Source organism: Streptomyces chilikensis (assembly GCF_001642695.1).
In the GTDB taxonomy this organism is placed as follows: Bacteria; Actinomycetota; Actinomycetes; order Streptomycetales; family Streptomycetaceae; genus Streptomyces; species Streptomyces chilikensis.
In genome coordinates this window covers 27,112-72,511 of record NZ_LWCC02000159.1, presented here as the reverse complement: position 1 = coordinate 72,511, position 45,400 = coordinate 27,112, and the positions used below count along the sequence as shown (strand labels likewise).

Here is a 45,400-nt window from a genome sequence, read left to right as displayed (position 1 = left end):
GGCCCGCCGCACCCCGCGCGCACCGGCCGGGCGCCCGCTCCCGCGGCGCCCGGCCGGCCCTCCGGCGCGTCCGCCCGCCTCCACCCCCGTTCCCCGGGTCCGGCCCTCCCCTCGCCGGACCCTCCTGACTGATCGGCAGGTCCACCATGGAAGTCGTCATCGTCCCGGACGCCGAGGCGGGCGGCCGGCTCGTCGCCGAGGCCGTCGTCCGGCTGCTCGGGCACAGGCCCGACGCCTTGCTCGGGGTGGCCACCGGCTCCACCCCGCTGCCCGTCTACCAAGCCCTGGCGGCGACGGCGGCCGCGGGCGGGGCGGACCTCTCCCGGGTCCGGGTCGCCCAGCTCGACGAGTACGTCGGGCTGCCCGCCGGGCACCCCGAGTCGTACCGCTCGGTGCTGGAGCGGGAGGTGCTGGCGCCGCTCGGACTGGGCCCGGAGGCGTTCCTGGGCCCGGACAGCACGGCGCCGGACGTGGCGGCGGCGTGCCGGGAGTACGAGCGGGCGCTCGCGACCGCCGGCGGGGTGGACCTCCAGCTGCTCGGCATCGGGAGCGACGGCCACATCGGGTTCAACGAGCCCGGCTCCTCGCTCGCCTCCCGCACCCGCATCAAGACGCTCACCGAGCGGACCCGCGGCGACAACGCGCGCTACTTCGGCGGGGACCCCGGCCGGGTACCGCGCCATGTGATCACCCAGGGCATCGGCACGATCCTGGAGGCGCGCCACGTGGTGCTGCTCGCCACCGGCCCGAACAAGGCGGACGCCCTGGCGGCGGCCGTCGAGGGGCCGCTCGCCGCCCGGTGCCCCGCCTCCGCGCTCCAACTGCACCCGCACGCCACGGTGGTGGCCGACGAGGCGGCCGCCTCGAAGCTCACGCTGGCGGGGTACTACCGTCACGTCTTCGCCGGCAAGCCCGACTGGCAGCACCTGTGACCCGGTGCCGGGGCGTGCCGGGCACCGCCGGGTCACAACCGTCGTGTCCGTGTCACGAACGTGCCCGTGAACGGCTCCGGACCGGTACGGGCGGGCACCGGGGCCGCTGCGGTGGGGCACCCTCACCGGTACAGGCAGACACCCGGGGGGATTCCCATGGTCCACGCAGTTCGTCCACGCCGCACCGCCGCCGCACTGGCCGCCCTCTCGCTCGGCGCCCTCGCGCTGACCGCGTGCGGCGGCGGCACCGGGAAGGACACGGCCGCCCCCGCCACGTCGGCGGCCCCGTCCTCCGCGGGCACGGGCAAGCCCTCCGCCACGCCTTCGACGGCCGGCCCGGGTGACGGCGGCGGCACCGCCGGGGGTTCCCCGGACGGCGGCGGCACCCCGCCGCCGCCGGAGGCCGGTTCCGACGACGGCCAGGACGGGGGCGTGGGCATGTGCGAGACGAAGGACATGGCATGGACCGTCACCGTCGCCTCCGAGCCCGCCCACCACGCGCTGCTGACCGCGGTGAACAAGGGCGGCGCCCCCTGTCTGCTGCCGGTGAACGAGCTGGTGATCACCGTCCCGGGCCTCGACGGCGCCGCCGGGCGCGTGGGCCCGGAGGGCACGGACCGGATCGTGGACCCCGGCGGGCGTTCGTACGCCGGGATCCGGTTCTCGCGCGGGGACGACGCGGGCGGCAGGAGCGCCGACAAGGTGGAGGTCGCCCTCACCGCTGCCGAGACGCCCGCCACGCTGCCGGTCGGCGACGGCCCCGTCACGGTCGACGACATGCTGGTCACCAGCTTCTTCGGCACCGCCGAGGACGCGCTCTCGCACTGAGACGCCCCGCGGGCCCACCGCCGGCGCGTCCGGGCGAGCCGGCCGGACCACGGAGGGCCACGCCGGTCGTGACCAGCGGGATGTCGCCGGGACGCTGCTCCTTGCGCCGGAAACCGGCGGGCCCTGCGGGGCGGCGGACCGCCCCCGGGAGCCGGGGCGCGGGGCTGACCGGCGGAGCCGGCCTCCCCCCGGTCGCCCGCCTGCCCCACCCGGCGTGCGGAGCTTCGCGGGGGAGGGCACAGTGGGGCTGCGTCGGCGGCGGCCACGTGCGGCGACGGTCCCGCGAGGAGGGCCCGGGGCCCGCGTCCGCCGCCCGGGAAGCGCACGTCGCGGGCCGGCTGGAGGACCGATGCACGACAAGCCGCTCAGCAGGATCACCGGGAGACCGAGGCACCGCCGGCCGGGCGCGCCGGACGCCCCCGGCGGCGGTGCGGGCCCTGACGGGTTCGGGCTGGACGAGGACAAGGTCGAGGGTTTCACCGCCGGGACGCTGGGGCCCGAGGACGAGGCGCGGCTGGCGGAGGAGGTCGCCGCGCTCCTCCCCCTGCGCTGGTCGCTGTCGCCGCGCGCCGAGGAGCTGCTGAGCCAGGTGAACGACCGCCTGGGCGGGAACCGCCGGCTGATGGAGTGGCTGGACGGCCATCCCGGTCTGCCCCGCCTGACGGCCCGGCTCGTCGTCCTGACGGAGAACCTGGACCACTTCGGCGAGAACGGCGCCGTCGTCGACTCGGTGCGCGCCCACCGCGGCCGCTCGCCGTTGCCGGCCGAGCTGAGGGACGTCCTGCCGCCGGACACCGACGAGGCGACGCTCTCCGCCATCGCCCACCGGGTGGAGGAGCTGCTCGGGGAGCGCCGCGCGCAGGACGCCACGCGGCTCGCCCTGGCCACGACCGACTGGCTGGGGGGCGTCGCCCGGGGCGCGGCCCCGGATTCCCCCGAGGTCGCCGGGATGGGTGAGCTGATGTCCCATCTCCACGCCGACATCGCGCAGGCGACCGCGGCGTCCTGACGGGGTGCCGCCGCAGACGCCCCGTCACCCGTCCGACGGTGCTGCGCTGGTCGTCGCCGCCGGTCGGTGGTGCGGTGGAAGCGCAGAGGGAGCCGCCCGGAGCGCCAGGCGCCGGGCCGTCGTTTTCTTCCGTCCTCAGGAGGCACTGGTGACCACCCCCCGTCCGGCCGTTCGCCCGGCCCGTCTCCTCGCCGCCGCGGTGGCGGCCGGGGCCCTGTTCGCCACCGCGGCCTGTTCCGCGGAGGAGGGAGGAACGGGGTCCGGGTCGCGCACCGGTGCCGGACCGGCCGAGCGCCCCGCCGCCGCGGCCACCACGCCCGGCTCCCCCTCCCCCTCCCCCTCCCCCTCCCCCTCCCCAAGGCTCACCGAGGAGGGCGCGCGCCAGGCACTGATCACCGATGCCGACATCGAGGACGCCTGGACCCAGGTCGATCCCGGGACCGCGCGGTCCTGGCGGAACCGCCTGCTGCTCGGCGACGTCGACGCGGCCCAGTTCCTGACGGGCCGGTCGGACGTCTCCGACTGCCAGCGCCTGGCCGACGCCCTCTTCGCCGAGACGCTGCTGGGCCCTCCTTCCGGCGCCTCGGCGCTCACCGGGTTCGAGGAGGGCGACTCCCGGCTGCTCTACCAGGTCGCCGCCTACGAGAAGTCCGGTCTCGACGCGTCGATGCGGTGGCTGCGGTCGCTGCCGCAGAGCTGCGACAGCTTCACCCTGACCGGCGACGACGGGGAGCGGACCGTCGAGGTGGTGGAGACGTCGCTGCCCGGCGTGGGTGACGCCCGGCAGGGACTCACCGTGACGGCGCGGGGCACCGGCGTCGGCGAACCGGCGACCCTCACCCTGACGGTGGCGGTGGTCCAGGTCGGCGCCAACGCGATCACCCTCACCCAGGGCGGCCTGGACGGCGCCGAGGAGAGCACCACCAGGTCCGCGGTCCAGCAGGGCACCCAGCGGCTCCAGGAGGTCCTCGCCGGCCGCACGCCCTCGCCGGACCCTTCGTTCTTCGACTGACGCGGGCGGGGCGGAGGGCCCACCGCTTCCGCGCCCGCCGGCGGGGAAGCGCCGCCACGGCCACGACGTCCAGCCGCCCGGCCCCCGCGAGGACCCCCGCGGCGGTCAGGACCGTCCCGCCGGGACCGTCCCGCCGGGACCGGCGGGCCGAAGTCCTCGGCGTCGTGCCGTTCAGCCGGCCGGGCGCCAGCCGAGGAGGGGGCCCAGGCGGGTGGCGAAGTCGGTGAGGATCTGTTCGTGGTCCTCCTTGGCGAACGTGAACGGCAGGGCGAAGGCCACCTCGTCGACCTCCCGGAACGAGGCGAGCGAGGTGAGGCGTTCGGCGAGTTCCTCGCTGGGGCCGACCAGGTCGGGGGCGAACAGCAGCCGCGCCGGGCCCTGGGGGGAGCGGGTGCGGGGCAGCCGTTGCCGGGCGTACTCCTCGTACCTCGCCCGCTGGGCCGGTGACGCGCCGTCGGTCGGGACGACCACCAGCCCGTGCGAGACGCGGGCCGCCTCACCGAGCGGGTGGGCGGCGCGGAAGGCGCGGATGTGGGAGAGCTGGACGGCGTCGAAGTCCGGGGCGTCGTCGTCGGGGTCCTCGGCCTTGACGACGCTGCTGGTCAGGAGGTTCATGCCCTGCTCCCCCGCCCAGCGCGCGGAACGCAGGCTGCCGCCGCCGTACCAGAGGCGGTCGCGCAGGCCGGGGGAACGGGGCTGCACCCGGTCGGAGAAGACCTCGATGCCCTGGGTGCCGCTGAAGCGGGACGCCGGCCCGCCGGCGACCAGGTCGAGCAGGCGGCTCACCCGCCCGTACCCGAAGTCCTCGGCGTCCGCGGTGTCCGGGTAGAGCGAGTCCTTGACGTCCTCCCAGTGGACCGGCGGGCCGACGCTGACGCCGGGGTTGAGGCGGCCGCCCGACAGGACGTCCACGGTGGCGAGGTCCTCGGCGAGGCGCAGCGGGTTCTCCCAGCCGAGCGGGGTGACGGCGGTGCCCAGCGCGATGCGCCGGGTGCGCTGGGTGGCGGCGGCCAGGACCGCCACCGGCGAGGAGATGCCGTGCTGCAGGTGACGGTGGCGCAGCCAGGCGCTGTCCAGGCCGAGGCGTTCACCGAGCTCGATCAGCTCCAGCGTGGCCTCGTGGCCGGGGCGCGGGTCGGCCTCGTCGAACAGGCCGATGGTCAGGAAGCCGAGCTTGCGCAGCGGCCGGGAGGGGGGCGTCGCGGTGTCCGGGGTGGACGGCATGGGGTTCCTCGGCTTCCGTCGGGCGGTGTCATCCGGGGAAACCCGCGGCGCCCGGTCACGGCGGTCCGAGGTGCGGGGCGAGCCGGGAGGCGACGTGGTCCAGCAGCACGGCCTGCTGCTCGCGCGGGAAGAAGTGCCCGCCGGGCAGGACCACCGTCTCGTGACCGGCGTCGGTGACCTCCGCCCAGGTGTCCAGGTCGGTCACCGGGCAGACGGGGTCGCGGTCGCCGCCGTAGGCGGTGACCGGGACCCGCAGCCGCTCGGCCGGCGGGTCCGGGCGGTAGGCGTCGAGGAGCCGGTGGTCGCCCCGCAGGGACGGCATGAGCACCTCGCGCAGGTCGGGGTGCTCGTACGCCCACGCGTCGGGGCTCGAAAGGCGCCTGACCGACTCCAGCAGTCCCGCGTCGTCGAGCCGGGCCGGCACGCGGCTGCCGAGGTGGGGGGCGCGCCGTCCGGACACCAGGAGCGCGACGGTCTCCGCGCCGGCCGTGCGCCGCAGGCGGAGCGCCACCTCGTAGGCGACGGCGCTGCCCATGCTGTGCCCGAACAGGGCGACGGGCAGGTCGAGGTGGGGCGTGAGGGCGGCCGTGACCGCGTCGGCCAGGGCGGCCATGGAGGTCGCGCACGGTTCGGCGAGGCGGTCCTGCCGGCCCGGGTACTGGACCGCCAGCATCTCCACGCCCTCGGGCAGCCGGTCCCGCCAGGCGGCGTACGCCGTCGCGGTTCCCCCGGCGTGCGGGAAGCACACCAGCCGCAGCCGGGGGCGTCCGGCGCCGTGGCGCCGGAACCAGGGGCTGCGCGGTTCGGCCCGCGCGTCGGTCCTCCCCATCAGGCGGACCCGGTCAAGGGGAGCACGAGCATCCGCGTCACGGTGCCGTCCTCGGCCACGACGTCGCGCACCGGGCGGAAGCCCAGCTTGCGGCTCATCTCGATGCTGGCGGTGTTCCGGGCGCCGACCATGCCGTAGACCTCCGTCAGCCCGAGGTTGTCGGCGGCGTGCCGGATCAGGCCGCGGACGGCCTCGGTGCCCAGGCCCTTGCCCCAGTGGGCGGGGGCGAGGGCGGCCACGAGTTCGTGGCCGTCGACGTTGCCGGTCTTCTTCACCTCCGCGTGGCCGACGTAGGCGCCCTCGTGCCACAGGCCCCACACGTCGAACAGGTGCTGCGGGTAGACGTCGGTGAGGATGGCGCGGAACAGGACGCGGATGTCCGCCTCCGGCACCCGCTCCTGGCCCATCCAGCGGCAGACCTCCTCGTCGCGCAGGAGGCCGACGAAGGCGTCCTCGTCGACGGGTCGGTAGGGCCGGAACTCCAGCCGTTCGGTGTACAGAACAGGTGTCTTCATCACGGTCTCCCGGTCGGTGCGGTGACGGAGCGACGGCGCGACGGGTGGGGGGCCGGGCGCGGAGGCGTGGGGCGGCGTGCCGGGGCGCGGAGGCATGGGGCGGGGCACCGTGCCTCCGCGCCCCCGGGTGCGGCGCCGGGTCAGGACCCGGCGTTCTCCATCCGCTCGCGCAGGCTGCGCGGGCGCATGTCGGTCCAGACCTCGTCGACGTAGGCGGTGCACTCGGCCTCGGTGCCCTCCTTGCCGACGGGCTGCCAGCCGGCGGGCACCTCGATGTCGGCCGGCCACAGCGAGTACTGGTCCTCGTCGTTGCGCAGCACCTGGTAGCGGGTGTTCTCGTCCATCTCTCTGCCTTCCGTTGTCGGTGCGGTGTCCTTGCGGGCCGCTGTCGCGGCGGTGTGCCGGGTCCGTGGCGTCCCCGGCCGGGGCGGGCAGCGTGCCCGGGCGGCGCCCATCCTCAGTTCTCCCCCCGTGCGTGGCGCGCGATGTGCCGGAGCGCCTCGGCGAACTCCGTGGCGACGCGCCGGACCGTCTCCGTGTCGTGGACGGCGGGGCGGTGGTTCCAGGTGAAGGTGAGGCGGCCGTGCCGGACGGCGCCGTTCACCTCGAGCAGGTGGGAACCTCCGTCGCGGGGGTCGTGGTCCTGGCCGAGGCTGCCGTGCTCGGCGCGGATCAGCCCGGTGCCCGGGGCCTCGTCGCCGGCGGGCCGGGCGTCCAGCTGGCCGAGGTAGTTGAAGACGACCTGGCCGAGCGCCGCCTCGCCGCCGAGCCGTTCGCGCACCTCGGGCGGGCCGTAGGCGCGCAGGGCGCCGAAGCCGATGCCGTTGCCGGGCACGGCGCGCAGCTGGCGGCGCACCGACTTCACCAGGGCGCGCCAGTCACGGCCGGGGCCGAGGTCGTCGGGCGCGTCGACGTTCAGGGCGACCGGGTGGACGGTGGTGAACCAGCCGACGGTGCGCGACAGGTCGACCCCCTCGAGCAGGTCCTCGCGGCCGTGGCCCTCCAGGTCGAGGCGGACCCGCTTCCCGCCGGTCCACCGGGCCAGGGCGAGGGCGAGGGCGGCGAGCAGGACGTCGTTGACGCGGGTGCGGTAGGCGGTGGGCGCGGACCGCAGCAGGGCCTCGGTGTCCTCCTCGTCGAGTTCGACGAGGAGCATGCGGGCCTCGCCCGCGTCGGGGAGCGCCGGGCCGGGCAGCGGGTCGGCGGTCACCGCCTCCTCCCAGTGCGGCAGTTCGTGGTCCAGCGCGCCCTGCGCCACGTGGGCGGCGAGCCCGCGGGCCCAGTCCCGGTAGGAGGTGGTGCGCTCCCCCAGCTCGACCGGTCCGCCGCGCACCGCCTGGCGGTAGGCGGCCTCCAGGTCGTCGCGCAGGATCCGCCAGGACACGGCGTCCACCACGAGGTGGTGGGCCACCAGCAGGAGGAAGGCGGGGCGCTCCGGTCCGCCGGTGAACAGCCCGGCGCCCAGCAGCGGGCCGTGCTCCAGGTCGAAGCCGGCGTGGAGCGCGTCGGCGGCCTCCTCCATGACGGCGTGGGCCCTCTCCGGGGGCAGGCCCGTCAGGTCGTGGTGGACCAGGACGTCCTGCCGCCCGGCCGGCGGCGGGTTGAACTGGCGCCAGCCGTCGGCGTCCCGGGTGAAGCGCATGCGCAGCGCGTCGTGGTGGTGGAGCAGGGCGAGGAGGGCGGTCTCGAGGGCCGCCGGGTCGGGGGCGCCCTCGAGTTCCAGGAGGAGGGACTGGTTGAAGTGGTGGTGCGCGGCGCGCGGGGTGGTCAGGAACCACTGCTGGATGGGGGTGAGGGGCACCTCGCCGCTGACCGGGCCGTCGTCGGCGCGCTGCGGCCCGGTGCCGGCGACGGCGGCCAGTTCGGCGACGGTCTGGTGGGCGAACAGGTCGCGGGTGGCCAGGTGCAGCCCCTCGCGGCGCAGCCGGGACACCACCTGCATGCTGAGGATCGAGTCGCCTCCCAGGTGGAAGAAGTTGTCGTCGGCGCCGACCTCCGGCACTCCGAGGACCTCGGCCCAGACCCGGGCGACGCGCCGCTCGGTCTCCGTGCGGGGGGCGGTGCGCGGTCCGCCGGGGGCGGGCACGGGGCCGGGGGCGGGGAGGGCGCGCCGGTCCAGTTTGCCGCTCGGGGTGAGCGGCAGCCGCTCGAGCGTGACGAACACCGAGGGCACCATGTGCGGCGGCAGGTGCCGGGCCAGTTCCTCGCGCAGGCCGGACGTCTCCGCGTCGGGGTGCCGGTCGTCCGTGCCGGCGGGGACGACGTAGGCCACCAGCCGCGCGGTGCCGGTGGTCCCGTCGTCGCGTACGACGACGGCCGCGTCGCGCACCCGGCCGCCGCGCCGCAGGGCGGCCTCGATCTCGCCCGGTTCGATGCGGTAGCCGCGGAGCTTGACCTGGTGGTCGGCGCGGCCGGCGAACAGCAGCTGTCCGCCGGCGTCCCGGCGCACCAGGTCGCCGGTGCGGTACATCCGGTCCCCCGGCGCGCCGAACGGGTCGGGCAGGAAGCGGGCCGCGGTCAGGCCGGGCCGGCCCAGGTAGCCGCGGGCCAGGCCCGGGCCCGCGATGTACAGCTCCCCCAGCACGCCCGGCGGCACGGGACGCAGGGCGGCGTCGAGGACGTGCACGCGGGTCGCGCCGGCCGGGCCGCCGATGGGCGGCGCGCCCGCGGCGGGGGTGAGCGGGCCGGTCCAGGTGGCGACCACGGTGGCCTCGGTGGGGCCGTACGAGTTGATCATCCGGCGGCCGGGGGCCCACCTCTCGACCAGGTCGGCCGGGCAGGCCTCGGCGCCGACGATCAGGGTGCGCAGCGCGGGCAGCGCGGCCTCGGTCCCCTCGGGGACGGTGGCGAGGGCGGCCGGGGGGATCAGCGTGTGGCTGATGCGGCGCCCGGCGAGCACCTCGGCCAGCCGTTCGCCGACCAGCGGGCCCTCCTCGCCGGCCACCAGGGTGGCGCCGGAGAGCAGGGAGACGCACAGTTCCAGGACGGAGGCGTCGAAGCTGGGCGAGGCGAACTGCAGCACCCGGTCGCCGGGGCCCGCCGCGTAGCGGTCGGCGGCGGCCGCGGCGAACGCGGCCAGGCCCGTGTGGGTGACGACGACCCCCTTGGGGGTGCCGGTGGAGCCCGAGGTGTAGATGACGTACGCGGGGTGCGCGGTGGTGAGCGGGGCGGCGCGGTCCGCGTCGGTGGGCGCGGTGTCCGGTCCGCCGACGGCCCACACCTGGGCGGGGTCGTCCAGGACCAGGGCGGCGCCCGTGTCGCGGATCATGAACGCGCGGCGTTCCTCGGGATAGTCCGGGTCGACGGGGAGGAAGGCGCCGCCCGCCTTGGTGACGGCGAGCTGGGCGACGACCGCCGCCGCGCCGCGCGGCAGCCGCAGGGCCACCACCGTCTCGGGGCCGACCCCGAGGCCGATGAGCCGGTGGGCGAGCCGGTTGGCGGCCCGGTCGGTCTCCGCGTACGTCCACTCGCGGCCGCCCTCGGCCAGGGCGACGGCGTCCGGGGTGCGGGCCGCCTGCCGTTCGAACAGCTCGGGCAGGGTGGCCTCCGCCACCGGGCGGGCGGTGCCGCGTCCCTGCTCGAGCAGGGACGCGAGTTCCGAGTCGGTGGTGAGCGGCAGGGCTCCCAGGGGCCGGTGCGGGTCGTCGGCGAGGGCGGTCAGCAGCGTGGTGAGCTGCGCGGCCATGCGTGCGGCGGTGGTGTCGTCGAACAGCGCGGTGCTGTAGGTGAGCAGGCCGTGCAGGGCGCCGTCGTCGGTCTCGGCGAACTCCCAGGTGAGGTCGAACGCCGCGTGCCGCAGCTCGGTCTCGGCGTCGGTGACCTCCAGGCCCGGCACGTCGAGTTCGGCGGCCGGGGTGTTCTGCAGGACGACCATCACCTGGAAGAGGGGGGTGCGGCTGGTGTCGCGTTCCGGGCGCACCTCGTCCACCACCCGCTCGAAGGGCACGTCCTGGTGGGTGAACGCGTCGAGCACGGTCTGCCGGACGCCGGAGAGGAACTCCGTGAAGGGCTGCTCGGGGCGGACCTCGGAGCGCAGGACGAGGGTGTTGACGAAGAAGCCGACCAGGCCCTGCGTCTCGGGCAGGTCGCGGCCCGAGGTGACGGTGCCCACGGCGATGTCCTGCCCGCCGGTCAGCCGGGCCAGGTAGGCCTGGGTGGCGGCGACCAGGGTGGTGAACAGGGTGGCGCCGCGCTCCTGCCCGGCCCGGGCCAGCCGGCGGGCGGTGTGCGGCGGCAGCACCAGGCGGGTGGTGGCTCCGCCGGCGTCGCGCACCGGCGGGCGCGGCCGGTCGGTGGGCAGGCCGACCGGTTCGAGGTCCGCCAGGCGTTCCTTCCAGTACGCGAGGTGCTCGCCGGCGGCGCCGTCGGCGACGGTGCGCTGCCAGTGGGCGTAGTCGGCGTACTGCACGGGCAGCGCGGGCAGTTCGCCGGCGGCCGTGCCGGTCTCGGCCCGGTAGAGGTGGAACAGGTCGCCGGTGAGGACCGCGGTGGACCAGCCGTCGGTGACGATGTGGTGCGTCACGAGGGCCAGGACGTGCTCGTCGCCGGACAGCCGCACCAGCGCGGGACGCAGCAGCGGCCCGTTGCGCAGGTCGAAGGGGCGGGTGCGTTCGGCCGTGAGGAGTTCCTGGAGCCGGGCCGCGCGGTCGGGCCCGGGCAGGCCGGACAGGTCGTGCAGCGGCAGCGGGACGTCCTGCGGCGGGTGCACGATCTGCACGCCGTGGCCGTCGGCGGAGTCGAAGGTGGTGCGCAGCGACTCGTGCCGGGCGACGACGGCCCGCAGTGCCCGGGTGAGGGCGGCGGTGTCCAGGACGCCGCGCAGGCGCAGCGCGAGCGCGGTGACGTACTCGGCGTTGCCGGGCGCGAACTCCTCGAGGAACCACAGGCGTTGCTGCGCGTACGACATCGGGGTCGCCGTGTCGCGCGGCACCGGGGTCAGGGCGGTCCGTGCCGGCGCCGCGCCGGGCCCGGTGAGCAGGGCGGCGAGCGCGGCCGGGGTCGGGTGGTCGAACACGGCGCGTGGTGAGACGTCCGCGCCGAAGGCCTCGGCGAGGCGTGAGGCCAGGCGGATGCTGAGGATGGAGTCGCCGCCCAGCAGGAAGAAGTCGTCCTCGGCGCCGGGCCGTTCACCGCCCAGCACCTCGGCGAAGACCTCCACGGCGCGGCGTTCCGCCTCGGTGCGGGGCTCGACGGGCGCCCGGTCCGGTCGCCCGGCGTCGGCCGCCGGGGCGGGGAGCGCCGCCCGGTCCACCTTGCCGTTGCCGCTGAGCGGGAGCGCCGGGAGCGGGACGACCGCGGAGGGCACCAGGTAGTCGGGCAGGGTGTGCCGGGCGTGTTCCAGCAGGGCGTCCGGGTTCCGGCCGGCCTCGCCGACGACGTACGCCACCAGCCGCTTGGAGCCGGGGCCGTCCTGGCGGGCCACCACCGCGACGTCCGCGACGCCCGGGTGGGCGGCGAGGGCCGCCTCCACCTCGCCGGGTTCGACGCGGAAGCCGCGGATCTTCACCTGGTCGTCGGCGCGGCCGAGGAACTCGACCGTGCCGTCGGGGCGCCGCCGGGCGAGGTCGCCGGTGCGGTACACGCGGGCGCCGGGCGGGCCGCAGGGGTCGGCGAGGAAGCGGGCGGCGGTGTCGCCGGGGCGGCCGAGGTAGCCGCGGGCGACGCCCTCGCCCGCGATGTACAGCTCGCCGGCGCAGCCCGGCGGGACGGGGCGCATCCGGTGGTCGAGGATGTGCACGCGCTTGTCGTCCAGGGGGTGTCCGACCGGCACGGTGCCGGGGACGGAGGAGGCGTCGGCGAGCGCGTGGGAGGTGGCGAAGGTGGTGGTCTCGGTGGGCCCGTAGCCGTCGACGACGGTCAGGCCCGGGCAGGCGGCCAGGACCCGGCGCACGGCCGCCGCGGGGACCACGTCGCCGCCGGTCCACACCTGGCGCAGTCCGGCGAAGCAGTCCGGCGCGTCCTGGGCGAGCAGGCGGAACAGGCCGGCGGTCAGCCACAGGGCGGTCAGGCCGCCCTCGTCCCCCGCTCCGGCCAGCCGTCGCACCAGGGCGGCGTCGACGGTGTCGCCGGGTGCGACGACCACGGTCCCGCCGGTCAGCAGCGGCGCCCACACCTCGAAGGTGGCCGCGTCGAACGCCACCGGCGAGTGCAGCAGCACCCGGGCGCACACGCCGTCGCCGAACCGGCTGTCGGTGGCGAGCGACGCCACGTCCCGGTGCCGCACGGCGACCGCCTTGGGCCGGCCGGTGGAGCCGGAGGTGAACATGACGTAGGCGAGGCGGTCGGGGTCGGCGGGCGGGAAGGACCCGTCCGGCGTCCCGGACGCCGTCGCGCCCGTCGTCCCGGCCGGTGTCCCCTCGGGGTCCCCGGCGCAGGCGGTCACGTCCTGGGCGGTGAGCCGCACCGTCGCGCCCGCCTGCTCCAGCAGCGTCCGGCGCCGCTCCTCGGGGGCGCGGGCGTCCACCGGGACGTAGGCGCCGCCCGCCTTGAGCACCGCGAGCTGGGCGACGACGAGTTCGGCGCCGCGTTCCATGAGGAGGGCGACGCGGTCCTCCGGGCGCGTCCCGTCCCGCAGGAGGCGGGCGGCCAGGCGGTCGGACCAGGCGTCGAGACGGCGGTAGGTGATCCTCCGGTCGCCGTCGTGGACCGCGACCGCGTCGGGGGTGCGCCGGGCCTGTTCGGCGAAGAGGCCGACGGGGCTGCCCGGCGGGACGCTGCGGGCGGTGGTGTTCCACCGGGCCAGCGTCCGCCGGTCCTCGGCGGTCAGCAGCTCCAGGTCGTCCACCGTCGCGTCGCCGCCCCCTTCGCCGGCGAGCGCGTCGGCGAGCGCGGTGACCAGGACGGCCAGCCGGGCCGCCGCGTGCTCCACGGTCGGGGCGTCGAACAGGGCGGGGTCGTAGTCCAGGTCGAGGCCGAGCCGGTCGCCGAGGTGGGCGCGCAGGCACAGCGGGAAGGAGGTGGCGTCGTCGGTGCGCACCTCCTCGACGCCCACGCCGGTGCGGGCGGTGGCGGTCTCGTCGACGGGGTAGTTCTCGAAGACCACCATGCTGTCGAACAGCGGCTCGCCGGCCGGTCCCCCGGCGGCGGCCTGGATGCGGGGCAGGGCGAGGAAGTCGTGGCGGCGCGCCTCGGCCTGGTCCTCCTGCACGCCGTGCAGCCACTCCCGCACGCTCCCGGACGGCACCCGCACCCGGCTGGGCACGGTGTTGATGAACATGCCGATCATCGTCTCGACGCCGGGCAGTTCGGCCGGACGTCCGGAGACGGTGGTGCCGAACACCACGTCCCGCCGTCCGCCGGTGCGCGCCAGCAGCAGCGCCCAGGCGCCCTGGACGACGGTGTTGACGGTGAGCCCGGCGCGCGCCGCCGCCTCCCGCAGCCGCAGGGAGACCGGTTCGTCCAGCGTGTTGCGGACGGTCGCGGCGGAGCGGGCGCGGTGCGCCTCGGCGGGTACGCGGTCGTACGGCAGCGGGGTGCGTCCGGTGAAGCCGGCGAGGACGCCGGCCCAGTACCGTTCGGCCGCGGCGGCGTCGCCCTCCTCCCGCTCGGCCAGCCAGCGCAGGTACTCCGCGAACGGCCTGCGGACCGGGGGCACGGCGGGCCGGCCGCCGGTGCGGGCGGCGTACAGCTCGCACACCTCGGTGAGCAGCTGCCCGGTGCTCCAGCCGTCGAGGGCGATGTGGTGGGTGGACCACACGAGCAGCACCTGGTCGCCGGGCAGGGCGGCCAGGGTGAGGCGGGTGAGCGGGGCGCGGGTGACGTCCAGGCCGGCCGCGCGGTCCTCGGCGAGGATCCGCCCGGTGGCCTCGGCCAGCTCCCGCGGCGTCAGGCCGCGCAGGTCGAGGTGGGTGACGGGCAGTTCCACGGTGCGGTGGACGACCTGGACCGGGTGCGGCAGGCCCTGCCAGTGGACGCTGGTGCGCAGGGCGGGGGTGCGGTCGCACATCCGCTGCCAGGCCTCGGCGAACGCGTGCGGGTCCGCGACGCCGGAGAGCCGTACCGCGACGCGGTCGGCGTAGGCGTCCGCGGTGTCGACCAGCCCGTGGAAGAGCATGCCGGACTGCAGCGGGGTCAGCGGCAGCACGTCGGCCACGTGCCGGCCGTCGCCGACGAGGCGGTCCAGCTGCTCCTGGCCGAGGCCCGCGAGCGGGAAGTCGGAGGGCGTGCGGCCGCCGGCGTCCGGGCGGGCGCAGTGCGCGACGATCTCCCGCAGCGCGGTGCGGGTCTCCTCGGCGAGGCGGCGCACGACGGCTTCGTCGTAGACGGCGGGCGGGTAGGTCCAGCCGAGTTCGAGCCGGCCGTCCTGGACGACTCCGGTGACGTCCAGCAGGTAGGGGCGCTCCTCCCGCGGGTCGGTGTCCCGGCCCACCGGGGGCAGCGCGCCCCGCAGCAGTCCGTCGCCGGCCCCGCCGCCCGCGTCCCACTGCCCGTGGTAGTTGAAGCCGACCTGCGGGCGGGGGGCGTCGGCGAGCGGGGAGCCGGGCACGAGGTGGCGCAGTGCGCCGTGGCTCAGCCCGTGCCGCGGCACGGCGCGCAGTTGTTCCTTGACCGAGCGCAGCGTGTCGTGCCAGCCCGCGTCGGGGGCGACGGTCAGCGCGAGCGGGAACTCGGCGGTGAACCAGCCGACGGTGCGCGACAGGTCCACGTCCTCGAACAGGTCCTCGCGGCCGTGGCCCTCGACGCCGACCAGGACGGTGTCGCGTCCGCACCAGCGGGCCAGGGTGCGGCCCAGGGCGCTCAGCAGCACGTCGTTGACCTGCGTGCGGTAGGCGTCGGGAACCCGGCGCAGCAGCGCGTCGGTCTCCTCGCGCCCCAGGGTCACGGTGAGGGTGGCGGCGGCGCCGTGGGTGTTGGGGCCGTCGTGGCCGGCCGGCAGGCCGGCCGGGGCGCGGCCGGCCGCCGTCCAGTGCTCCAGGTCGGCGTCGAACGCGCCGGAGCGGGTGTGCTGCTCCAGCCGGGTCGCCCAGGTGGTGTACGCCGTGCCGGCCGCGGGGAGTCCGGCCGGCCGGCCGGCCGCGGCGGCGCGGTGGGCGGTCTCCAGGTCGGAGAGCAGGATGCGCCAGGAGACGCCGTCGATCGCCAGGTGGTGGACGGTCAGGACGAGCTGCCGGGGGTCGCCGTCGAGGAACAGGGCCCGCACGACCCGTCCCTCGGCCGGGTCCAGGGAGGCCCGGGCCGCGTCCACCAGGCGCTGGACCTCCTCCTCCCCGGACGGCGCGGCGTGGTGGGTGAACACCTCGTGCGGGGCCTCCGGCAGGACCTCCTGGCGCCGGCCGGCCGGCGTGTCCCGGAACCGGGTGCGCAGGGCGGGGTGGTGGCGCACGAGTGCCTCGACGGCCTGCCGGAGCGCCTCGGGGTCCGTGTCCGGGGCGAGGGCCAGGCGCTGGGTCATGGTGAAGAGCAGCGGGTCGCCGGGGCGGCGGCCGTCGAGGTACCAGTGCTGGATGGGGGTGAGCGGCGCCTCGGCGGGCGCCTCCTCGACGGCCGCCGGGGCCGCGGACCCGGTGACGCGCAGGGCGAGTTCGGCGACCGTCTGGTGGCGGAAGACGTCCTTGGTGGTGAGGGCGAGGCCGGCCTGGCGGGCGCGGGCGACGATCTGGATGCTGAGGATCGAGTCCCCGCCCAGGGAGAAGAAGTTGTCCTGGGCGCCGACCCGTTCGACGCCGAGGACGTCCTTCCAGATCTCCGCCAGGCGTTCCTCGGTGCCGGCGCGCGGCGCCACCCACGGGGTGGTGCTGTCGGGCTGCGCGGGCGGGGCGGGCAGCGCGCGCCGGTCGGTCTTGCCGCCGCTGGTGCGCGGGATGCGCTCGAGCGGCACGAACGCGGTGGGCACCATGTGGTCCGGCAGGGTGCGCCGCAGCCGTACCCGCAGTTCGTCGGAGGGCGGGACGCGGTCCGCCGCGGGCACCAGGTAGGCGACGAGCATGGTGCGGCCCGCGTGGTCGCGGGCGGCCACGGCCGCGTCGGCGACGTCCGGGTGGGTGAGCAGCGCGGCCTCCACCTCGCCGGGTTCGATGCGGAACCCGCGGATCTTGACCTGCTCGTCCACGCGGCCGAGGAACTCCAGCCGCCCCTGGGCGTCCCACCGGACGCGGTCCCCGGTGCGGTACATCCGCTCCCCCGGCGTCCGGCCGAACGGGTCGGGCAGGAACCGGGCGGCGGTCAGGCCGGGCCGCCCCACGTATCCGCGGGCGACCTGGGGTCCGGCCAGGTACAGCTCGCCGGGGACGCCGGGCGGCACCGGGCGCAGGGCTCCGTCGAGGACGTGGGCGCGCAGGTTGCGGCCGGGGCGGCCGATGACCGGCCGGTCGGGGCTGTCGGCGCAGCGGCCGTAGACCGCGTCGACGGTGGTCTCGGTCGGCCCGTACACGTTGTACGCCGTCACGCCCAGGCCGGCCGCCGCGCACAGCCGGCGCCAGGTGGCGCCGTCGACGGCCTCGCCGCCGACGAGGAGCAGGCGCGGGTGGTGGTGGCCGGGGTCGAGGAGGCCGGCGGCGAGGAGTTCGCGCAGGAAGGACGGCGTGACGTTGACGAGGTCCAGGCGGTGCTCGTCGATCCGCGCGCGGAAGGCCTCCGGGTCCAGCCGGGTGTCCTCGTCGACGAGGTGCACCTCGTGGCCGAGGGCGAGCAGCAGCGGGCCTTCCCACGAGGTGTCGAAGGAGAAGGAGGCGCTGAGCGCGGCGCGCAGCCGGCGTCCGTCGCCGGTGTGCGGGGCGAGGAGGTTGTCGCGGTGGTCGAGGCAGAGGTTGACCAGGTGGCGGTGTTCGACGGCGACGCCCTTGGGCCGGCCGGTGGAGCCGGAGGTGTGGATGACGTAGGCGGTGTGGCCCGGTTCGAGCGGCCGGCGGCGGTCGGCGTCGGTGGGGTCGTGGCCGGGCAGCCGGTCCCAGGGAACGGCGCGCAGGGCGTCCGGGGTGAGCACCGTCCGTGCCCCGGTGTCCTCCAGCAGGGCGGCGGCGCGCTCGGCGGGCAGGTCCGGGTCGAGGAACTGCAGGGCGGCGCCCGCCTTCAGCACCGCGAACAGCGCGACCATCAGGTCGCCGGTGCGCGGCAGGCGGACGGCGACCACGTCCTCCGGACCCGCTCCGAGACCGATGAGGTGGTGGGCGAGCCGGTTGGCGCGGGTGTTGAGGGCGGCGAAGTCCAGGGTGGTGTCGCGGGCCACGAGGGCGGTGTCGTGCGGGGTGCGGGCGGCCTGTGCCTCGAACAGGCCGGTGAAGGTGGTCTCCGGCAGGGGCAGCGGGGCGCCCTGCCAGGTGTGCAGGACCTGGTGCCGCTCGGCCTCGGTGAGCAGCGGCAGTTCGCCGGCCGGCCGCTCCGGGCCCTCCACGGCCGCCTCGACGATCAGCCGGAGCCGGGTGGCGAGGCGGCGGGCGGTGTCCTCGTCGAACAGGCCGGTGCTGTACTCCAGGTGGCAGGTGACGCCGCCGTCGTGCTCGACGAAGTCGAAGGCCAGGTCGAAGGTGGCGTGCCGGACGGGCGGCGTCAGCGGTTCGACGTCCAGGCCGGGCAGCGCGGGGACCTCGGCGCCCAGGTTGTGCAGCGCGACCAGGACCTGGAAGAGCGGGGTGCGGCTGGTGTCGCGTTCCGGCTGGAGGGCGTCCACCAGCTGTTCGAAGGGCACCTCCTGGTGCGCGAACGCGTCCAGCACGGTCTCGCGCGCCCGCTCCAGCAGCTGCCGGAACGACAGGTCGGGCCGCACCCGGGCGCGCAGCACCAGGGTGTTGACGAACATGCCGACGACGTCGTGCAGTTCGGGCCTCTCGCGCCCCGCGGTGACGGTGCCGACGGCGACGTCCTCCTGCTCCGTCCAGCGGGCCAGGAGGATCTGGCAGGCGGTCAGCAGCGCCATGTACAGGGTGGCGTCGGCGGTGCGGGCCGTCTCGCGCAGGCGGCCGGTGAGCGCGGCCGGCAGCTCGAAGGTGAGGAGGGCGCCCTCGCGGGTGCGGACGGCGGGCCGGGGCCGGTCGGTGGGCGGCTCCAGCGGCGTCAGTCCCTCCAGGACCCGCCGCCAGTGGGCGAGGTCCTCCTCGGCCCGGTCGGTACGGGTGCGCTGCCAGGCGGCGAAGTCGCGGTAGGTGACCGGCAGTTCGGGCAGGACAGGAGCACGGTGCTCGAGGGCCGCCGTGTACAGCTCGCTCAGGTCGCGGCCGAGGACGGCGACGGACCAGCCGTCGGTGACGATGTGGTGGACGGCGAGGACCAGCACGTGCTCGTCGGCGGCCGGCCGGACGAGGCGGGCGCGCAGCAGCGGGCCGGCCTCGAGGTCGAAGGGGGTGGCGGCCTCGGACCGCAGCAGCGCGTCCAGGGCCTGCTCGTCCTCGCCGGTCAGGTCGTCGGTCCGCAGGTCCACGGGGGACGGCGGGTTCACCACCTGCCGGGCGGCGCCGTCCCGCTCGGCGAAGGTGGTGCGCAGGGCCTCGTGCCGGGCCACCAGGCCGTCCAGGGCGGTGCGCAGGGCCTTCTCGTCGAGCGGGCCGCGCAGCCGCAGCACGGACAGCGTGGTGTAGTCGGTGGATCCCGGCTCGAACCGGTCGAGGAACCACAGGCGTTGCTGGGCGTACGACAGCGGCGCCGGGGTGTCCGGGCCGGCGGCCGGTATGAGGTCGGGCGAGCCGTCCGCCGGGTCCCCGAGCGCGGCCGCCAGCGCGGCGACCGTGGGATGGGTGAACAGCAGGCGGGGGGACACGTCCGCGCCGAAGGCCGCGCGCAGCCGTGCGGTGACGCGCACGGCGAGCAGGGAGTCCCCGCCGAGGGTGAAGAAGTCGTCCTCGGCGCCGACCTCCTCGACGGTGAGGACGTCCGCCCAGGCGGCGGCGACGAGGCGTTCGGCGGGGGTACGCGGCGCGACCCGGTCGCCGCGGGCGGCGAAGCCGTCGGGGCCGGGCGCGGGCAGGGCGCGCCGGTCGAGCTTGCCGTTGACCGTCAGGGGCAGGGCGGGCAGCGGCACGTAGGCCGCGGGCACCATGTAGGACGGCAGCGACCGCTCGAGGTGGGCGCGGAGTTCGGCGGCGGACGGCGCGGCCGGGCCGCCCGCGTCGCCGGCGGGCACCACGTACGCGACGAGCCGCCGCGTGCCGGTGGCGTCCTCGTGGACCTCGACGGCGGCGTCGCCGATCCCGGGGTGGGTGTGCAGGGCCGCCTCGATCTCGCCCGGTTCGATGCGGTAGCCGCGGATCTTGACCTGCTGGTCGGCGCGGCCCAGGTACTCCAGGGTGCCGTCGGCCCGCAGGCGGGCCCGGTCGCCGGTGCGGTACATCCGGGTGCCCGCAGGCCCGTACGGGTCGGCGGGGAAGCGGGTCGCGGTCAGCCCGGGCCGGTCGAGGTAGCCCCGGGCCAGGCCCTCCCCCGCCACGTACATCTCGCCGACGGCGCCCGGCGGCACGGGTGCCAGGGCGTCGTCGAGGACGTACACCCGCAGGTCCTCGATGCCGGTGCCGATGGGGCTGGCGGCGCCGCCGGCGGGCTCGGTGCCGTCCAGCGGGGCGTAGGTGACGTGCACGGTGGTCTCGGTGATGCCGTACATGTTCACCAGGCGCGGCGCGTCGTGCGGGTGCCGGTCGTACCAGCGGGCGAGCGGCGCCACGTCGAGCGCCTCGCCGCCGAAGATCACGGTGCGCAGGGCGAGCCGGTCCCCGGTGTCCGGGTGCTCGGCGTCGGCGCGGATCAACGGGCGGAACGCGGACGGCGTCTGGTTGAGGACGGTGACCCGCTCGTCGGCGAGGAGCCGCAGGAAGTCCTCCGGGGAGCGGGCGACGTCGTCGGGGACGACCACGAGCCGGCCGCCGTGCAGCAGCGCGCCCCACAGCTCCCACACCGAGAAGTCGAAGGCGTAGGAGTGGAACAGCGTCCACACGTCGTTCCCGTCGAAGCCGAACCGGTGCGCGGTCCGGGTGAACAGGCGCACCACGTTGGCGTGCGGCACGACGACGCCCTTGGGCCGGCCGGTGGAACCGGAGGTGTAGATGGCGTAGGCGGGGTGTTCCGGCAGCGGCCGCAGGGCCGGGTCGCCGGGGCCGGCGGCGGGGCGGCCGGCGAGGTCGGCGGCGGTGTCCGGGTCGTCCAGGGGCAGGACGGGGACCCCGGCGTTCCGGACCCGCGGCGCGACCTGGGTGGTGGTCACCAGCGCGACGGGGCGCGCGTCGTCCAGGATGCCGGTCAGCCGCTCGTCGGGCACCTGGGGGTCGACGGGCAGGTAGGCGGCGCCGGTCTTCAGCACGGCGAGGATCGCCACGACCTGGTCGACGCCCCGGGGCAGGGCGAGCGCGACGTAGCGTTCCGGGCGGGCCCCGGCCTCGGCGAGGCGGTGGGCGAGGCGGCCCGCGCGGGCGTCGAGGCCGGCGTAGTCCAGGTGCTCGCCCCGCCAGGTGACGGCGGGGGCGGCGGGGGTGCGGGCGGCCTGGGCCTCGAAGAGGTCCACCAGGGTCTCGGTGGGACGGCCGTGGGCGGTGCCGTCCGTCCCGGCGACCAGGCTCCGCCGCTCCTGCGGTGTCGTCCAGGGCAGCGCGCGCAGCGGGCTGCCGGGCGCGTCGGCGATCCCCGTCAGCAGCAGGCGGAGCCGGTCGGCCAGCGCGCGGACGGTCGCGGCGTCGAACAGGCCGGGGTCGTAGGCCAGGTCGAAGCCGATCCGTCCGCCCTGGAAGGCGCGCAGCACCAGCGGGTAGTTGGTGGCGTCGCGGGAGGCCACCTCGGCCAGGCGCACGCCGGACACGGCGGTGCGGGCCTCGTCGAACGGGTAGTTCTCGAAGGCGACCATGCTGTGGAACAGCGGGCTGCCCGGCGGCACGTCGCTCAGCGCGGTCAGCTCGGCGAGGGACACGGCGGCGTGCCGGCGGGCCTCGGCCTGCTCCTGCTGGAGGTCGCGCAGCCAGTCGGCGGCCGGCCTGCGGAGGTCCACCCGGACCCGGGTGGGCAGGGTGTTGATGAACATGCCCACCATGGACTCGGCGCCGGGCAGGTCGTCGGGGCGGCCGGAGACGGTGGTGCCGAACACCACGTCGTCCTGGGCGGCGTACCGGGCGAGCAGCAGCGCCCAGGCGCCCTGGACGACGGTGCTCAGGGTGAGCCCGGCCTCCCTGGCGGTGCGGGTCAGCCGTTCGGAGACGGCCTCGGTCAGGCCGGTGGTGTGCACGGCCGCCGACCGGGCCTGGTGGGTGCGGTCCGGTGCGCGGTCGGCGGGCAGCGGTGTCGGCGTGGCGAATCCGGCGAGGACGTCGCGCCAGTGTCCGCGGGCGGCCTCGGTGTCCTGTTCGGCGAGCAGGCGCACGTAGTCCCCGAAGGGGCGGCGGACCGGCGGCCGGCTCTCGCCGCCGGAGACCAGGGCGGCGTACTCCTCGCACACCTCGGTGAGCACCTGTGCCAGGCTCCAGCCGTCCAGGATCAGGTGGTGGGAGGTCCACAGCAGCCGCAGTTCGGCGTCGGGCAGCCGGACGAGGGTGAGGCGCATCAGGGGCGCGGCGGTGAGGTCGATGCCGCGGGCCAGGTCCTCCTCGCCCAGTCGCCGCAGCCGCTCGGCGAGTCCGCCGGGGTCCTCCCCCGGGCCCCCGGCGCCTTCCCCGTGCCGCCAGTCCAGGTGGGTGACCGGAACGGTGACGTGCCGGTGCACGACCTGCAGCGGGACGGGCACGTCCTCCCACACCACCGAGGTGCGCAGCGCCGGCGTGCGGTCGGTCACCCGCTGCCAGGCGAGCGCGAAGGCCCGCGGGTCGGCCACCCCCCGCAGCAGCAGGGACGCCTGGTCCACGTAGACGTCGTCGGGGCCGCCGACCAGGCGGTGGAAGAGCATGCCCTCCTGCAGCGGCGTCAGCGGCAGGATGTCCTCGACGCCGCGTCCGTCGCCGGCCAGCCGGTCCACGCCGGCCTGGTCGAGGCGGGCCAGCGGGAAGTCGGACGGGGTGCGGCCGCCGGCGTCCGGGCGGGCGCAGTGCCCGGCGATCGCGGCCAGCGCCGCCGTCATGCCGTCCGCGAGGCGCCGCACGGTCCGTTCCTCGTGGACCTCTTCGCTGTAGTGCCAGGTGATCTCCAGGGTGCCGTCGGTGACGGCGGCGGAGACGTCGAGGAGGTGGTCCAGCGGCTCGTCGGCCGCGATCTCCCGGCCGGGCGCCTGCCGGGTCTGGGCGAAGTCGCCCGAACCGGGGGTCTCCCACTGGCCGTGGTAGGTGAAGGACACCTCCGGCAGCGGGATCTCGCGCAGGACGCGGGCGGCGGGGTCGGGCGAGCCGAGGCGGGCGAGCGCCTCGTGGCTCAGGCCGCGCCGGGGCACGGCGCGCAGCCGTTCCTTCACCGCCTTCAGGGTGGCGCCCCAGTCGGGCGCGCCGGCCGGCCCGGCCGGGGTGAGGGTCACCGGGTACTGGGAGGTGAACCAGCCCACCGTGCCCGAGAGGTCCAGCGGCTCGCCGATCTCCTCGCGGCCGTGGCCCTCCAGCGCGACGGTGACGTGCTCGGCGCCCGCCCAGTCGGCGAGGACCCGGCCGAGGGCGCTGAGCAGGACGTCGTTGACCTGGGTGCGGTAGACGCCGGGCACCCGGCGCAGCAGCGCCTCGGTGGTGGCCCGGTCCACGCGCGCGCGTACGGTGCGCACCGACCCGGCCCGCGGGGTGCCCGGCCGGTCCACGGGCAGCGGGGTGCGCTTCCCGGCGGCCTCGGCCGTCCAGTACGGCAGGTCGGCGTCCAGGTCGCCGGCCCGTACCCGTGCGGACAGGTGCGCGGCCCAGGCGGCGAAGGGCGTGGCCTCCGGTTCCAGGCGGACCGGTTCGCCGCCGGCCGCCTGCCGGTAGGCCCGCTCGACGGCGGCGAGCAGGACGCGCCAGGAGACGCCGTCGACGGCCAGGTGATGGGCGGTCAGGAAGAGCTGCGGGCGTTCCCCGGTGGCGGCGGGCAGCAGCAGGGCCGCGCGGAAGAGGGCGCCGGTCTGCGGGTCGAGGGCGGCGCGGGCGGCGCCGGCGGCCTCCTCGCGGGCGGCCTCCGGGTCGGCGGCGGCGGACAGGTCGTGGCGGGTGAGGAGTCCGGTGGCCGGGCCCTCCCCGGGGTGCTGCCGCCAGGCGCCGCCGTCGCGGGCGAACCGGGTGCGCAGGGCCGGGTGGCGCGCGGCCACCGCTTCCACCGCCCGCTCCAGGGCCTCCTCGTCGAGGTCGTGCGGCAGGTCGAGGAGGACCGACATGCTGAAGTGGCGCAGCGGGCCGTGGGTGGCGAGGAACCACTCCTGCACGGGGGTCAGCGGGGCCGGCCCGGCCGGGTGCGGCGCCCGGGGGGCCGGGGCGGCCGGCGTGCTCCCGGCGGCCGCGGCGGTGGCGAGGCCGGCGACGGTCTGGTGGCGGAAGACGTCCTGCGACGACAGGTGCAGGCCGGCGGCGCGGGCGCGGGAGACGACCTGGATGCTGAGGATGGAGTCGCCGCCCAGCTCGAAGAAGTTGTCGGTGACGCCCACCCGGGGCACGCCCAGCACCTCGGCCCAGATCCCGGCCAGGGTCCGTTCGGCGGGGGTGCGCGGGGCGACGTGCTCCCGTTCGCTCCGTCCGGCGGCGGGGTCCGGGGCGGGCAGGGCGCGCTTGTCCAGCTTGCCGCTGGTGGTCAGCGGCAGCGCGTCGAGGACGGTGAAGGACGAGGGGACCATGTGCTCGGGCAGGACCCGGCGCAGGGCGTCGCGGAGCGCGGACCCGGCGGGGGCGGGGGCGGTCTCGGCGGGGACGACGTAGGCGGCGAGCCGGGTGTGACCGCGCTCGTCGGCCGCGGCGACGACCGCGGCGGCGGTCAGCTCCGGCAGGTCGAGCAGGGCGGCCTCGATCTCGCCGGGCTCGATGCGGTGGCCGCGCACCTTCACCTGGTCGTCGGCGCGGCCGAGGTGGTCGACGCGGCCGTCGGCGGTCCAGCGGGCCAGGTCGCCGGTGCGGTACATGCGGGTGCCGGGCGGGCCGAACGGGTCGGCGACGAAGCGGGCGGCGGTCAGTCCGGGACGGCCCGCGTAGCCGCGGGCCACCTGCTCGCCCGCCAGGTACAGTTCGCCGCCGACGCCGGGCGGCACCGGCCGCAGCCGGTCGTCGAGGACGTAGGCCCGCACGTTGGGCAGCGGGCGGCCGACCAGGGGGCGGCCGTCGCCCTCGATCCGGCAGGAGAGGGCGTCGACGGTGCACTCGGTGGGGCCGTAGAAGTTGTACGCGGCGACGTCCCGGTGCGCCGCGAGTTCGCGCCACAGGCCGGCGCCGACGGCCTCGCCGCCGATCATCAGCACCCGCGGGCGGTGGCGGGCGTCGGTGAGCAGCCCGGCGGGCAGCAGCTGGCGCAGGTAGGACGGGGTCACGTCGAGGAAGTCGACGCGGTGCTCGACGACGTACTCCACCAGGGCCGCCGGGTCCAGGCGGGTCGTCCCGTCGACGAGGTGCAGCGGGTGGCCGTCGGCCATCAGCAGCACGCCCTCGAGGGAGGTGTCGAAGGAGAACGACGCGGTGAGCGCCACGTTCAGCGGTCCGCCGCCGGCCTCGGCGACGAAGCCCTCGCGGTGCGCGGCGAGCAGGTTCGCCACCGAGCGGTGGGCCACGGCGACGCCCTTGGGGCGGCCGGTGGAGCCGGAGGTGTAGATGACGTAGGCGGTGTGGTCGGGGTCGGGGAGGGCGCGCCGGCCGGTGTCCGCGGGTCCGGTGGCGTCCTCCAGGGCGGCGCGCACCGCCGCCTCGTCGAGGACCAGGGCGGGCCGGGCGTCGTCGAGGAGGTACCGGACGCGTTCCTCGGGCAGCGCCGGGTCGAGGGGGAGGTAGCCGGCGCCCGCCTTCCACGCGGCGAGGATCGCGACGATCATGTCGGCGGTGCGCGGCAGGCGCAGGGCGACCAGCCGCTCGGGTCCGGCGCCGCGGGCGGCGAGGTGGCGCGCGAGCCGTTCGGCGCGGGCGTCGAGGGTGGCGTGGTCCAGGCGTTCGCCGCCGGCGACGAGGGCGGTGGCGTGCGGGGTGCGGGCGGCCCGCTCCTCGAGGAGCTGGGGCAGGAGCGCGGCGGGGACGGGGCGGGCGGTGTCGTTCCAGTCCTGGGTGACCTGGCGCACCTGGGCCTCGGAGAGCAGCGGGAGCGTGCCGAGGGGGCGGTCGGGTGCGGCGGCGGCGCCCGCGAGCAGGCGCCCGAGCTGGTCGGCCGCCCGGCGGGCGGTGTCCGCGTCGATCAGGTCGGTGCGGTACTCCAGCAGGCCGGTCAGCGCCTCCCCGTCGGGCACGAACTCGACGCTGAGGTCGAAGGTGGCGGCCTGCCGGGGCACGGCGACCGGGGCGGTGGTGAGGCCGCGGAGCGCGGGGGCCGTGGGCGGGGCCGGGTGCAGCAGGACCATCACGTCGAACAGCGGGTTGCGGCCCGCTTCACGGGGGGCGCCGACGGCCTCCACGAGCCGCTCGAACGGCGTGTCGCCGTGCGCGAAGGCGTCGTTGACGGTGTCGGCGGCCGCCGCCAGCAGGTCGCGGAAGGAGCCGGAGGTCTCCACCGGGGTGCGCAGCACGACGGTGGAGGCGAAGAAGCCGACGGTGCGTTCCAGGTCGGTGCGGGAGCGGCCCGGGGTGAGGGAGCCCACGGTGATGTCGTCCTGCCCGGACCAGCGGGCCAGCAGTGCCTGGCAGGCGGCGGTCAGGGCGGTGAACAGGGTGGTGTGCTGCTCAGCGGCGAGGGCGCGCAGCCGGGCGGTGACGTCGGCGGGGACGGTGAAGGAGTGCACGGCGCCCGCCCCGGACTCCTCGCCGCGGCGCGGCCGGTCCAGGGGCAGGGCGGGCGGCACGGCGCCGCGCAGTCTGTCCGCCCAGTGGGCCAGTTCGCGTTCCAGGCGGTCGCCGGACAGCCGCTCGCGCTGCCACACCGCGAAGTCCGGGTACTGGGTGGCCACCGGCGGCAGGTCGGCCGGCTCGCCGTGGGCCAGGGCGTCGTAGGCGGTGCAGAGTTCCTCCAGCACCACGCCCGTCGACCATCCGTCGGTGACGATGTGGTGGGCCGTCAGCAGCAGGACGTGCGCGTCGTCGGCCTCGCGGAGCAGCAGCGCGCGCAGCAGCGGGCCGGTGCGCAGGTCGAAGGGGCGGGCGTACTCGGCGAGCAGCGCGTCCCGCGTGCGTTCCGGGGTCACCTCGCGCACCGGCAGCGGGACGGGGGCGGGCTCGTGGACCCGCTGCACGGGGCGGCCGTCCGGTCCCTCGTCGAAGGTGGTGCGCAGCGCCTCGTGGCGGGCCGCCACCAGGTCCAGGGCGCGGCCGAGGGCGCCCTGGTCGAGCGCTCCGGTGAGCCGCAGTGCGACGGCGCTGTTGTAGCGGGCGTCGCCGGGGCGCAGGCGGTCCAGGAACCACAGGCGCTGCTGGGCGAAGGACAGCGGCAGCGGGCGGGTGCGGTCGGCGCGCGGGATGTCCTGCCGGGCGGCGGTCCCGGGCGCGGCCGCGGCGCGGCCGGCCAGCCGGCGGCGCAGGGCCTCCCTGAGGTCCTCGGGCAGGGCCTCGGCGCGGTTTCGCTTCGAAGACGTCATCGGGGTCCGGTCCTTCACCGTTCGTAGGATTCGCCGGCGCCACGGGCGGCGGCCTCGAGTTCGCTGAGCACCTGCTCCTCCACCAGCTCCGCGAGCGCGGCGACGGTGCGGGAGACCAGGACGTCGCGGGGCGTGAGCGTGACGCCGAAGGCGTCGTTGGCGCGGGAGACGATCCGCAGGGCGCGCAGGGAGTCGCCGCCGAGCAGGAAGTAGTCGTCCTCGGCGCCGACCGGCGTCCGCAGGACCTCCTCCCAGAGGGCGGCGAGCGCCTCCTCGGTCGGGGTGCGCGGGGCGACGCGCACGGCCGTCTCCTCGGCCTGCGGCCCGGGGGCGGGCAGGGCGGCGCGGTCGGTCTTGCCGTTCGGGGTCAGCGGGAAGCGGTCCATCACCACGAACGCCGAGGGCACCATGGGGCCGGGCAGCGTCCGGGCGGCGTGCGCCCGCAGGGCGGCCGCGGCGGGGGCGGTCCCGCCGGGGACGGTGAGGACGTGGGCGACCAGCAGGGGCAGTCCCGGCTCGTCCTCCCGGACGCTCACCACGGCGTCCAGGACGGCCGGATGGCGCACCAGGGTGGCCTCGACCTCGCCCGCCTCGATGCGGTGGCCGCGCAGTTTCAGCTGGTGGTCGGTGCGGCCCAGGTGGTGCAGTTCGCCCCGCGCGTCGCGCCGCACCAGGTCGCCGGTGCGGTACATGCGGCTGCCGGGAGGACCGAACGGGTCGGCGGTGAACCGGGCGGCGGTGAGCCCGGGCCGGCCCAGGTAGCCCCGGGCCAGCGCGTCCCCGGCCAGCCACAGTTCGCCGGCCGTCCCGTCCGGGACCGGCCGCAGCCGCGCGTCCAGGACGTAGGCGCGGGTGCCGGGCAGGCGGCGGCCGATGGGCGGGGCGGCGCCGTCGGGCTCCAGCGGACCGGACCAGGTGGCGACCACGGTGGCCTCGGTCGGACCGTACGAGTTGATCATCCGGTGGTGCGGCGCCCACCGGGCGACCAGTTCGGCGCGGCAGGCGTCGGCGCCGACGACCAGCGTCCTGAGGTCCGGCAGGGTGCCGGGGACGTCCGGCGGCACGGTGGCCAGCGCGGCGGGTGGCAGCAGGGTGTGGGTGATCCGCTCCTCGCGCAGCACCTCGGCGAGCTCTGCGCCGAGCAACGGGCCGGGACGCGGCACGACCAGGCGGGCGCCGTGCGGCAGGGACATGCACAGTTCCAGCACGGACGCGTCGAAGCTGGGCGTCGAGAAGGCGAGCACCCGGTCGCCCGCGCCGACCCGGTAGTGGGCGGCTTCGGCGGCGGAGAAGGCGGCGAGGCCGCGGTGGGTGACCACGACGCCCTTGGGGGTGCCGGTGGAGCCGGAGGTGTGGATGACGTAGGCCGGGTCGTCGAGGTCGAGGGGCCGTCCGCGGTCGGCGTCGGTGGGACGGTGGGACGGGGTCCCGTCCGGCGGCGCCGCGAGCAGGGCGGCGGTCTCGCCGGCGTCGAGGGTGACGGCGGGCGCCGCGTCGCGCAGCGTCAGCGCGATCCGCTCCTCGGGGTGACCGGGGTCGACCGGCAGGAAGGCGGCGCCCGTCTTGGCGACCGCGAACTGGGCGATCACCATCTCCGCCGAGCGGGGCAGGAGGAGTCCGACGAGCGTGCCGGGGGCGGCGCCGCGGGCGATGAGCCGGTGCGCCAGGCGGTTGGCCCGCTCCTCGACCTGGGCGAAGGTCAGTTCCAGGCCGGGCGCGGTGAGGGCGGGGGCGTCGGGCCACCGGTCCACGGCCGCCTCGATCAGCGCGGCGAGCGGCGCGGCGGTCACCGGCTCCGGGCCGGGGCGCGCGGGCCCGGCGAGCAGCCGCGCGCGTTCCCCGGGGGGCAGGACGTCGAGGTCGTCGAGCCGGGTGTCCTCGTCGGCGGCGGCCAGGCGGCGCAGGGTGTGCAGCAGCCGGGCGGCCAGGGCACGGGCCGTGCCCTCCTCGAAGTACCGCGGGTCGTGGCCGAGTTCGACGGAGAGCTGTTCGCCCGGGGACACCACCACGGTGAGCGGGTAGTTGGTGGCCTCGCGGGCGTCCAGCTCGCGCACCCGGACGCCCTGCTCGCCGGCCGTCGCGTCGCCGACCGGATAGTTCTCGAGGACGATCAGGCTCTCGAAGAGCGGCATCCCGTCGGGCAGTCCGCTCAGCGCCCGCAGCCGGGTCAGCGGCAGGTGCTCGAACCGCCGGTCCTCGGCCCGCGCCCGCTGGGTCTCGCGCAGCCACGGCACGCACCGGGCCTGCCCGTCGACGGTGACCCGGGCGGGCAGGGTGGTGATGAACAGCCCGGTGATGGTGTCCGCGCCGGGCAGGTCCGCCGGGCGTCCGGAGACCGTGGTGCCGAAGCACACGTCCCGGGTGGCGCCGAGGCGGGACAGCAGCAGGGCCCAGGCTCCCTGGACGACGGTGTTGAGGGTGAGGTGGTGGCGGCGGGCGAACTCGCGGAGCCGGGCGGTCTCCCCGGCCTCGAGCCGGTGCGACAGCCAGGTGTCCGAGCGGGCCGGGGCGCCCTGCGCGGGCCGGGTGTCGTACGGCAGCGGGGTGGGCGCGGTGAGGTCGCCGAGGACGGCGCGCCAGTGCTCGTCGGCGCCCTCGGTCCCGCGGGCGGCGAGCCAGGCCGCGTAGTCGGCGAACGGCCTGCGCTCCGGCAGGCGCGGCTCCTCGCCGCGGGTGAGCGCCGCGTGGCTCGCAAGGACGTCGCCCAGCACGTGGAAGACGCTCCAGCCGTCGAGCAGCAGGTGGTGGAAGGTCCACACCACGCGTACCTCGTCCGGGCCCAGCCGGATGAGGGTGACGCGCAGCAGCGGCGGCCGGTCCAGGGCCATGCCGCGGGCCCGGTCCTCGGCCAGCAGCCGGGCGAGCCGGTCCTCCCGCTCGGCCCGCGTCAGCCCCGACCAGTCGTCCTCGGTGACGGGGAGCCGGGCGTCGCGGTGCACCGTCTGCAGGGGCTCCGGCACGTCCCTCAGGACGACGGCGGTGCGCAGGACGGGCGTGCGGTCGACGACGTGCTGCCAGGCGGCGGCCAGCGTCCGCGGGTCGCGCACGCCGTCCATGACGAACGTGATCTGTTCGACGTACAGGCCCTGGCCGGGCTCGTCCAGGGCGTGGACGACCATGCCGGCCTGGGTGGGGGTGAGCGGGTAGATGTCGGTGACGTCCCGGCCGGTGCCGGCCAGGCGGTCCACGGCGGCCTGGTCGAGGCGGGCCAGCGGGAAGTCCGACGGGGTGCGTCCGCCGGCGCCGGGGGTGGCGCAGTGCCGGACGATCGCGCGCAGTTCGTCCATGGTCTCGGCGGCGAGCCGGGCGACGGTCTCCCGGTGGTGCACCTCGCGCGAGTACGACCAGGTGAACTCCAGCCGCTTGTCGGTGACCCGGCCGAGCACGTCGATGAGGTGGGGGCGGTCCGCCTCCGGGTCCATGCCGCCGGCCAGGCCGTCGCAGGGGGCGTGCAGCAGTCCGCCCGGGGCGGCCCGCCAGTCCTGCCGGCCCAGGTAGTTGAAGGAGATCTGCGGCAGCCCGGGCAGCGCGGCGGGGGCGCGGCCGTCCGCCGGGCGGAGGTGGCGCAGGGCGCCGTGTCCGAGGCCGCCGTGCGGGACGGCCCGCAGGTTCTCCTTGACGGACTTCAGCGCGGTCCCGGTGTCCGCGGAGCGCGGGACGTCCAGGGCGACGGGGTACATGGCGGTGAACCACCCGACGGTGCGGGAGAGGTCGACCCCGTCGAACAGGTCCTCGCGGCCGTGGCCCTCCAGGGCCACCGTCACCCGGTCGCGGCCCGTCCAGCGCGCCAGGACCCGGCCCAGGGCACACAGCAGCACGTCGTTGACGCGGGTGCGGTACGCCTCGGGGACCTCCTGGAGCAGCCGGCGGGTGTCCTCGTCGTCCAGGACGGCGGTCAGGCTCTCCTCGTGGGCGGCCGTGTTGGCGCCGTCGAGGTCCCTGGGCACGGGGGTCTCCCCGACGCCCTGCCAGTACGGCAGTTCGGCGTCGAAGCCGCCGGCGGCGGTGTGCTCGGCCAGGCGCGTCGCCCAGGCGCGGAACGACGTGGTCTTGGGGCCGAGGTCGACCGGCTCACCGGCGCGCAGCGCGCGGTAGGCGGCGTCCAGGTCCTCCAGGACCACCCGCCAGGACACGGCGTCCACCACGAGGTGGTGGGCGGCCAGCAGCAGCACCGGCCGCCCGTCGGCGGGCCGGCACAGCGCGGCGCGCAGCGGCGGGCCGGTGCGCAGGTCGAAGCCGCCGGCCAGGGAGGCGGAGACGGCCTCGGGCGGCGCGTCGTGCACCTCGAGGTGGGGTGCGGCGCCCGGCGCGGCCGCGGTCTGGCGGGTGCGGTGGCCGTCCGCCTCGTAGCGCATGCGCAGCGCGTCGTGGTGGTCGGTGACCGCCGCGAGCGCCGCCCGCAGCAGGCCGGGATCGGTGTCGGGGTCGACGTGGTAGGAGACCGACTGGGTGAAGTCGGCCGGGTCGCCGGTGAGGGTGTCGAACAGCCAGTGCTGGACCGGGGTGAGCGGCGCGTCGCCGACCACGGCGCCCTGTTCGGCGAGGGCGGCCGCGGCGGGCGGCCGCCCGGCGACGGCGGCGAGTTCCGCGACGGTCTGGTGGGTGAACAGGTGCCGCGGCGTCAGGTGCAGCCCCGCGCGGCGGGCGGCGGAGACGATCTGGATGCCCAGGATGGAGTCGCCGCCGAGCGCGAAGTAGTTGTCGTCGGCGCCCACGTCGGGCACGCCGAGCACCTCGGACCAGATCGTGGCGAGCGTCCGCTCGGCGCCGGGCCGCGGCGGCCGCGAGGCGCCCGCGGTGTCCGGGGCGGACCACACGGGGTCGGGCAGGGCCCGCCGGTCCAGCTTGCCGGTGGCGCCGAGCGGCAGCCGCTCCAGCGGGACGACGAGCGAGGGGACGAGGTGGCCGGGGAGGGTGCGGGCGAGGAAGTCCCGCAGTCCGGCCGGGTCCACGGCGTCGGACCCGCGCGGCACGGCGTAGCCGACCAGCCGGCGGTGGCCCTCGTGGTCGACCACCCGGGCCGCCGCCGCGGCCACCGCCGGGTGCCGGGCCAGCGCGGCCTCGACCTCGCCGAGTTCGATGCGGAACCCGCGCACCTTGACCTGGTCGTCCGTCCGGCCGAGGTAGACCAGGTCCCCGCCGGCGGTGCGGCGCACCAGGTCGCCGGTGCGGTACATCCGGCCGCCGGGCGGCCCGTAGGGGTCGGCCGGGAAGCGGGACGCGGTCAGGCCCGGGCGGCCCAGGTAGCCGCGGGCGACGCCCGTGCCCGCGAGGTACAGCTCGCCGGGCGCGCCGGGCGGCACCGGGCGCAGCCGGGCGTCCAGGACGTAGGCGCGCGCGCCGCCGACGGGGCGGCCGATGGGCGGGTCGCGGTCGGGGTCGGCCGGGTCGCAGGCGAAGGCGGTGGCGTAGACGGTGGCCTCGGTGGGGCCGTAGACGTTCAGCACCCTGCAGCCGGGCACCGCCGCGCGCACCTGCCGCACGGTCCGCGCGGGCAGCGCCTCGCCGGCCAGGACGACGGTGTCCGCGCCGACGCGGACGGCGTCCTCGGCGAGCAGCCGGCCGAGCGCGGACGGCACGGCGCTGAGCAGTCCCGCCCGCCACGGCCCGGTCCGCTCGGCGAGCGCGAGCAGGTCGCGGACCAGCTCCACCCGGCCGCCGGACAGCAGCGGCGAGAAGATCTCGAACACCGACACGTCGAAGTTGAGCGAGGTCGACGCCACGACGTGCGCGAGACCGTGGTCCGCGAACTCGGCGGCGGCCCAGTCGGTCAGCGCCGTCACCGAGGCGTGGGCGACGACCACGCCCTTGGGGCGGCCCGTCGAGCCGGAGGTGTGGATGACGTAGGCCGGGTGGTCCGGCAGCAGCGGCGCGCGCCGCTCGGCGTCGCCGACGGCCGCGGGGGACGCGTCGGCCAGGCGCGCGGCGGTCCCCGGGTCGTCGAGGGTCAGGCGCGGGTACGGGCCGTCCGGGAGGCGCCCGGCGGTGGAGGTGCTGGTCACCACGGCGGCGGGCCGCACGTCGTCGAAGAGGAAGGCGACGCGTTCGGCCGGGTGGCCGGGGTCGACCGGCAGGTAGCCGGCGCCGCTCTTGAGGACCGCGAGGAGGGCCACGGCCAGGTCGGCGGTGCGGGGCAGGGCGAGGGCGACGAACCGTTCCGGTTCCGCGCCCGCCCCGATCAGCAGCCGGGCGAGCCGGTTGGAGCGCTCGTCGAGCTGCCGGTAGGTCAGTTCCTCGTCGCCGCAGACGACCGCGGTGGCGTCGGGCGTGCGGGCGGCCTGGGCGGCGAAGGCCTCGGGGAGGGTGCGGCGCGAGACGGTTCCCGCCGCCCCTCCGGCGAACCGCTCGAGCAGGGCGCGGCCGTCACCGGGGGCGAGCAGCGGCAGGTCGTCGAGGCGGCGGCCGGGGTCGGCGGCCATCCCGGTCAGCAGGGTGCGCAGGCCCTCGCCCAGGCTCTCCACGGTGGCGGTGTCGAAGACGGCCGGGTCGTGGTCGAGGGAGACGGCCAGGGTGTCGCCGGGGGCGACGACCACGCTGAGCGGGTAGCTGGTCGGCTCGACGTCGCGTTCCTGGGTCAGGGTCAGGCCGTGGCGGGTGAGGCCGTCGCCGTCGAACGGGTAGTTCTCGAAGACCAGGATGCTGTCGAACAGGCCGGTCCCGCCGGGCACCTCGCTCCAGGTCTGGAGCTGGGCCAGGGAGACGAAGTCGTGCCGCCGGGCCTCCGACTGGGCGGCCTGCAGTTCGCCCAGCCAGTCCAGCAGCGGGCGGCGCCCGTCGACCCGGACGCGGGTCGGCAGGGTGTTGATGAACAGGCCGACCATGGTGGTGACGCCGGGCAGGCCGGCGGGACGCCCGGAGACGGTGGTGCCGAACACCACGTCGTCCCCGCCGCCGAAGCGCGACAGGAGCAGCGCCCAGGCGCCCTGGAGCACGGTGTTGAGGGTGAGGCCGGCCCGCTGCGCGGTCTCCCGCAGCCGTGCCGAGACCGCCGCGTCGAGGGTGACGTGGACCGCCTCGCTGGAGGAGGCGCGGTGCGCCTCGGCGGGGCGGCGGTCGCGGGGCAGTTCGGTCGGCGCGGTGAACCCGGCCAGCGTCCGCCGCCAGTGGCGTTCCGCGGCGGCGGTGTCCTGGCGGGCCAGCCAGCCCAGGTAGTCGGCGAACGGCGCCCGGCGGGGCACCCGCGGGCGGCCTCCCCCGGTGAGCGCCGCGTAGCGCTCGCACACCTCGTCGAAGACCTGGGCGGCGCTCCACCCGTCGAGCAGCACGTGGTGGAACGTCCACACCACCCGCACCCGGTCGGGCGCGAGGCGGATCAGCGTCAGCCGCATGAGGGGGGCCGTCGCGAGGTCGATGCCGGCCCGCCGGTCCTCGGCGAGCAGCCGGTCCAGTTCCGCCGCGCGGTCCTCCTCGCCCCGGTCCGTCCAGTCGTGGTGGACGACCGGCACGGTGGCCCGGCGCTGCACCACCTGGAGCGGTTCGGCGGTCTCCTGCCACACCAGCCGGGTGCGCAGCACGTCGTTGGCGTCCGCGGTGTGCTGCCACGCCTGGGCGAGGGCGTGCGGGTCGGTGACGCCGGAGAGCGTGAACTGCACCTGGTTGACGTAGGTGCGGCTGTCCGGGTCCATCAGGCCGTGGAACAGCATGCCCGCCTGCATCGGCGTCAGCGGGTACACGTCGGCGACCGCGCGGCCGTCCCCGGCGATCCGGTCCACGGCGGCCTGGTCCAGGCGGGCCAGCGGGAAGTCCGACGGGGTGCGGCCTCCGGCGTCCGGGCGGGCGCAGTGCGCGACGACGGCCTCCAGCGCCCGCACCATGTCCTCGGCCAGACGGGTCACCGTCTCGCGGCGGTGCAGGCCGGCGCTGTAGTGCCAGCCGATCTCCAGCTCGCCGTCCTCGACCCGGGCGATCACGTCGAGGAGGTGCGGGCGCTCCGCCTCCGGCGCGTCGGCGCCGTCCAGGCCGCCGGGCACGGACCGCACCAGGGCGGCGTCCTCGGTGTGCCAGTCGAAGCGGCCCAGGTAGTTGAAGCTGACGGCGGGGGCCGGTCCGGCCGGCAGGTCGCGGGTGAGGCGGGTCAGGACGCCGTGGCCCAGGCCCCGGCCGGGTACCGCCCGCAGCTGCTCCTTGACGGATTTCAGGGCCGCGCCCCAGTCCCCGTCCGGCACCCGCAGGGCCACCGGGTGGATGCTGGTGAACCAGCCGACCGTGCGGGACAGGTCGACGTCGTCGAAGAGTCCGTCCTCGCGGCCGTGGCCCTCCAGGGTGACGGCGACGGTGTCCCGTCCGGTCCAGCCGGTCAGGACCCGGCCGAGGGCGGTGAGCAGGACGTCGTCGACGCGGGTGCGGTAGACGCCCGGCACCTCGCGCAGCAGCGCGTCGGTGCGCGCGCGGTCCAGCCGCACGGTGACCGAGTCGGCGTCGGCGACGGTGTTGCCGCCGTCGGCGTCCACCGGGAGCGGCGCGGCGCAGTGCCGGGCCACCGTCTCCCAGTGCTCGCGCTCGGCGGCGAAGCCGCCGTTCGCGGCGTGCTCGCGGAGCCGCCGCGCCCACTCCCGCACGGAGGTGGTGCGCGCCGGCAGCTCGAGCGGACCGCCGGCCCGGGCCTGGGCGTAGGCGGTCTCCAGGTCCTCCAGGAGGACGCGCCAGGAGACGCCGTCGACGACCAGGTGGTGGACGGCGAGGAACAGGCGGGGGGCCGGGACGCCGGTGAACAGGCGGGCGGTCAGCAGCGGTCCGCCCTCCAGCCGGAAGGCGGTGTGCGCCTCGCCGGTGATCCGGGCCTCCTGCGCCCGCGCGGCGGCCGGGTCCTGGCCGCCGAGGTCGTGCACCCGCAGCAGCGGCGGCGGCTCCTCGTCGGGCGCGGCGCACGTCTGCAGCCAGGAACCGTCCTGCCGCCGGGTGAAGCGGGAGCGCAGGGCGTCGTGGTGGGTCCACAGGGCGCGCAGCGCGCGGTGCAGGGCGTCCGCGTCGACGTCGGCGGGCGTCTCGACGACCACGCACTGGTCGAAGACCTCCGGGCGGCGCGGCCCGGCGTCGAGGAACCAGTGCTGGACGGGGGTGAGGCCGACCTCGCCGGACACCGGCCCGGTCCCGGCGACCGCCGTGGGGCCGCCCGCCGCGCAGGCGGCGGCCAGGGCGGCGACGGTGGGGTGCCGGAACAGGTCGCGCGGGGTGAGGGTCAGCCCGGCGGCGCGGGCCCGGGAGACGACCTGGATGCCGAGGATCGAGTCGCCGCCCATCATGAAGAAGTTGTCGTCCGCGCCGACCTGTGCGACGCCGAGCAGGTCCGCCCAGATCCCGGCGAGGGTCTGCTCGGCCCCGGGCCGGGGCGCGCGGTAGGCGTCGCCCCCGGCCGACCAGTCGGGTGCGGGCAGCCGGCGGCGGTCCACCTTGCCGTTGGCGGTCAGCGGCAGCTCGGGCACGGTGACGAAGGCGGCGGGCACCATGTAGTCGGGCAGGCTCGCGGACAGGTGTTCGCGCAGCTCGGCCGGGTCCGGGACGGCGGCGCCCGGTGCGGGCACCAGGTGGGCGGCGAGCCGCTTGGTCCCGGCGTGCTCGTACAGCGACACCAGGGCCTCGGCGACCGCCCGGTGCGCGGTGAGCCGTGCCTCGATCTCCGCGGGTTCGACCCGGAAGCCGCGGATCTTGATCTGGTCGTCCGCGCGGCCCACGAAGTGCAGTTCGCCGTCGGCGCTCCGGCGCACGATGTCGCCGGTGCGGTACATCCGCTCCCCCGGTCCGCCGAACGGGTCGGCGAGGTAGCGGGCGGCGGTCGCCCCGGGGCGGCCGGCGTAGCCGCGCGCCAGTCCGGCGCCGGCGAGGTACAGCTCGCCGGGGACGCCCGGCGGCTGGGGCTGGAGGCCGGCGTCGAGGACGTACGCCCGGGTGTTGTCCAGCGGGCGGCCGATGGGCAGCACGGCGGGCAGCGGGTCCCCGGCGGTGAAAGGGCGGCGGGTGGCGAAGGTGGTGGTCTCGGTGGGGCCGTAGCCGTCCACGACGGTCAGGCCGGGGCAGGCGTCCAGGACCCGCCGCACCACCGCGCCCGGCACGGCCTCCCCGCCGGTCCACACCTCCCGCGCGCCGCGCAGGCAGCCGGGGTCCTCCTGGGCGAGCAGCCGGAACAGGCCGGCGGTCAGCCACAGGTGGCGCACGTTCCGCTCGGCCACCGCGCGGCGCACCACGGCCGCGTCCGTCTCGCCGGGCGGCGCGAGGACGGCGGTGCCGCCGCGCAGCAGCGGCACCCACAGTTCGTAGGTGGAGGCGTCGAAGGCGTGCGGCGAGTGCACCAGGACCCGGTCGTGCCCGGCGAAGGCCCGGTCGAGGGCGAGCGCGGCGACGTCCCGCTGCCGCACGGCGACGCCCTTGGGGGTGCCGGTGGAGCCGGAGGTGAACATGAGGTACTGCGCGTTGTCGGGGTGGACCGGGGGCAGGGCGGCGCCCGCCGGTCCCTCGGGGGCCCGGTCCGCCCGGACCACCCGTCCGGCGGGCAGCACCGCGCGGGCCGTCCCCTCGCCCGCCGCATCGGTGAGGAGCAGGTCCGCCCCGGCCTCGGCGAGCATCCGCCGCAGCCGTGTCCGGGGCGCCCGGCCGTCGAGCGGGACGTACACGCCGCCGGTGCGCACGAGGGCGAGCTGGGTGACGACGAGGTGCGCGGAGCGCTCCATCAGCACGCCCACCGGGCGTTCGGGGGCCACGCCGAGCGCCGTCAGCTGTCCGGCCAGGGCGGCCGCGCGGGCGTCGAGCTCCCGGTAGGTGAGCCGCTCCTCGCCGGCCTCGAGCGCCACGGCGTCGGGGGTCAGCCGCACCTGTGCGGCGAACAGGCCGGCCGTGGTGGTCACCGGGGCGTCGGTGGCGGTGTCGTTCCAGGCGCGGACCGCCTGGTCGCGGCCGGCGGGCGTGAGCAGCGGCAGGCGGCCGGGGGCCCGGTCGAGGCCGTCGGCCATGCCCTCGAGGAGGACGGTGAGGTGCTCGGTCAGCCGCCCGGCGGTGGAGGCGTCGAAGAGTCCGGGGTCGTATCCCAGGCTGAGGGAGAGCTCGGGTCCCGGCTCGACGACCAGGCTCAGCGGGTAGTTGGTGGTCTCGACGCCTTCGAGTCCGCTCAGCCGCAGTCCGTGGGCGGCGGCCAGGCTGTCATCCACCGGGTAGTTCTCGAAGACGACGATGCTGTCGAACAGGTCCGTCCGCTCCGGCAGTTCGGTGAACGCCTTCATGCGGGTGAGCGGTACGGAGCCGAAGCGCCGGTCCTCGCCCTGCTCCTGCTGGAGCCGGCCCAGCCACTGCGGCAGCGTGCCCGCGCGGGGCACGGTGACCCGGGTGGGCAGGGTGGCGATGAACAGGCCGGTCATGGCCTCGGCGCCGTCGAGCTCCGGCGGGCGGCCGGAGACGGTGGTGCCGAAGACGACCTCGTCGCGTCCGGCGTGGCGGCCCAGCAGGATCGCCCACGCGCCCTGGACCAGCGTGCCGAGGGTCAGTCCGGCCTCCTTGGCGCGCTCCCGGAGCGCGCGGGTGGCGGCGGCGGGCAGCACGGCGCGCACCGCCTCGCGGGACTCGGCGCGGTGGCTCTCGCGCGGCTCGCGGTCGTAGGGCAGCGGGGTGGGTTCGGCGAGTCCGGCCAGCCGCTCCCGCCAGTGCCGTTCGGCCTCGTCCCGGTCCCGGTCGCCGAGCCAGGCCACGTAGTCCCGGAACGGCCGGCGGACGGGCAGCGCGGCGGTGTCCGGGGCGGCGACGCAGGCGAACACGTCCGACAGCACGTGGAAGAGGCTCCAGCCGTCGAGCACCAGGTGGTGGAAGGACCACACCACGCGCACGCTGTCCGCGGAGAGCCGCACCAGCGTCAGCCGCTGCAGCGGGGCCCTGGCGAGGTCGATGCCGCGTTCGCGTTCGCCGCGCAGCAGCTCCCGCAGGCGCGCCTCGCGCTCGCCCTCCGGGGCGTCGGTCCAGTCGAGGTGGGTGACCGGCACGGGCGCCTCGCGCCGCACGACGAGCAGGGGTTCCGGCATGTCCTGCCACACGGCGTGGGCGCGCAGCACCGGGGTGCGGTCCGTCACCCGCTGCCAGGCCGCCGCGATCTCCGCCGGGCCGGGCGCCCCGTCGAGGACGAAGGTGAGCTGGTGGAAGTAGACGCCGCTGTCGTCCTGGGACAGGCCGTGGAAGAGCATGCCGGCCTGGGTGGGCGTGAGCGGGTGGACGTCCTCCACGGCGGCCGGGTCGTCGCCGGTGACCCGGTCGACGGCGGCCTGGTCGAGCCGGGCGAGCGGGAAGTCCGACGGGGTGCGGCCCGCGGCGCCCGGGCGGGCCGCGTGCCGGGCCAGGCCGGCGAGCGCGTCGGCGTACCGCTCGGCGAGGCGGGTGACGGTCGCCGTGTCGTGCAGGTCGCGGGAGTGGAAGAAGGTGAACTCCAGTTCCTCCCCGTCCAGCTGCCCGACGACCTCCAGCGGGTGCGGGCGCACGGCGCGCGGGTCCGCGTCCAGTTCCAGCGGGCGGAACGCGGCGCGGTACAGGCTGTCCGGCCGGTCGTGCGGGGCGAAGCGGCCCAGGTAGTTGAAGCTGACCTGCGCGGCCGGCCCCTCGGGCAGGGCGCCGGGACCGGCCAGGTACCGCAGCGCGTCGTGGCCGATCCCGTGCCGGGGCACGGCGCGCAGCTGCTCCTTGACCCGTTTGAGCACGGCGTCCCAGTCCTCGTCGGGTTCCGCCGCGAGGGCGACCGGGTGCCGGGTGGTGAACCAGCCGACGGTCCGGCCGGTGTCGATGTCGTCGAACAGCTCCTCGCGGCCGTGGCCCTCGACGTCCACCAGCACCCGCCCGTGTCCGCTCCACGCGCACAGCGCGCGGCCGAGCGCGCTCAGCAGCACGTCGTTGGCCTGCGTGCGGTAGGTCTCCGGCAGGGTGCGCAGCAGGGCGGCGGTGTCCCGCGCGCCCAGCCGCACGGTGACCGCGCGGGCCGAGGCGTAGGTGTTCGGGCCCTCCCGGTCGGCCGGCAGCCGTGTCGCGGCGCCGGCCGTGGCGCGCGCCCAGTAGGCCGCCTCCTCGGCGAAGCCGCCGCGGGCCGTGTGGGCGGCGAGCCGGTCGGCCCAGTGGCGCAGCGGCGAGGTCTTCGGCGGCAGCGCCTGGGCGCCGTCGTGTCCGGCGCGGCGGGCCAGGTACGCGCGGTCGAGGTCCTCGAGCAGGACGCGCCAGGAGACGCCGTCGACGACCAGGTGGTGCACGGCGAGGTGCAGCACGGGCGGGCGGCCGGCCCCGCGGTCGTGCAGCACGGCGCGCAGCAGCGGGCCGCGGGCGAGGTCGAAGGGGCCGTGGTGCGGTGCGTCGGTGTCCGGGCCGTGGTGGCGGGCGAGGGTGAGGCGGGGCGCGTTCGCGTCGATGTGCCAGCGGACCCCGGTGCCGTCCTCCTCGGGGGTGAACCGGGAGCGCAGGGCGTCGTGGTGGGCGACCAGGTCGTTGAGGGCGTCCTCCAGGGCCGCCGCGTCGACGTCCTCGCCGGTCTCCAGGGAGAGGGTCTGCGCGAAGTGCGCCGCGTGCTCGAGCGCGCGTGCGAACAGCCAGTGCTGGATGGGCGTCAGCGGCGCGGGCCCGCTCGCCGGCACGGCCTCGGGCGCGGCGGGGCGCTCGTCCGCGGCGGCGTCGGCGTGGCGGGCGAGGGCGGCGACGGTCTGGTGCCGGTAGACGTCGCGGGAGGTGACGGCGAGGCCCGCCTGCCGGGCCTGCGCCACGACCTGGATGCTGAGGATGGAGTCGCCGCCGAGGGCGAAGAAGTTGTCGTCCGCGCCGACCCGCTCCAGGCCCAGGACCTCGGCCCAGATGGCGGCGAGGACCCGTTCGGTGTCCGTGCGCGGCGCCACGTGGCGGCCGGGCCGCGCGGTGTGGCCGGGGTCGGGCAGCCGGCTCCGGTCGAGCTTGCCGTTGGGGTTGAGCGGCAGCGCGTCCAGCACCACGACCGTCGAGGGCACCATGTAGTCCGGCAGGGTGCGGCCGAGCTCGCGCCGCACGGCGCCGGGTTCCACCGTGGTGCCGGGCTCGGGCACGACGTAGCCGACGAGGCGGTGGTGGCCGTCGCCCGCGTGGGCGGCCGCCGCGGCCTCGGCGACGTGCCGGCAGCCGCGCAGCGCCTCCTCGACCTCGCCGAGCTCGATGCGGAAGCCGCGCACCTTGACCTGGTCGTCCGTGCGTCCCAGGTACTCCAGTTCGCCCGCGGCGCTCCAGCGCGCCAGGTCGCCCGTGCGGTACATGCGGCCCCCGGGCGCGCCGAACGGGTCGGCGACGAACCGGGTGGCGGTCAGGCCGGGACGGCCCAGGTAGCCGCGGGCCAGCCCGTCGCCGCCGAGGTACAGCTCGCCGGGGACGCCCGGCGGCTGCGGGCGGAGCATCCGGTCGAGGACGTAGGCGCGGGTGCGGGCCACCGGCCGGCCGATGGGCGGCGCCTGGTCGGGCGCCTCGTCCCCGGCGAACCAGGCGGTGGCGTAGACGGTGGCCTCGGTGGGCCCGTAGAGGTTGGCGATCTCGCAGCCCGGCATGGCGCGGCGCAGGTCCTGCAGGGTCTGTGCGGGAAGCGCCTCTCCGGCCAGGACGACGGTGTCCGCCGTCACCGCCGGGCCGCCCGTGAGCATCCGCGACACCACCGAGGGCACGCCGCTGACCAGCCCGGCCCGCACGGGTTCGGACGCGTCGGCGAGGGCGGGCAGGTCGGGGACCACCTCCACGGTGCCGCCCGCGAGCAGCGGGCACAGCAGCTCGAAGACGGAGACGTCGAAGTTGAGCGAGGTGGAGGCGATCACGTGGCCGAGCCGGCCGGCGAACCGGTCCGCCGCCCAGGCGGCCAGCTCGACGACGCCGCGGTGGGCGACCACGACGCCCTTGGGGCGGCCGGTGGAACCGGAGGTGTAGATGACGTAGGCGGGGTGGCCGGGGTCGAGGGGGCGCGTGCGGTCGGCGTCGGTGAGGTCGGTGTGCGGTCCGGCCGCGTCGGCCAGGCACTCCTCCAGGATCAGCGGCTCCTGGTCCGGCGGCAGCGCGCCCGCGGTGTCCCGGCTCGCCACGACGAGGGCGGGGGCGGCGTCGGTGAGCATGAAGCGGACGCGTTCGGCGGGGTAGCCGGGGTCGACCGGCAGGTAGCCGGCACCGCACTTCAGGACCGCCCAGAGCGCCGGTACCAGGTCGGCGGTGCGCGGCAGGCACAGGGCGACCAGGGTCTCGGGTCCGGCGCCGCGCGCCACGAGCCGCCGGGCGAGCAGGTTGGCGCGGCGGTTCACCTCGGCGTAGTCGAGCCGGGCGGCGCCGCAGACCACGGCGGTGCGGCCGGGGGTGCGGGCCGCCTGCTCCTCGAACAGGGCGGGCAGGGTCCGCCCGCCGCCCTCGTGGGCGCGGTGCCCGCCGCGCTCGCCCTCCTGCCGCCCGGCCGCCGGCGGGCTTCCGGCGCGCAGCAGCGCGTCCAGCTCGTCGCCGGTGAGCAGCGGCAGTTCGGCGAGGGTGCGGTGCGGCCCGTCGGCCAGGCCTTCGAGGAGGTGGTGCAGGTGCCGGGCGAGCCGGGCCGCGGTGCGCGGCTCGAAGAGGTCGGTGTTGTACTCGACGGTCAGCTCGCAGCCGCCGTCGGGCGCCGGCGTGAACTCCAGCACCAGGTCGAAGCGGGCGGCGGGCCGGGGAAGCGGGTGCTCCTCGATGTGCACGCCCGCCGCGCGCGGGGGGTGCGCGAGGGGGGTCTGCTGGACGACGAGGGCCTGCACGAGGGGTGTGCGGCTGGGGTCGCGCGGCGGGGCGAGTTCCTCGACCACCCGGTCGAAGGGCGTCCCGGCGTGCGCGAAGGCGTCGAGCACCGTGGACCGCATGTTCTCCACGAACCGGTTGACGGTGAGCGTGTCGTCCACCTCGGCGCGCAGCACGACGGTGTTGGCGAAGAAGCCGGTGACCTCCTCCAGGTCCCGTCGCCCGCGCCCGTCGGTGACCGTGCCGAAGGCGACGTCGCGCTGCCCGGAGTACCGGGAGAACAGCACGGCCGCCGCCCCCGCGAACAGGGTGAACACGGTCGTCCCCCGGTATCCGGCCGACTCGCGGAGCCTGGTGACCAGCCGGGCGGGGATCCGGTGGCGGTGGGCGGCGCCCGCGGTGCCGCGGACGGCCGGCCGCGGGCGGTCCGTGGGCAGGTCCAGCTGCTGCAGGCCCGTCAGGTGCCGCTTCCAGTAGGCGAGGTCCTCGGCCTCCTCGTCCGTGGAGCGCCGCTCGTTCTCCCACACGGCGAAGTCGGGGTACTGCACGCCGGGCGCGGGCAGGCCGGCGGGTTCTCCGGAGGCCTCCGCCCCGTACAGCGCGGCGAGTTCGCGGACCAGCACCCCCACCGACCAGCCGTCGGTGACGATGTGGTGCTGGGCCAGCAGCAGGACGTGGTCGTCGGCGGCGCGGCGCACCAGCAGCGCCCGGGTCAGCGGGCCCGCCGCGAGGTCGAAGGGGCGGCGCAGTTCCCCGGTGAGCAGGCGTTCGGTCTCCTCGGCGTGCCGTCCGGCGGGCAGCGGCGTGATGTCCTCGGTGCGCAGCGGCAGTTCGGCCTCGGGGGCGATGTGCTGCACGCCCTGTCCGCCGGCCGCGGGGAAGGTGGTGCGCAGGGAGTCGTGGCGGGCGGTGAGCCGGTCGAGGGCGCGGCGCAGCGCCCCGGTGTCGAGCGTGCCGCGCAGCCGCAGCGCGACGCCGGTGTTGTACTCGGCCCCGTCCGCGTCGAGGTCGCTGAGGAACCACAGGCGGCGCTGGGCGCCGGACAGGGGCAGCGGTCTGTCGCGCGGGGCGGGCGGGATCGGCTCCGGCGGGGCCGCGGCGGCCGGGTCGTCGAGCAGCGGGGCCAGCCCGGCGATCGTGCGGGCGGTGAACACGTCCCGCACGGACAGTTTCACGCCGAGTTCCTCGCGGACCCGGGACAGGGTGCGCGCGGCGAGGACGGAGTCGCCGCCCAGGTCGAAGAAGTCGTCCTCCGCGCCGACGGGTTCGACGCCGAGCACCTCGGACCAGACGGCGGCCAGCGCGCGTTCGGCGGGGGTACGGGGCGGCACGTGGCCGGTGGCGGGGGCGTGGGCGGGCGCCGGCAGGGCCCTGTGGTCGATCTTGTTCTGGGGGGTGAGCGGCAGGGCGTCCAGGACCACCACGGCGGAGGGCACCAGGTGCGCGGGCAGCGAGTCGCCGAGCGCGTCCCGCAGGGCTTCGGGCCGGGGCGGCCGGCGGTGGTCGGCGGGGGTGACGTAGCCGACGAGCCGCCGCCGGCCGGGGTCGTCCTCGCGGGCCACCACGACGGCCTCGCGCACGGCGGGGTGCCGCAGCAGGGCCGCCTCGATCTCCCCAGGTTCGATGCGGAAGCCCCGCACCTTGACCTGCCGGTCGGCGCGGCCGAGGAACTCCAGTTCCCCGTCGCTGCGCCACCGTGCCCGGTCACCGGTGCGGTAGAGCCGGGCGCCGGGCGGCCCGAAGGGGTCGGCGACGAAGCGGGCGGCGGTCAGGCCGGGGCGGTGCAGGTAGCCGCGGGCCACCCCGGCGCCGCCGACGTACAGTTCGCCGTCCGCGCCGGGCGGGACCTCGCGCATCGCCGCGTCCAGGACGTACGCCCTGACGCCCGGCAGGGGGGCGCCGATCGTCGGGGCGCCGGAACCGGCGCGGAGCGGGCCGGTCCAGGTGGAGACGATGGTCGCCTCGGTGGGCCCGTAGGAGTTGATCATCCGCCGTCCGGGCGCCCACCGGTCGACCAGTGGCGCCGGGCATGCCTCCGCCCCGACGATCAGCGTCCGCAGGTGCGGCGCGCCGTCCGGGCCGGGATCGGGCAGCGTGGCGAGCGCGGCGGGCGGTATGAGCGTGTGGCTGATGCGGAACTCGTCGAGCACGGAGGCGAGTTCGTCGCCCAGCCAGGGTCCGCCCGGCGGCACCACCAGCGTCGCCCCGGCGAGCACCGAGACGAACAGCTCCAGGACGGACGCGTCGAAGCTCGGCGAGGAGAACTGCAGCACCCGGTCGCCCGGCCCCACGGCGTACCGCTCGGCGGCGGCCTCGACGAACCCGCGGACCCCCCGGTGGGTGACCGTCACGCCCTTCGGCACGCCGGTGGAACCGGACGTGTAGATCACGTAGGCGGCGTGGTCGGCCCCGACGGGGACGCCCTCCGGCGGCAGCGGGGAAGCCTCCTCCTGGGCCTCCGCCCGCTCCCGCGGTCGCCCCTCCGCCGTCCGCCGGACGGCCTCGATGTCGTCGAGCACGACGGCCGGCGCGGCGTCGGCGAGCATCAGCGCGCGCCGCTCCGCCGGGTAGCCGGGGTCGACGGGCAGGAAGGCGGCGCCGGTGAGGGCGGTGGCCAGTTCGGCGGCGATCAGCTCCATCGAGCGCGGCAGGGCCAGCGCCACCGTGCGCTCCGGTCCGGCCCCGCGACGCAGCAGGTCGCCGGCGATGCGTCCGGCCCGCGCGGCGAGCTCCCGGTAGGTCCAGGTGCGGTGGCCGTCGGTCAGCGCGGGCGCCTCCGGCGTGCGCCGCGCCCACTCGGTGAACAGCGCGCCGATCGTGGGGTGCGCCGTCCCGTTCCCCGGGGCCGCGGGGGTGGTGGCCGACGGGAAGGATGACGCCGG

General features: G+C 77.0%; 10 protein-coding genes. 4 read left to right on the top strand and 6 right to left on the bottom strand.

Annotated elements, in window-relative coordinates; genetic code table 11:
- The first annotated feature begins 146 nt into the window (after window positions 1-146).
- The 4 genes from nagB (at window position 147) to A2U95_RS30025 (ending at window position 3,781) form a co-directional block, all read left to right on the top strand.
- On the top strand, window positions 147-932 hold the full coding sequence (nagB, locus tag A2U95_RS30040; protein WP_166028849.1) for a glucosamine-6-phosphate deaminase: 786 nt from the start codon (window positions 147-149) through the stop codon (window positions 930-932).
- A gap of 156 nt (window positions 933-1,088) precedes the next feature.
- On the top strand, window positions 1,089-1,760 hold the full coding sequence (locus tag A2U95_RS30035; RefSeq protein ID WP_166028847.1) for a DUF4232 domain-containing protein: 672 nt from the start codon (window positions 1,089-1,091) through the stop codon (window positions 1,758-1,760).
- Between the two features lie 349 nt (window positions 1,761-2,109).
- Complete coding sequence (locus A2U95_RS30030; RefSeq protein ID WP_166028846.1) at window positions 2,110-2,769, top strand: hypothetical protein; 660 nt, start codon at window positions 2,110-2,112, stop codon at window positions 2,767-2,769.
- 148 nt (window positions 2,770-2,917) lie between these two features.
- On the top strand, window positions 2,918-3,781 hold the full coding sequence (locus A2U95_RS30025; protein ID WP_166028845.1) for a hypothetical protein: 864 nt from the start codon (window positions 2,918-2,920) through the stop codon (window positions 3,779-3,781).
- Between the two features lie 171 nt (window positions 3,782-3,952).
- Here the strand turns inward: A2U95_RS30025 and A2U95_RS30020 are convergent, their stop codons facing one another.
- From A2U95_RS30020 to A2U95_RS33480, 6 genes are all read right to left on the bottom strand, one after another.
- Window positions 3,953-5,005, bottom strand: a complete 1,053-nt coding sequence (locus A2U95_RS30020; protein ID WP_166028842.1) for an LLM class flavin-dependent oxidoreductase — start codon at window positions 5,003-5,005, stop codon at window positions 3,953-3,955.
- A 55-nt stretch (window positions 5,006-5,060) separates the two neighbouring features.
- Window positions 5,061-5,834 carry a thioesterase II family protein gene (locus tag A2U95_RS30015; RefSeq protein WP_166028840.1) on the bottom strand — a complete coding sequence of 258 codons (774 nt, stop codon included), beginning with the start codon at window positions 5,832-5,834 and terminating at the stop codon, window positions 5,061-5,063.
- Window positions 5,834-6,349, bottom strand: a complete 516-nt coding sequence (locus tag A2U95_RS30010) for a GNAT family N-acetyltransferase (protein WP_206283123.1) — start codon at window positions 6,347-6,349, stop codon at window positions 5,834-5,836. Before A2U95_RS30010 ends, A2U95_RS30015 begins: the two co-directional genes overlap by 1 nt.
- Window positions 6,350-6,489: 140 nt before the next feature.
- Window positions 6,490-6,693 carry an MbtH family protein gene (locus A2U95_RS30005; protein ID WP_166028836.1) on the bottom strand — a complete coding sequence of 68 codons (204 nt, stop codon included), beginning with the start codon at window positions 6,691-6,693 and terminating at the stop codon, window positions 6,490-6,492.
- A 113-nt stretch (window positions 6,694-6,806) separates the two neighbouring features.
- On the bottom strand, window positions 6,807-26,822 hold the full coding sequence (locus A2U95_RS30000) for a non-ribosomal peptide synthase/polyketide synthase (protein WP_166028834.1): 20,016 nt from the start codon (window positions 26,820-26,822) through the stop codon (window positions 6,807-6,809).
- Between the two features lie 14 nt (window positions 26,823-26,836).
- A partial coding sequence (locus A2U95_RS33480) for a non-ribosomal peptide synthetase (protein WP_166028832.1) occupies window positions 26,837-45,400 on the bottom strand: 18,564 nt, incomplete at its 5' end.

Bases quoted from the DNA above. Each gene is read 5' to 3' on its own strand.
- nagB (WP_166028849.1), top strand. From the start codon at position 147: ATGGAAGTCGTCATCGTCCCGGACGCCGAGGCGGGCGGCCGGCTCGTC.
- A2U95_RS30000 (WP_166028834.1), bottom strand. From the start codon at position 26,822: ATGACGTCTTCGAAGCGAAACCGCGCCGAGGCCCTGCCCGAGGACCTC.
- A2U95_RS30005 (WP_166028836.1), bottom strand. From the start codon at position 6,693: ATGGACGAGAACACCCGCTACCAGGTGCTGCGCAACGACGAGGACCAG.
- A2U95_RS30015 (WP_166028840.1), bottom strand. From the start codon at position 5,834: ATGGGGAGGACCGACGCGCGGGCCGAACCGCGCAGCCCCTGGTTCCGG.
- A2U95_RS30010 (WP_206283123.1), bottom strand. From the start codon at position 6,349: ATGAAGACACCTGTTCTGTACACCGAACGGCTGGAGTTCCGGCCCTAC.
- A2U95_RS30020 (WP_166028842.1), bottom strand. From the start codon at position 5,005: ATGCCGTCCACCCCGGACACCGCGACGCCCCCCTCCCGGCCGCTGCGC.
- A2U95_RS30035 (WP_166028847.1), top strand. From the start codon at position 1,089: ATGGTCCACGCAGTTCGTCCACGCCGCACCGCCGCCGCACTGGCCGCC.
- A2U95_RS30030 (WP_166028846.1), top strand. From the start codon at position 2,110: ATGCACGACAAGCCGCTCAGCAGGATCACCGGGAGACCGAGGCACCGC.